At 43.6% G+C, this 57,671-nt stretch carries 55 protein-coding genes, 8 tRNA genes, 2 rRNA genes and 2 riboswitches (1 of these 67 running past the window's edge); of the genes, 15 read left to right on the top strand and 50 right to left on the bottom strand.

The genetic code is table 11. The features are described 5' to 3' along the window. The 6 genes from NXZ84_RS00325 to NXZ84_RS00300 all read right to left on the bottom strand — a co-directional run. On the bottom strand, window positions 1-847 hold the 5' portion of the coding sequence (locus NXZ84_RS00325; protein WP_258838316.1) for a PqqD family peptide modification chaperone. Its footprint begins 68 nt before the window's first position; the window shows 847 of its 915 coding nt (coding positions 1-847); the start codon lies at window positions 845-847; its stop codon lies off the left edge, out of view. After that, window positions 844-2,370, bottom strand: a complete 1,527-nt coding sequence (locus NXZ84_RS00320) for a hypothetical protein (protein WP_258838315.1) — start codon at window positions 2,368-2,370, stop codon at window positions 844-846. Before NXZ84_RS00320 ends, NXZ84_RS00325 begins: the two co-directional genes overlap by 4 nt. Further along, the gene (locus NXZ84_RS00315; protein ID WP_258838314.1) at window positions 2,348-3,139 is read right to left on the bottom strand and encodes an ABC transporter ATP-binding protein; all 792 of its coding nucleotides are present in this window, start codon (window positions 3,137-3,139) and stop codon (window positions 2,348-2,350) included. The genes NXZ84_RS00320 and NXZ84_RS00315 overlap by 23 nt, the downstream gene beginning before the upstream one ends. Before the next feature lie 95 nt (window positions 3,140-3,234). Continuing rightward, the gene (locus tag NXZ84_RS00310; RefSeq protein WP_258838313.1) at window positions 3,235-3,435 is read right to left on the bottom strand and encodes a hypothetical protein; all 201 of its coding nucleotides are present in this window, start codon (window positions 3,433-3,435) and stop codon (window positions 3,235-3,237) included. Window positions 3,436-3,597: 162 nt separating this feature from the next. Beyond that, window positions 3,598-4,212 (bottom strand): superoxide dismutase, encoded by a 615-nt coding sequence (locus NXZ84_RS00305; RefSeq protein WP_258838312.1) that lies wholly within the window; start codon window positions 4,210-4,212, stop codon window positions 3,598-3,600. 129 nt (window positions 4,213-4,341) lie between these two features. Next, complete coding sequence (locus NXZ84_RS00300) at window positions 4,342-5,481, bottom strand: HAD family hydrolase (protein WP_258838311.1); 1,140 nt, start codon at window positions 5,479-5,481, stop codon at window positions 4,342-4,344. Window positions 5,482-5,631: 150 nt separating this feature from the next. Here NXZ84_RS00300 and NXZ84_RS00295 point away from each other — a divergent pair, with 150 nt between their 5' ends. Next, a complete protein-coding gene (locus NXZ84_RS00295; RefSeq protein ID WP_258838310.1) occupies window positions 5,632-5,817 on the top strand; it encodes an H-type small acid-soluble spore protein in 186 nt (61 codons plus the stop codon). A 70-nt stretch (window positions 5,818-5,887) separates the two neighbouring features. On the opposite strand, the gene NXZ84_RS00290 is transcribed toward NXZ84_RS00295, so the two are convergent. The 13 genes from NXZ84_RS00290 to NXZ84_RS00230 form a co-directional block, all read right to left on the bottom strand. Continuing rightward, complete coding sequence (locus NXZ84_RS00290; protein ID WP_396653993.1) at window positions 5,888-6,880, bottom strand: ABC transporter permease subunit; 993 nt, start codon at window positions 6,878-6,880, stop codon at window positions 5,888-5,890. After that, window positions 6,873-7,799 carry an ABC transporter ATP-binding protein gene (locus NXZ84_RS00285; RefSeq protein ID WP_258838309.1) on the bottom strand — a complete coding sequence of 309 codons (927 nt, stop codon included), beginning with the start codon at window positions 7,797-7,799 and terminating at the stop codon, window positions 6,873-6,875. Before NXZ84_RS00285 ends, NXZ84_RS00290 begins: the two co-directional genes overlap by 8 nt. After that, complete coding sequence (locus tag NXZ84_RS00280) at window positions 7,796-8,614, bottom strand: GDSL-type esterase/lipase family protein (RefSeq protein ID WP_258838308.1); 819 nt, start codon at window positions 8,612-8,614, stop codon at window positions 7,796-7,798. The genes NXZ84_RS00285 and NXZ84_RS00280 overlap by 4 nt, the downstream gene beginning before the upstream one ends. A gap of 460 nt (window positions 8,615-9,074) precedes the next feature. Beyond that, a complete protein-coding gene (gene thiC / locus NXZ84_RS00275; RefSeq protein ID WP_258838307.1) occupies window positions 9,075-10,829 on the bottom strand; it encodes a phosphomethylpyrimidine synthase ThiC in 1,755 nt (584 codons plus the stop codon). A gap of 138 nt (window positions 10,830-10,967) precedes the next feature. Then, window positions 10,968-11,078: riboswitch (TPP riboswitch) on the bottom strand. 31 nt (window positions 11,079-11,109) lie between these two features. Beyond that, complete coding sequence (locus NXZ84_RS00270; RefSeq protein ID WP_258838306.1) at window positions 11,110-11,451, bottom strand: hypothetical protein; 342 nt, start codon at window positions 11,449-11,451, stop codon at window positions 11,110-11,112. 309 nt (window positions 11,452-11,760) lie between these two features. After that, window positions 11,761-12,324 (bottom strand): ECF transporter S component, encoded by a 564-nt coding sequence (locus NXZ84_RS00265; RefSeq protein ID WP_258840294.1) that lies wholly within the window; start codon window positions 12,322-12,324, stop codon window positions 11,761-11,763. 95 nt (window positions 12,325-12,419) lie between these two features. Beyond that, entirely contained in the window at window positions 12,420-14,084 is a 1,665-nt protein-coding gene (locus NXZ84_RS00260) for an ABC transporter ATP-binding protein (protein WP_258838305.1), read from the bottom strand. Then, window positions 14,084-14,941, bottom strand: a complete 858-nt coding sequence (locus NXZ84_RS00255) for an energy-coupling factor transporter transmembrane component T (RefSeq protein ID WP_258838304.1) — start codon at window positions 14,939-14,941, stop codon at window positions 14,084-14,086. Before NXZ84_RS00255 ends, NXZ84_RS00260 begins: the two co-directional genes overlap by 1 nt. Then, entirely contained in the window at window positions 14,941-15,654 is a 714-nt protein-coding gene (locus NXZ84_RS00250) for a DUF4430 domain-containing protein (RefSeq protein ID WP_258838303.1), read from the bottom strand. Before NXZ84_RS00250 ends, NXZ84_RS00255 begins: the two co-directional genes overlap by 1 nt. Continuing rightward, on the bottom strand, window positions 15,651-17,699 hold the full coding sequence (locus NXZ84_RS00245) for a DUF4430 domain-containing protein (RefSeq protein ID WP_258838302.1): 2,049 nt from the start codon (window positions 17,697-17,699) through the stop codon (window positions 15,651-15,653). The genes NXZ84_RS00250 and NXZ84_RS00245 overlap by 4 nt, the downstream gene beginning before the upstream one ends. 124 nt (window positions 17,700-17,823) lie before the next feature. Then, a riboswitch (cobalamin riboswitch) is annotated at window positions 17,824-18,017 on the bottom strand. A 177-nt stretch (window positions 18,018-18,194) separates the two neighbouring features. After that, window positions 18,195-19,301 carry a quinolinate synthase NadA gene (gene nadA, locus NXZ84_RS00240; RefSeq protein WP_258838301.1) on the bottom strand — a complete coding sequence of 369 codons (1,107 nt, stop codon included), beginning with the start codon at window positions 19,299-19,301 and terminating at the stop codon, window positions 18,195-18,197. 14 nt (window positions 19,302-19,315) lie between these two features. Beyond that, window positions 19,316-20,152, bottom strand: a complete 837-nt coding sequence (gene nadC / locus NXZ84_RS00235) for a carboxylating nicotinate-nucleotide diphosphorylase (protein WP_258838300.1) — start codon at window positions 20,150-20,152, stop codon at window positions 19,316-19,318. After that, window positions 20,149-21,675, bottom strand: coding sequence for an L-aspartate oxidase (locus NXZ84_RS00230; RefSeq protein WP_258838299.1), 1,527 nt, complete (start codon window positions 21,673-21,675; stop codon window positions 20,149-20,151). The genes nadC and NXZ84_RS00230 overlap by 4 nt, the downstream gene beginning before the upstream one ends. 376 nt (window positions 21,676-22,051) lie before the next feature. On the opposite strand from NXZ84_RS00230, the gene NXZ84_RS00225 reads away from it, so the two are divergent. Both NXZ84_RS00225 and NXZ84_RS00220 read left to right on the top strand, forming a co-directional pair. Then, window positions 22,052-22,567 carry a GNAT family N-acetyltransferase gene (locus tag NXZ84_RS00225; RefSeq protein WP_396653992.1) on the top strand — a complete coding sequence of 172 codons (516 nt, stop codon included), beginning with the start codon at window positions 22,052-22,054 and terminating at the stop codon, window positions 22,565-22,567. An 81-nt stretch (window positions 22,568-22,648) separates the two neighbouring features. Continuing rightward, window positions 22,649-23,794, top strand: coding sequence for a cysteine desulfurase family protein (locus tag NXZ84_RS00220; protein ID WP_258838297.1), 1,146 nt, complete (start codon window positions 22,649-22,651; stop codon window positions 23,792-23,794). A 125-nt stretch (window positions 23,795-23,919) separates the two neighbouring features. On the opposite strand, the gene NXZ84_RS00215 is transcribed toward NXZ84_RS00220, so the two are convergent. From NXZ84_RS00215 to wecB, 3 genes are all read right to left on the bottom strand, one after another. Continuing rightward, window positions 23,920-24,846, bottom strand: coding sequence for an alpha/beta hydrolase (locus tag NXZ84_RS00215; RefSeq protein ID WP_258838296.1), 927 nt, complete (start codon window positions 24,844-24,846; stop codon window positions 23,920-23,922). A 121-nt stretch (window positions 24,847-24,967) separates the two neighbouring features. Next, window positions 24,968-25,351: an HPr family phosphocarrier protein gene (locus tag NXZ84_RS00210; RefSeq protein WP_258838295.1), complete on the bottom strand. Its 384-nt coding sequence runs from the start codon at window positions 25,349-25,351 to the stop codon at window positions 24,968-24,970. A 159-nt stretch (window positions 25,352-25,510) separates the two neighbouring features. Beyond that, window positions 25,511-26,662: a non-hydrolyzing UDP-N-acetylglucosamine 2-epimerase gene (gene wecB / locus NXZ84_RS00205; RefSeq protein WP_258838294.1), complete on the bottom strand. Its 1,152-nt coding sequence runs from the start codon at window positions 26,660-26,662 to the stop codon at window positions 25,511-25,513. Window positions 26,663-26,891: 229 nt separating this feature from the next. Here wecB and NXZ84_RS00200 point away from each other — a divergent pair, with 229 nt between their 5' ends. Together NXZ84_RS00200 and NXZ84_RS00195 are read left to right on the top strand one after the other, a co-directional pair. Further along, window positions 26,892-27,728, top strand: a complete 837-nt coding sequence (locus NXZ84_RS00200; protein ID WP_258838293.1) for a glycosyltransferase family 2 protein — start codon at window positions 26,892-26,894, stop codon at window positions 27,726-27,728. Between the two features lie 114 nt (window positions 27,729-27,842). Then, window positions 27,843-28,310, top strand: coding sequence for a hypothetical protein (locus tag NXZ84_RS00195; protein WP_258838292.1), 468 nt, complete (start codon window positions 27,843-27,845; stop codon window positions 28,308-28,310). A gap of 147 nt (window positions 28,311-28,457) precedes the next feature. On the opposite strand, the gene NXZ84_RS00190 is transcribed toward NXZ84_RS00195, so the two are convergent. The 6 genes from NXZ84_RS00190 to NXZ84_RS00165 all read right to left on the bottom strand — a co-directional run bounded on the left by NXZ84_RS00190 (window position 28,458) and on the right by NXZ84_RS00165 (window position 35,769). Then, entirely contained in the window at window positions 28,458-29,318 is an 861-nt protein-coding gene (locus NXZ84_RS00190; protein WP_258838291.1) for an endonuclease/exonuclease/phosphatase family protein, read from the bottom strand. A gap of 42 nt (window positions 29,319-29,360) precedes the next feature. Further along, window positions 29,361-31,457 (bottom strand): neutral/alkaline ceramidase, encoded by a 2,097-nt coding sequence (locus NXZ84_RS00185; RefSeq protein WP_258838290.1) that lies wholly within the window; start codon window positions 31,455-31,457, stop codon window positions 29,361-29,363. 156 nt (window positions 31,458-31,613) lie between these two features. Next, window positions 31,614-32,633, bottom strand: a complete 1,020-nt coding sequence (locus NXZ84_RS00180; RefSeq protein ID WP_258838289.1) for a potassium channel family protein — start codon at window positions 32,631-32,633, stop codon at window positions 31,614-31,616. 171 nt (window positions 32,634-32,804) lie between these two features. After that, complete coding sequence (gene pepV, locus NXZ84_RS00175; protein ID WP_258840293.1) at window positions 32,805-34,223, bottom strand: dipeptidase PepV; 1,419 nt, start codon at window positions 34,221-34,223, stop codon at window positions 32,805-32,807. Between the two features lie 51 nt (window positions 34,224-34,274). Continuing rightward, a complete protein-coding gene (locus NXZ84_RS00170; RefSeq protein ID WP_258838288.1) occupies window positions 34,275-35,105 on the bottom strand; it encodes an inositol monophosphatase family protein in 831 nt (276 codons plus the stop codon). Between the two features lie 313 nt (window positions 35,106-35,418). Continuing rightward, the gene (locus NXZ84_RS00165; protein WP_258838287.1) at window positions 35,419-35,769 is read right to left on the bottom strand and encodes a VOC family protein; all 351 of its coding nucleotides are present in this window, start codon (window positions 35,767-35,769) and stop codon (window positions 35,419-35,421) included. A 340-nt stretch (window positions 35,770-36,109) separates the two neighbouring features. Between NXZ84_RS00165 and NXZ84_RS00160 the strand changes: the two genes are divergently transcribed. Continuing rightward, window positions 36,110-37,015 (top strand): zinc dependent phospholipase C family protein, encoded by a 906-nt coding sequence (locus NXZ84_RS00160; protein WP_258838286.1) that lies wholly within the window; start codon window positions 36,110-36,112, stop codon window positions 37,013-37,015. Between the two features lie 89 nt (window positions 37,016-37,104). Here the strand turns inward: NXZ84_RS00160 and NXZ84_RS00155 are convergent, their stop codons facing one another. From NXZ84_RS00155 to NXZ84_RS00140, 4 genes are all read right to left on the bottom strand, one after another. Continuing rightward, window positions 37,105-37,284: a hypothetical protein gene (locus NXZ84_RS00155; protein ID WP_258838285.1), complete on the bottom strand. Its 180-nt coding sequence runs from the start codon at window positions 37,282-37,284 to the stop codon at window positions 37,105-37,107. Window positions 37,285-37,324: 40 nt separating this feature from the next. Further along, the gene (locus tag NXZ84_RS00150) at window positions 37,325-37,633 is read right to left on the bottom strand and encodes a hypothetical protein (protein WP_258838284.1); all 309 of its coding nucleotides are present in this window, start codon (window positions 37,631-37,633) and stop codon (window positions 37,325-37,327) included. A gap of 310 nt (window positions 37,634-37,943) precedes the next feature. Then, window positions 37,944-38,795, bottom strand: a complete 852-nt coding sequence (locus tag NXZ84_RS00145; protein ID WP_258838283.1) for a DMT family transporter — start codon at window positions 38,793-38,795, stop codon at window positions 37,944-37,946. Between the two features lie 91 nt (window positions 38,796-38,886). Further along, window positions 38,887-39,642: a YqcI/YcgG family protein gene (locus NXZ84_RS00140; protein ID WP_258838282.1), complete on the bottom strand. Its 756-nt coding sequence runs from the start codon at window positions 39,640-39,642 to the stop codon at window positions 38,887-38,889. Between the two features lie 264 nt (window positions 39,643-39,906). Between NXZ84_RS00140 and NXZ84_RS00135 the strand changes: the two genes are divergently transcribed. Beyond that, window positions 39,907-40,569: a peroxiredoxin-like family protein gene (locus tag NXZ84_RS00135; protein WP_258838281.1), complete on the top strand. Its 663-nt coding sequence runs from the start codon at window positions 39,907-39,909 to the stop codon at window positions 40,567-40,569. Between the two features lie 55 nt (window positions 40,570-40,624). Here the strand turns inward: NXZ84_RS00135 and NXZ84_RS00130 are convergent, their stop codons facing one another. The 3 genes from NXZ84_RS00130 to NXZ84_RS00120 form a co-directional block, all read right to left on the bottom strand. Continuing rightward, a complete protein-coding gene (locus tag NXZ84_RS00130) occupies window positions 40,625-40,798 on the bottom strand; it encodes a glycine zipper domain-containing protein (protein ID WP_258838280.1) in 174 nt (57 codons plus the stop codon). Between the two features lie 110 nt (window positions 40,799-40,908). Further along, window positions 40,909-41,511 carry a TetR/AcrR family transcriptional regulator gene (locus NXZ84_RS00125; protein ID WP_258838279.1) on the bottom strand — a complete coding sequence of 201 codons (603 nt, stop codon included), beginning with the start codon at window positions 41,509-41,511 and terminating at the stop codon, window positions 40,909-40,911. A gap of 105 nt (window positions 41,512-41,616) precedes the next feature. After that, window positions 41,617-42,096 carry a hypothetical protein gene (locus NXZ84_RS00120; RefSeq protein ID WP_258838278.1) on the bottom strand — a complete coding sequence of 160 codons (480 nt, stop codon included), beginning with the start codon at window positions 42,094-42,096 and terminating at the stop codon, window positions 41,617-41,619. Window positions 42,097-42,289: 193 nt separating this feature from the next. Between NXZ84_RS00120 and NXZ84_RS00115 the strand changes: the two genes are divergently transcribed. Further along, complete coding sequence (locus tag NXZ84_RS00115; protein ID WP_258838277.1) at window positions 42,290-42,847, top strand: hypothetical protein; 558 nt, start codon at window positions 42,290-42,292, stop codon at window positions 42,845-42,847. Between the two features lie 23 nt (window positions 42,848-42,870). On the opposite strand, the gene NXZ84_RS00110 is transcribed toward NXZ84_RS00115, so the two are convergent. Further along, window positions 42,871-43,458: a CDP-alcohol phosphatidyltransferase family protein gene (locus NXZ84_RS00110; RefSeq protein WP_258838276.1), complete on the bottom strand. Its 588-nt coding sequence runs from the start codon at window positions 43,456-43,458 to the stop codon at window positions 42,871-42,873. Further along, a complete protein-coding gene (locus tag NXZ84_RS00105; protein WP_258838275.1) occupies window positions 43,451-44,107 on the bottom strand; it encodes a TVP38/TMEM64 family protein in 657 nt (218 codons plus the stop codon). The genes NXZ84_RS00110 and NXZ84_RS00105 overlap by 8 nt, the downstream gene beginning before the upstream one ends. Before the next feature lie 160 nt (window positions 44,108-44,267). Here NXZ84_RS00105 and mnmA point away from each other — a divergent pair, with 160 nt between their 5' ends. The 5 genes from mnmA to NXZ84_RS00080 all read left to right on the top strand — a co-directional run bounded on the left by mnmA (window position 44,268) and on the right by NXZ84_RS00080 (window position 50,368). Continuing rightward, window positions 44,268-45,359 carry a tRNA 2-thiouridine(34) synthase MnmA gene (gene mnmA / locus NXZ84_RS00100; RefSeq protein WP_258838274.1) on the top strand — a complete coding sequence of 364 codons (1,092 nt, stop codon included), beginning with the start codon at window positions 44,268-44,270 and terminating at the stop codon, window positions 45,357-45,359. A 190-nt stretch (window positions 45,360-45,549) separates the two neighbouring features. Then, window positions 45,550-46,353, top strand: coding sequence for a cell wall-active antibiotics response protein LiaF (gene liaF, locus NXZ84_RS00095; protein ID WP_258838273.1), 804 nt, complete (start codon window positions 45,550-45,552; stop codon window positions 46,351-46,353). 11 nt (window positions 46,354-46,364) lie between these two features. Next, window positions 46,365-47,381 carry a sensor histidine kinase gene (locus NXZ84_RS00090; protein ID WP_258838272.1) on the top strand — a complete coding sequence of 339 codons (1,017 nt, stop codon included), beginning with the start codon at window positions 46,365-46,367 and terminating at the stop codon, window positions 47,379-47,381. A gap of 5 nt (window positions 47,382-47,386) precedes the next feature. Next, window positions 47,387-48,031, top strand: a complete 645-nt coding sequence (locus NXZ84_RS00085) for a response regulator (protein ID WP_258838271.1) — start codon at window positions 47,387-47,389, stop codon at window positions 48,029-48,031. A gap of 210 nt (window positions 48,032-48,241) precedes the next feature. Next, window positions 48,242-50,368 carry a S8 family serine peptidase gene (locus NXZ84_RS00080; protein ID WP_309495401.1) on the top strand — a complete coding sequence of 709 codons (2,127 nt, stop codon included), beginning with the start codon at window positions 48,242-48,244 and terminating at the stop codon, window positions 50,366-50,368. A 49-nt stretch (window positions 50,369-50,417) separates the two neighbouring features. On the opposite strand, the gene NXZ84_RS00075 is transcribed toward NXZ84_RS00080, so the two are convergent. The 4 genes from NXZ84_RS00075 to NXZ84_RS00060 all read right to left on the bottom strand — a co-directional run bounded on the left by NXZ84_RS00075 (window position 50,418) and on the right by NXZ84_RS00060 (window position 53,928). Then, on the bottom strand, window positions 50,418-52,280 hold the full coding sequence (locus NXZ84_RS00075) for an AMP-dependent synthetase/ligase (protein WP_258838270.1): 1,863 nt from the start codon (window positions 52,278-52,280) through the stop codon (window positions 50,418-50,420). A 121-nt stretch (window positions 52,281-52,401) separates the two neighbouring features. After that, entirely contained in the window at window positions 52,402-53,544 is a 1,143-nt protein-coding gene (locus NXZ84_RS00070; protein ID WP_258840291.1) for an acyl-CoA dehydrogenase family protein, read from the bottom strand. Window positions 53,545-53,752: 208 nt separating this feature from the next. Beyond that, window positions 53,753-53,829, bottom strand: a tRNA-Arg gene (locus tag NXZ84_RS00065). Between the two features lie 10 nt (window positions 53,830-53,839). Further along, window positions 53,840-53,928 (bottom strand) — tRNA-Leu (locus NXZ84_RS00060). 187 nt (window positions 53,929-54,115) lie between these two features. Here NXZ84_RS00060 and NXZ84_RS00055 point away from each other — a divergent pair. Then, window positions 54,116-55,087 (top strand): AraC family transcriptional regulator, encoded by a 972-nt coding sequence (locus tag NXZ84_RS00055; RefSeq protein WP_258838269.1) that lies wholly within the window; start codon window positions 54,116-54,118, stop codon window positions 55,085-55,087. 50 nt (window positions 55,088-55,137) lie between these two features. On the opposite strand, the gene NXZ84_RS00050 is transcribed toward NXZ84_RS00055, so the two are convergent. Together NXZ84_RS00050 and NXZ84_RS00045 are read right to left on the bottom strand one after the other, a co-directional pair. Beyond that, window positions 55,138-56,106, bottom strand: coding sequence for a Vps62-related protein (locus NXZ84_RS00050; protein ID WP_258838268.1), 969 nt, complete (start codon window positions 56,104-56,106; stop codon window positions 55,138-55,140). A gap of 164 nt (window positions 56,107-56,270) precedes the next feature. Then, window positions 56,271-56,344, bottom strand: a tRNA-Cys gene (locus NXZ84_RS00045). Window positions 56,345-56,409: 65 nt separating this feature from the next. On the opposite strand from NXZ84_RS00045, the gene NXZ84_RS00040 reads away from it, so the two are divergent. Beyond that, window positions 56,410-56,823 carry a YugN-like family protein gene (locus NXZ84_RS00040; RefSeq protein ID WP_258838267.1) on the top strand — a complete coding sequence of 138 codons (414 nt, stop codon included), beginning with the start codon at window positions 56,410-56,412 and terminating at the stop codon, window positions 56,821-56,823. A 31-nt stretch (window positions 56,824-56,854) separates the two neighbouring features. Here NXZ84_RS00040 and NXZ84_RS00035 read toward each other — a convergent pair. The 7 genes from NXZ84_RS00035 to NXZ84_RS00005 all read right to left on the bottom strand — a co-directional run. Further along, window positions 56,855-56,928: transfer RNA gene (locus NXZ84_RS00035), tRNA-Trp, on the bottom strand. 3 nt (window positions 56,929-56,931) lie between these two features. Then, window positions 56,932-57,007 (bottom strand) — tRNA-Thr (locus NXZ84_RS00030). 6 nt (window positions 57,008-57,013) lie between these two features. Further along, window positions 57,014-57,089, bottom strand: a tRNA-Phe gene (locus NXZ84_RS00025). A 40-nt stretch (window positions 57,090-57,129) separates the two neighbouring features. After that, window positions 57,130-57,222: transfer RNA gene (locus NXZ84_RS00020), tRNA-Ser, on the bottom strand. Window positions 57,223-57,299: 77 nt separating this feature from the next. Continuing rightward, window positions 57,300-57,384: transfer RNA gene (locus tag NXZ84_RS00015), tRNA-Tyr, on the bottom strand. A gap of 7 nt (window positions 57,385-57,391) precedes the next feature. Beyond that, window positions 57,392-57,508, bottom strand: a 5S ribosomal RNA gene (gene rrf, locus NXZ84_RS00010). Window positions 57,509-57,570: 62 nt separating this feature from the next. Further along, window positions 57,571-57,671: ribosomal RNA gene (locus tag NXZ84_RS00005) — 23S ribosomal RNA — on the bottom strand; the annotation flags it as partial.

The raw sequence follows: 57,671 nt of genomic DNA, 5'->3' as shown, positions 1-57,671 counted from the left end.
TGCGCTTCCCATCAGCAAAAGGAGGGAAAAGAGTAAGTGCATGAATCGTAAAAACGACATTAAATATCCAAGGAGCAATCATCCATGAGGAGGGAAACAAACCTCCGCTCCAGAAAAAGAGCGTTCCACTAATCCCGATGATTGTAGGGAAAAGAGGTCCTGCTAATGCGATCATAAACTCCGCCATCGGGGTACCTCTTCTCTTCACAATCTGGAACGCTCCCCTTCGATAAGCGAAAAAGGCATGTTCCTCCGGTGGCGCCTTCCAAATAAACATCATCGCATGGGCAAATTCATGCAAGGTAAAAGAAGCAATAACACCTGTAAAGAAGATAAGCGCACTCGGAAGCGCATCCAGTTCCAACATCGAAAGAAACCCATATAACATAACAGACAAAATGGCTAACGGGATCAGCATCGAACGGAAAATATAGCTTAAAATAATAATAAATGTTCTTCCCATTTTCTTATCAGGCGAAAGTGGCACTCTCTTTTTTACATCGAAACGGGCCGTCTGTAAGGTTCGCAAGAAAAATAACAAAGATACAAAAGAGAAGCGTAGTATTGATTTCCACGTGCGCCCTTCATACACATTGATCAAGTAGCGTTGATTTAAGCTGATTACCATCTCAACTATATCGGCTTCCACTTGCTCTAGTGGCCAATCATAACGCTCGCACAACAGCGTCGCTATATCTAAAATACTGCTGCGACCATCCACTTCTTTTAGTATCACAGCACTTATTTCATTAAGATCATGATGCTGCCGTAGGAAAATATCAGCGATTTCAGAGGAATGTAATTCTACTCCTTCTGGCCAATAGGGGATCGACTGGGAGGTAATCACGATATAAGCGCTCTCCTTTCTTCCACTTTAATATTAATCATATAAAGCAATCCGATTGAAACAAGCGATAACGGAACAAACACATAGAGCGGAAAACGATCAATGAGGTATTTAACCAGAAAAAATACTGGAATACTAAGCAACAAAAAGAGCAGATTGAGAATAAGAGTATTTGTAAAAGATTGACGCTGTGGAAAAATAACGCCCACTGAAAACGCAAATGCATAGATCAGCATAGCATAAAAGAAAGCCTGTACCCATAGCTCCTGTGGAGGTAACGCAATACGATTCACACCAAAGAGGAGCAGAAGCAATAGGAGTGACAACACTGGAAAGATACATACATAGATCATCATCTTCCCCCCCGTAAAGCTAGACATTTTTATAGGGAGGGTGTAAAAAACGGACTCTACACCAGTGTTTTTACTGCGGGAGGTTAGCGGGTAAATGCTTAGAAAAAAGGGAAGTGCAAATAAAATACCTTGTGAAAACATCATCTGATAAATCTGGACAAATTGTTCATCAAACAGGTGCACAATGAAGCCGGTAATCATTAGAAACAGCAAAAACACCAGTGTATATAGATGCGTCTCACTATCTCGCGCCAATCGTTTAAGTTCAAAAATCGCGATACTTCGCCAAGGCTTTTTAGAGAATGCCATCTTCCGCAGTGGTAACCACCCCGACGTTGCATCCGGCTCCCATTCTTGCTCCCGCCGGAAGAGAAACATAACAACCCACAATGCTGCGACCACATAGAGAAGAAGCAGTCCATTTTGAAGAAGAAAACCGATCGTATCCCCCTCTAATAACGAGGTGACCCCTGCCATAAAACGTCTATCCGGTTGCCACACCACATAAGGCTCAAGCTTCTGATAACGGTATATCACACTTAAGATCCCAATCGTCACCATCATAGAACTTAAGAAAAAGAACCCATGAAACATCTGATGATAAGCAAGGCCTGCTTTTTTGAGTAGGCGGCGTGTCACGATATGAATAACTTGTTGCCAAACCAAGCCTACAGTAATAGCTAAAAAAATATAGAAAAAATAAGAGCATACCAAGGCGATCCTCTGCCAGACAGTAAGTGATAAAGGCTCCATCAATACTAATAATGTAGGAAACAGGAGGGCTAAAAACAGACTTATGATTAAAACCATCACAGGCAGAAGCTGACCTATCGTCCAAGCACGCTTGTGTACGGGCAGGGTCTCCATTAGCCGATTCTGTATTCCACTGCGCACAGCTAATTGCCATAAAAGCACAAGGCTACCTACCACCAGCATAAAAGATAGTGTAGAGAAGTTCTCCATTACTGGTAGCAATGCTGCTGTATTAACGACCCCTAATAATCCCAACAGCCCTTTTTGAGAAGCATCATAGACATAAAAAAAGATGCCGATGAGTGAAAGGAGTAAAGCGAGCGGTAAGAATCCGATCAAAGGAGATTCTTTTGTGGCTGCCCACCAGCGATTCTTCCACGTACGAAGAATCGTTTTACCAATAACCCAAGAGTGCATCGATTTGTTCCCCTTTGTCTTCTGCCCTTGTCAATCGAATATACGCTTCTTCCAGTGTGCGCGCTCCTGACATGTGCAGAACCTCATCCGTATCTCCTTGTGCCACCGCACAACCTCGTTGTAATAGGCATACCTGATCACATAAGTCCTGAGCGAAATCGAGATGATGCGTAGATAAAAAGATGGCGGTTCCTTTCTCACGCAGGCGCTTTAAAATCTGCTTTAGTGTAATCACCATATCGGGGTCTAAACCTGTGGTGGGTTCATCTAAAATGAGCAACTCAGGAGAGTGTAAAATAGCGGAAACTAATTGTACCTTCTTCCGCATCCCGTGAGAAAAAGAATGTAACGGTTGGTTTCGTTGTTCATATAACTGCAATAATTGTAGCCATTCCTTTGCACGATGACGTGCCATTCTTTCCGGTATAGATCGCAACGACGCGATAAATTGTAAAAATTCCCACGCTGATAAATCTTCCACTAATTCATCTGCATCAGGAAGAATTCCAACCCGCTTCTTCATCTCCAGCGGCTCTGCTTCCACATCATATCCACAGATGGTGATCATTCCTTCATCGGGCTGAACCAACCCCATCATCATGCGGATCGTTGTCGTTTTTCCTGATCCGTTAGGACCGAGCAATCCATAAATCTGAGCCGCTTCAATCTCTATATTTAATTGATCCACCGCGCGTTTCCGCAAATATGATTTGCTCACCCGGCGAATGTCTACGATGGCATGGGAAGCCATTATTTTCACCTTCTTCATATAAACATTGTCGGTTGAGAGAGTCCATTCTTTTATTTTCTGATTATTACATCATTAAAGACTGCATTAAAGACTGAAATAAAGCCAACTACCGCTTACTTCGTCAAGTCACAACCGATATTCATCGTAAATTTGGACCAATCAAACCCACCAGCAAAGCTTCCACCTTTATAAGTACAATAAGCGGCGGCCCCACCCATTGCTATGATAGCGATAATGGCAACAACTGTCCATTCAACAGCATCTGTTGCACTTACTTCGTTTTCAAACTGAACTTGAGGTTTTACATAGTTCATCGCAATCCGCTCCTCTATAACTCTCTCAACCGACAATAAGTATATTGTAAACGATTATCAATATAGTGTAAATATAAAATTCTAAACATAATTATTAAAAAAAGCCTCTTCCCACGGTTAGGAAAGAGACTCGCATTATTTTAAATTATCATCTATAAAGTATTATTTTGCTGCATGGAAACGCTTCTCAACTTCATCCCAGTTAACCACGCTCCAAAATGCATCAATATAAGCTGGACGCTTATTTTGGTATTTTAGATAATAAGCATGTTCCCATACGTCTAAGCCGAGTAAAGGAGTGTCTCCATCCATCAGTGGCGTATCCTGATTGGGTGTGCTCGTAATAGCGATCTTTCCATCTTTACCCATAATCAACCAAGCCCAACCACTACCAAAGCGACCGGTAGCCGCAGCAGCAAACTTCTCTTTAAAAGAATCAAGGCTACCAAACGTGTTATCGATAGCAGCAGCGAGTTCACCCGTTGGAGCACCACCACCATTAGGACTTAAGATCTGCCAAAACAAAGAGTGGTTTGCATGTCCACCCCCGTTATTGCGGACAGCCGTCCGGATGCTTTCCGGCACGTCATTAAGGTTGGTCATCAACTGATCGATCGATTGCTCCGCTAACGCATTGTGACCTTCCAATGCAGCGTTCAATTTGTCCACGTACGTCTTATGATGACGATCGTGATGAATCTCCATTGTTTGAGCGTCGATGTGTGGTTCCAGCGCATTGAATTCATACGGAAGTGATGGCAATTCAAATTTTGGCATGTTGAACCCTCCTATGTAGTGTTTTTAGGGAAATAAGGTAAAATCCTTACGACGTGACTCTACTACTCGTTTACCCCATTTCATTATGAAGAAAACACATCTGAAAATCAATCTTTATAACCTTTTCTGCTATTGTTGACTCTCGCCCCAGACTGTAGGCAGTTGCGTCACATCTTGCAACACATAGTCTGCCTGCAATTCAATAAATTTATCCCGTGCCTTCTCCCCCATCAGACCCGTAAGTGTAGCCGCAAAGTGGGCACCCATCTTACGAGCCGCCAATAAATCCGCCACAGAATCCCCCACTACCAGAATCTCTTCCGCTTGTGGGAGTGGAAGCACGGCTGTCATTGCCTGTTCCTGATGAACATTAGTTCCAATATACCCTTGTACATACGTATACGGATGCGGCTTACCCCAAGATTGGTCTGGCTTTCTTTTGGTTGCACTTAAAACCTCCGTCGCCGTTACAACCCGGTGCTCATCAAAGGCAGAAAGTAATCCGAGCTGAGTCAACGGTACGACTGTTTCTACACGTGGTCGACCTGTACCAATCCCTAGCGCAGATCCTTGTTTTTTCGCCATCTCTAAGACTTGATAAATCGCTTCTGGTTTTGCTAACGGAACTTCCTGATCTAAAAACCCCTTCTTCCCCCTAGTACGAGGCTTTTTCCCTTCTGCACCTTCATAGCGATCATCCCCTAAATACCACTCTTGAAACAAGTCTCTTCCTAGTGCCCATAATTCTCCCGTTCGCAGACAAAACGAGGAGTCCACACCCCCTTGTTCCCGCATATATCGATCAAGCGCCACCAACATCGATTCCCCTTGTCGATAAAACCCTGGAAATACGGACAGAAAAGAGGAGAAATCAGGGACAAAACCGTTAATAGCATCTGATTTTCGTAGCTGATCAAATTGATCTCTCAATCTTTCATTGGACTGCAAAAAGAGATTCCGTTCACTAGTAGACGGATACCTATAGGATAACAATTGACCCCACACCCATCCAAATACGACGGTCACCATATCCCAATTAGAATTCATCCCTTGTTGTTTTAACCACACTAGAATCTCATCTTCACAAAACACCTCAGCACGAATACTTTTCAATTCCCCCGCAGACGGAGTCAAGATAAAGTCTTCTTGTGGTAATCCCACAAAACGATCGTGATATAACATTTCCCACACTGCCAATGCCGAAGCATCAAAACAACGCTCTTCACTTAGTAACACACCATCCACATCAAATAAGATGTACTTATACACCCGTTCCACCTCCTGGTTCACCCGCCAAAATTAAATAAATTATCGGATTTATATAAAGAGTTCGTTCTCTTCTCTTTCATAGTCTAGCCTTTATATGTGCATACTACAAGTAGCTAAGAGCACGCATCCTTATCAAGAGGAGGATAAAAAATGGATGTCATACGAGCGCAACAAATTGTCGATTCCCCAGATCAAATACCTGTCTACTACCAAAACAAACAAATTTGGATTCAACGGGTAGACCAGGAAGAAAAAAAAGCACACATTCATCCCCTAAAAGAGGAGGGAAGTCAGCAGAGCGTTCCTGTATCAGAGTTGAGTGAGCGCATGCAGTAACACTTGCTCTCTTTACAAAGTAAGCCCCCGTTTCCTATGAGTGACTACGAAGCGGGGGCTTTTTATCTTGCTATGCTAATACATCACGCCGAATAAAGACTGTAAAAGCAACAATTAAACTAATTATTGCGGTTAGCGCCAGCACCGTTATCGAAAAGGGTAAACTCATCCCATCAATTAATAGCGGCTCTCCCGATAGATAATCAATTAATTGTAAATTAGTGAAAGGAATGTACTTTACTACACTCCAAGTGGGTGCTAGCTGGGCCAACAATCCTCCCGTAACCAAAGCTGCCATCATCACACCCATCCCTGCTGCTGTACTCCGCATCAACACAGAGACCATAAAGGAAATGGTCGCCACAGCTATACAAGCAAACCAACCCAGACCGAATGCCATAATGATATATTGCCACTGTGGCACAACATGAACCTGTTCGAAGAGAATTTCACCATTTACCTCTTGAAAGCCGGTTAATACAGGCATCGTCCAACCCGAGTACCCAAAAATAAGCCCTGAAACCAGATAAGAGAAAAGTAACGTAACTGCCAAAATCATTGAGACAGTCAAGACCAAGGCAATATACTTGCTGGCCAGCACCTGCCAGCGCCGAATTGAGCGAGTAAGCAGCAGCTTAATCGTCCCACCTGCATATTCAGAAGAGACAAGATCAGAAGCAACTACCACCATCAACAAGGGGAGAAATAAGGCTACTCCTTCTTCGATAAATCCTCGGACAAAGGTAGGAGCCCCTGGAGCGGTTGGATTAATATCGTGATCCAAGTAATACTGTTGTTGCTGAATTCTCATCTCTATCCACGCTCTCCACTCTTCTGGTAAGCGGCTAGAAGAGAGTCTGTTCTGATCATCTGCAATCTGCTGTTGGAGCATCGTGCGCCAATCACTGGTACCCAGCTGTTCTACAGCCGATTGAATGGCATGGTACTGTGCATACGTAAAAATAGGAATAACCAGTGCCAGGATGAGGATAATGACCATCATTCGCTTCTTACGTACCATCTTCAACATTTCATTGTATACAAGCCCTGTCATACTACGCACTAGCGCTCCCCCCAGTCAAATCGAGGAAGATATCCTCTAGCGTATTTCCACGTTGCCGAACTTCCATCACTTCGATTCCAGCTTCCACCAAAGTTTGATTTACTTGTGCAATATTCTCCACAGGCAGTAAGGTAGAGATACGAGAGCTATCCAACACATCTACTTGGGATACATATGGCAAAGTAGAAAGAACAGATTGTGCTTGCTGATACGGGTGCAAAGACCAATCCACCCTCACTTCCCCTTCTAGCAATTGCTCCACTCGTCCTGTCTTCACAATCTTTCCTTCATGAATGATAGAGACGCGATCACACAGTAATTGAACTTCATGGAGGATATGGCTGGAAACAAAAACGCTCATCCCGTGATCCCGAGAGAGGGCACGTATAAAATGGCGCATCTCTTTAATTCCTGCTGGGTCTAAGCCATTTGTAGGTTCGTCTAAAATAAGCAGCTTCGGATTTCCTAATAATGCTTGCGCAATTCCTAATCGCTGCCTCATCCCTAGCGAGTATGTACCCACTTTGTCGTCAATCCGCTTCTCTAACTCAACCAACTGAGCTACTTCCATAATCCGAGCAGGAGTAACTCCCTGCTGCATACGTGCAAAAACCTCTAAGTTTTCTCGTCCGGTCAGGTACGGATACATCTCCGGGTTTTCTACAATACTACCAACATGCCCAATCGCCTGTAGAAATTGCCGACGTAGATGGTAACCACCAATATGTATATTTCCTTTAGTGGGACTGATTAGTCCCACTAGCATCCGTATCGTCGTTGTTTTCCCAGCCCCATTGGGACCTAGAAAGCCAAATATCTCCCCTGCTCCCACCTCAAAAGAGAGATCACTTACGATCTCCTGCTTCCCAATACATTTGCTTAGTCCTTCTACTTTTAATATAGGTTCCTCTCGCTTCATTGTGCCTCGCCCCCATCACTTCTCGATGAAATCCCCATCGCTTGCAATAAACGCTCTGCCATTGCCTGATGCCCAGCATGATTCGGATGAAATTGATCGGAGTATAAATAACCCTTTGGATTCAGTTGAAAGAGATCATACGTAGGCACAACCACGATTTTTTCTTCTTGTGCCGCTAACTCATGCATCAATTCATTCCACTCTTGCACAAGAGATGAAGTCGTTTCGGCATCCTCTAATTTTCCAAAAGGGTTGTACAATCCATAGATAAAGATCGTAGCATCCTTATTCTGCTTACGAATGTTTGCAAATATCTTGCTTACATTTTCCTCATATGTATCTTTTGTCTGAGCAGAAGCTTCTAAATCAATCTTATCTAGTTCCCCACTCCCACGAAATAGATCATTTCCACCAATAGATATCGTTATCCATTTCGCCTGTTGCAGTTGGGCTTGCATGCTTTCTTCCTCTAATCTGGTAACTAGTTCACTTGAAGTTTGCCCCTTGATTCCCAAGTTAACGGCCTTTACTTGGTCTGAAGTCTGCTCCCGCAGTGATTGACGCACATAGCCAAAATAGCCCTGACCACTATTATCTCCTGTCCCTCTCGTGATCGAGTCCCCCAACCCTAACAATAATCCACCTTCATCCGTTAAGGCAGTTTCCTCCTGCGATGAATTTCCCATAACAGTTTGACCTGTCGAGCCATTATTATCGTAAATAGCCCACACAAAACCCAGAAGCCATAGTAGGCAAACTCCTAGTGAAAAGAGCATTAATATAATCCAGCTTAACCGACCTTTGATATTCATCATACGCTCCTCTCTCCTCGATTCAAATCTGTTTAATATTGCACACCCATACCTTCACCTGTCTTATATAGTTGTGAACCCCTTTCTATCTTTCATCATTCCCACATCATCCTAAACGTATCTCTTTCTTATATACGACAATAGCTAACATTACACAAAGAATCTTAGTTCGTTTCTATCTTATTTCTAAACTTAGCATATCTCGCGTTCTCATGTCATCATAAAAAAGCGACCTCTCTTCGAGGTCGCCATGCCAATCATTTGAGGTTTGCCACATCACTTCCATGCCAACACTTATGCAACACTTTCCATAGAGGGAGCCTACTGATTAGTCTTGGCTAATAATTTTTCCTTAAGGAAAAATTATTAGCTTCATTCTATACTCTGTTAGCCATCATGTCAATCATTTCTCGATAAAAAAAGGATAACTCCTCCCTTTTTTACCGATATTCATTTGTTTCGTCTATCTATAAATCTTCGCTCCCTCTTTGCGAAATTCCTCAGCCTTCTCCTTCATTCCTTCTTCCTTGGCAGCAAATACATCCATCCCTTTTTCAGCCGCAAACTCCCTGATATCTTGACTAATACGCATACTACAAAACTTAGGACCGCACATCGAACAGAAGTGTGCCGTCTTTGCGGGCTCTGCAGGCAGTGTCTCATCATGGTAAGAGATCGCACGTTGAGGATCGAGCGAAAGATTAAACTGATCATGCCAACGGAATTCAAATCGCGCTTTGGATAGGGCATCGTCCCGAACCTGCGCTCCTGGATGTCCTTTAGCCAGGTCGGCTGCATGGGCGGCAATTTTGTAAGTAATAACGCCTTCTTTCACATCATCCCGGTTGGGAAGGCCCAAGTGCTCCTTTGGTGTCACATAGCAGAGCATAGCCGTCCCATGCCAGCCGATCATAGCGGCACCAATTGCTGATGTGATGTGATCATATCCAGGTGCAATATCGGTTGTTAATGGGCCCAAAGTATAAAACGGCGCTTCATGACAAATTTTTTGTTCTAAATCAACATTTTCTTTTATTTTATGAAGAGGTACGTGCCCTGGGCCTTCAATCATGACTTGAACATCGTATTCCCATGCAATTTTCGTCAATTCACCCAATGTTTCGAGTTCGGCAAACTGTGCCCGGTCATTTGCATCAGCAATCGACCCTGGGCGAAGTCCATCCCCTAAAGAGATAGATATATCGTAGGCAGCCAAGATTTCGCATATCTCACGAAAGTGAGTATATAAGAAGTTTTCCTCATGATACGCCAAACACCACGCCGCTAAAATAGAACCTCCACGTGAAACGATACCAGTAGTTCGTTCAGCTGTCATTGGGATATAAGGAAGTCTTACCCCTGCATGAATGGTAAAATAATCTACTCCTTGCTCCGCTTGTTCAATCAAAGTATCCCGATAAATTTCCCATGTAAGGGCTTCCGGTTTCCCAGCTACTTTTTCCAAGGCTTGATAAATCGGCACCGTCCCCACTGGAACCGGTGAGTTACGAATAATCCACTCACGAGTAGTATGAATATCTTTCCCGGTTGACAAATCCATAATGGTGTCTGCACCCCAATGGGTAGCCCAACGCATTTTTTCTACTTCTTCTTCAATGGAGGAGCTGACGGCAGAGTTACCGATATTGGCATTAATCTTCACGTGAAAATGTTTACCGATGATCATCGGCTCAATCTCAGGGTGATTAATGTTAGCAGGTATAATCGCACGTCCACTCGCTACTTCTTCCCGTACGAATTCTGGACTCAATTTTTCTCGTAAGGCGACAAATTCCATTTCAGGAGTAATGATGCCTTGCTTGGCATAATGCATCTGCGTCACGTATTTACCTCTCTTCGCACGCAGTGGGCGAGAGTTCACATGAGGAAACACTTCACGTGATCCCTTCCCTTCTTTTTGGTACCCATTATCTAGTGGTTGCACTTTCCGCCCTTCATACTCTTCCACATCATTACGTTCTCTGATCCACTCTTGACGCAATGGGGATAACCCTTTACGTAAATCAATCGTCACGTCTGGATCCGTATAAGGTCCACTACAGTCGTAGACTCGAACAGGCTCATTCTCCTCTTCACCAAAGCGACCACTTGTAGGGTGAAGTTCAATTTCCCGCACTGGTACTCGAATATCGGGGCGAGACCCTGTCTGGTACACTTTACGGCTGTTCGGAAAATCTAACTTATTATTTTCACTCATCATAACACTCCTAATATTAAGGTTTTATTTTGAATTTCTCTTGTTCATAAACCGGGCTTTTCATTTTTTGACAAACAAAAGAAGCCGCACACAGCGTAGCGACTTTGTCGAGGAAGGACGTCTGCACAATCGCAAACCAGTCCCTTATCCCACCATTCCTACGCTGGCATTACCCAGATCAGGTTTATCGGTCGGCGTAGAGTTCCCGCCCTCTCAGCCTGGCTTCTCCAAGCTCCCGTTGCTATACACTTATCGGTGATGATCCTATTTTCGCACACCATCACCTACGTCGAGTATATACCAAGCCGTTTACCTTAATCAATAGGAAGAATGAAAAGCACAGGTTTTTAGCAAAGAAAGTTGATGAGGGGTAGTCGCCTCTTTTCCGTAAAACCAAGGCATCTACCCGCTCCATTACAGAGGAAAAACATATGTATATATAGATCCCAACAGAGGAGGAATGCCGTTTATGAGTGGCTACAGCTGTGGTTACAATTACGGATGCTTCGGCTACAAAAGCCTGCTTATCTTTTTGCTCGTGATCGCGACCATCTTCGTCTTCGTATGCGGATGCGGTTACTACTAGAAGATAGTGATAACTAGGATGAAGCCGCTTATCCATAGGGTGAGCGGCTCTTCCCTATAAGTAAAACAACTCCAATTAATGATATCTGCCTGTTTCTGATCGAGAAAGGCATACACCCGCGCGTTTTCCCCCTCTCTACATATCTTATATAGTGAAAACGGTAAAGGAGGAATGCAGTGTGAGTTGTGGGTATAATTATGGTTGTTTCGGATACAAAAGCTTACTAATCTTCTTATTGGTAATCGCAACCATCTTCGTTTTTGTATGCGGATGCGGTGTTTACTAAAAGATATAATGGAAGCTCCTTCATGTGAAGGAGACTTCTTCTACATAGCGTCTAATTTCTCAATTGGAAGAAGATGCGATCACTAAACCGTACTTTCTCTTAAACCTTGCTAAAACCCTCACCCAACGTGAAGAGAATGCAGCCAGAAAAAATAGATTAGATAATGCATGAGCCAAATCAAAATAGAAGCTGGCAACGTAGACGGAAACAAATGTAGACCAACTATGATTCTCCATCCCGATCACCACCCACACATTCATGATCCAACCAAATAGAAACCCCCATACAAACCCGAAAAGCAACCGAGTGCTCATATTTTTCATGATAAAAGTATCTTTCAATACCCCTGCTGTCCAACCTACCAACCCCCAACTTACCATTTGCCAAGGAGTCCAGGGTCCCTGACCCAAAAACATATTTGACACTAACGCCGCTCCCGCGCCAATGACAAACCCCCGTTCTGCACCCAATACGATTGCCGCTACAATAATAACGAAGGTAGTTGGCTGCACACTTGGAATTCCAGCAAAAGGAACTCTGCTAACCGCCGCTATTGCAATCAAAAGCGCAATAAGCACCAACTCCTTACTATTGACGTCTGATCGTTCAAATCGAATAATCATCAGAAAAATAAAACATGCGAGTAATACCAGACTAGTCCAAAAAGGGCCTAACGCGAGCCAGCGCGTAACCTGCCACGAACAAAAAAGAGTAATGACTACAAACGCGCGCCAACCAATCCGTCCCACAGGGTATGCACCTCCTTCATCGTAATCCCCTCAGGCCATCCCGTTTCGCGCGTTAACCGATACGCCGCTGTTGTATAAAAATCATTGCCACGAAAAAAAGCAGCCGTCGGCTCTGAAACAATGATTTCACCTTCAAACAACATGACACAACGTGTTGCTACCTCAGCAGCAAACTCCACATCGTGGGTGGTAAAAAGAATGCCCGCACCTTCTGATGCTCGTTGTAACAAAGAATGCTTACATATTTCCTTGGTAACTGGATCCATTCCTTGTGTGGGTTCATCCAACAAATACATATTTGGTTTTTGTAAGAGTAAACAAGCAAGTGCCGCTTTTTGTCTCTCCCCCCCACTTAGATCAAGAGGATGTTGCTCCAGCAGAGGGTTCAGCGAAAATAACTGTACGATATCTTGATGCTTGTTACCCCCTTCTTCACTTCCTACACCTTCTGTGACAAATTCTATTTCCTGCGATAATGTATCCCCCAAGAAAAAAGATTCTATATTTTGCGGAAGGTACCCGATTCGATGCTCTTTCCTCGGCAAACGGACCAAGCCCTTCCGAGGTCGAAGTAGACCTGCAACCACTTGTAACAGCGTTGACTTACCGGAACCATTGCCTCCCAATACTGCTACGCACTCCCCAGGTAACACTTTGAGATTAAGCTCAGTTAACACTTGTTGCCCATTCCTATAGGTAAACTGAATTTTTTCTAATGAACAGAGCGGGCGCCGAGGCGGTGTCGTCTTTGCCTCAAGGGAAGCGGCAGCGCGCTGTGCACCTGCTCTAGTAGAAGGGGCTATTTTTAATAGCCACCTTCTTCCTTCTGCAATCGTTAGTGGCACATCATCCTCCGTTTTATTATTTTGCTGTAAAGCCGATAGTGTCGCTGGAACCGTAGGCATCCATTTTCGAAGACTCCCCCCCTTTGCTGCCAACCATCGTATCCCTTCTCTCGGAGAACCATTATAAACAAGCCGTCCATTCTCCAACATGAGCACACGATCACACAGTGGATACACGTCTTCCAACCGATGTTCGGACAAAATCACGGTCATACCCGTTTCCTGATTAAAACGCTTTAATGTCTGTAGAAATTGAAGAGCGTGCACAGGATCCAAAAGTGCTGTTGGTTCATCCAAGAGTAATACTCGAGGTTTCATCGCCAAGAGTGATGCCAAATTTAATAATTGCTTTTCTCCCCCTGACAACGTAGACGTCTGTTGGGATAACTCTTTTTCCAAACCCAAATAAGCACTCGCTTCTGCCGCTCTCCTCCGCATGAGCGCTGGCGGATATCCTAAATTCTCCATACCAAACACTAGCTCTTCCAAACCCTTTTCCATCACAATCTGATGCTCAGGATTTTGAAACAGAAAACCAATCTCCGCTGCGGCTCGGCTCGCTTCTACACGCCCCAATTCACTCTCTTTATACCATATTTCCCCTGATTGTTCCCCTGCCGGTTGAATTTCCTGTTTGAGCATTCGCAAAAGCGTACTTTTCCCAGAACCCGTTGGACCACATAAAAGTACAAATTCTCCCGGAGTTATTCCCATCGAGATCTCTTTCAAAGTGGGGCTTTTCTCTCCTGCAAAGGTAAAGCTGAGCTCTTTACATGTAAGTACATTCATCATAAGGTCTCCTTTGCTTCAATCAAGATAGGGAAGCTAATAAATAGTAGATATCCCATCAATAAAAGCCACTCAGCTTCTATCAAAGAGAATCGCTCCAAATCCGGGTAAATATCCAGCACCCCCCATCCCTGCCACCTTCCCCAATAACAGAAGAGCATAAGCGCCCCCAAGATGAACAAAGACCAGCTATCCCTCATTCGCCAACGCCAATACACATAAGCGGTTCGTCTACCCACACCATATCCACGTGCTCTCATCGAATCGGCTGACTGCAGTCCCTCTTCTAACGACCAAGTAAGTAATACTTCTAATTGTTTCATCTTACGCTGCATTCGCTTTTTCCATCCAGGTGTCCCTTCCCCCAGTCGCACTCGTTGGACCTTTTCAATCTCGCTTAAGCGCTCCCGCAACAGCGGCATAAAACGAACCGCTAACATCGTCAGCATTGCCCATTGGGGTAGAAGACGCGCAAATAGATATAGAAATTTATCCGCAGTAACCACCTGTTGATAAGAAATAAAGAGCATAATGACAGCAACGATCATTCCTGCCATCATGGTGCCATATAGTAAAGATTCACCTGTAATTCGGTACCGTTCACCCTGCCAGAGAATAACGGAACCACGCTGTGATGTGATTACATTTACTACAATCAAAAGAATGGTTGTAATCAACATCATTCCTTTCCATTTCCAAACGCCCTTCCCACCATCATAGAGAAAGTTCATTGCTAGCAAGAGAGTCACCCCTGTCACAATGAACAGAGGATGAAAGAGAAGGAAGAGGAGAGAAAGGGCGCCAACATAATAAAAAACGGTAATAGCAGGGTGCAAAGCTTGAAAACCGATCCTCATCAAAATTCCGCTCCAATATCACGTCCGAGGTCGCGTGTATAGAGCCATTCGATCACATCTCCTTCATCCACATCATAAATCCCCGCACTTTTATTGGGAAAAACTCCATTTACTCGATACATCCAGCCACTTTCCGGCCCTTCATCAAATTCGTACAAGTTGTCTATGCCTTCTACATACAAGGTATGAGCCCATCCACGATATTCCATTTGAACCCCTGTCGCTTGCGTGGCACGTTGAAGTACATCAAACACCGTATCTCCCTCTACTAATGTCACCGCGCGTGCTGATAGTACAGTCTGACCCCCACTGCCGTGAATCGAAAAAGTAGCTGTTGGTTGTGCATTCTCTTTTTTTGCACGCTCAGCTTGCTGTGAAGAGGAGTTCGAAGGAGCTGTTCTCGTTATCGTGCGTCTCTCGTCTTTTTTTGTAATAGCGTTTTCTGTTTGAACTTCTGTAGATGTGGCCTTAACCTTCATTTCTGATGAATAGGAAGTTTCGGTATTATTATCATCTGCGCTTACATTCTCTTTTTCACTTTGGTTTTCAATCTGATTCGATGAGAGTTCGCTTTGACCCGATCGTTTCACATCTTTTTCGTCACCAGCTAAAGTTTCTTCCACCAAAGGAGAACTAGCCAACGCTTCCCAAGATCCAGCCCCTACAAACAGCAAACCAATTGCAATTAAAAAGATGGATATTCTTCTCGTCATTGCCACCCTCTCCTTTTATCATAAAGATATAAAGCCAGTCCCATCAGCACCATCACAACACCGACTAATACGATCATCCACTCTCTCATCTCTCTGTTCTTTACCTGTGGAGAAGCGGGTGTGGCTGCCGCGTACTTATTTTTCTGTTCATCCTCGCTTACGAAAGTGAGCTGATTCTCTTCCGGTTCATTATCTGTCACAACACCGGGGGCTGCTGATTCAGAATCCTCTGCTCTTGTTGCAATGTTGTTATTCACTACAGCTGGTCTTACAACTGTCTGTCGAGGTGTGGCTGCCTGATACCATGAATGATAAATAACGGGGTATTCCATAAGTGGCTGCTCATCTACCAACACTACAGGTGTAGGAGTGGGCGCTTGCATAGGAGGAGTTCCTTGCGATTCCTCTTGATCCGGTTGGGGCTCGGGACCCGGATCTGGCTCCGGCTCGGGGTCTGGTTCTGGCTCCGGTTCCACTAGTGGAGTAAAATCATATACACGTGATTTTCCTTCAAGCAGATTTCGATATGAAGTTAGAGCAATCAACGCCTGCTCCCCTGCCATATGGTTACTGCCTCCCCCTTTCACATGAGCAAATCCACCATCTTTTTCTTGGTACGATAACAAATTTTCCAGCAGATTACCCCCTGGCTTGGTAAAAGCGAGCGAGGTGGGGGAAATCCCATTCGAACATAGTGCAATCATTACTTGTGACGCACTTTCACTCGTTTCACTCCCCCAAGATTCAAACCCTCCGGATTCTTTTTGACGCGCCGACAACCATATAAATCCTTTTTGCTTTGCCTCTTCCACCTTCGCATCTTCGTAAGGAGCAAGCGAAGTTAATACCATTGCGGTAATATCGACATCTCCTGCCCCCTGAGAAAGCGCCCAGCTCCCATCATCGTTCTGATGTTCCAATAGCCAGTCAACTAATTTGCCCCTATTCCACAACGCATCCTCAGGAATTGCATAATCATAAGCATCCAACGCTACTAGCGCAAAAATCACTCCATTCGATCCTTGGTACGTCATCCTCTCGTTGTTATACAATTTTTCGACAAGGTCGTATCCACCTATATTTCGTGGATCTCCACCGCCTGCTAAAATACCGAGAATAAGACGCTCATAATCTGTTACTCTGCGGAATTCTCCCTGATTAGCTTGCACTTGTGCTTCAACTTTTTGAAGATAACCTTCTGGAACAATTCCCGCCGCTTGATACAGACCAATAATTTGCCACTCCGAATTAATGTAATGATCTAATGTCCATTGGAGCAGTTTTTCAGAAGCATCCTCTTTTTTCTTCTTGTCTTTCCCTTTTCGCTCCTCACGCCCCATGTCACTTATAGTAGGTGGCGGTTCTTTTGATTCGCTCTGTAACGCGGACACAGAATGAACCGCCTTATCTTTAGTTACCGCTCGCTCTGAACCAGCCTGCTCCACCACCGGAGCTGGTTTGTGCGCCTCTACTTGTTTTCGCTCTTTGTCATCATCCCTCATGCCTACATCTGTTTGCTCGTCTGTTTCAGCAGAAGGTTGAGTCACCGATCGAGCCATATTATTACCGTTACGCGCCTGACTCTCTGTTAACGGATATCCAAGATCTATACCATTATTGGTTGTATACAGCCACTCAATCACATCTCCATCTGATACTTGATACGAGCCCGCACTCTCCGTTGGGTACTTTCCATTCACCCGGTACACCCATCCACTGAGTGCACCTCGCTTAAATTCAGTCAAACCCCCGATATCATGTACATACAGCGTTCTCCCAGAACCACTATATCCAATCTGCCCTTGATACACTGCCTGCAAAGCTTCGAATGCCGTATCTCCTTCCAAATGAGTAAAAGAGATGGATCCAGTCATCATACTCTGCTGCTTCTCTCCCACAACAGATATAGTAAGGGAACTTTCAACATCTTCTGTACTCGTCTCAGCTAATGATATCCCCGGAAAGAGAAAGAACAACATAAAGGTAGCCAAAAACAAAATCCAGCGGTAAAGATGATGTGTCATTACATCACACCCTTTCTTCATACTTATATAAACGCAAAAAAACCCGTCACTACGGGTTCCGGTTGGTATGGGTCCATGATTAATACACACCGCACTCAGACGGCTTGTATCCTCATCCCACAACACCTCCTATCCTCGTAGGAATTTCGTGTTGACGTTACAGGCAGGTCTCCTGGCTCATGATCATCACCTTCTACTCCTTCCCATCCCATACGGACAGTGGATCATATAGAAGGCTCCCACTTACAGTGGCGGGACCGCGCCGGTTTTACACCGGCTTCCCTTTTAAGCAAATCAGACTATCCAGTCATGATTTGCACCTACAACGCTCATTATTATATTTTTCTAACTCTTCTTTCCGTTTAGAGAGAAGAGCGAACATCCACATCATACCATGACTATATAGAGAAAGATAGCACTATTTCATTAATTTTAAAATGCATGGATTCATACGATAAAAAAGGAAAAGCACCCCCCACCAAGGTAAATGCTTTCCCTACTTGTCAACAATGATGATTAACTGATCCCTAACATTCGATCTAACGCTACTTGAGACCATTTTGTAGTCTCGGGATCAACAGTGATTTGGTTAATTACTTCATCACGCACCAAGCCTTCCAACACCCACAACAGATGAGGCTGGTCAATACGGTTCATCGTTAAGCATGGACAGATTGTATTACTGAGAAGACGAATTTCCTGTTCCGGATGATCGTTAGCCAAGCGTTGTACCAAATTGACTTCAGTACCGATCGCCCACTTACTACCGGCTGGAGCCGCTTCGATCTGATTGATGATGTAACTTGTAGAACCATTATCATCTGCTGCCTGTACAACTTCGTGTGAACATTCCGGGTGTACAATAATCTTCATTTCAGGATCACGTTCCCGATGACCTTCGATTTGTTCGACAGTAAACTTCTCATGTACAGAACAATGACCTTTCCATAGAAGCATACGCGTCTCTTCTAACTCACACTCTAAACCTTCAAAGTCACCTGCTTTAGGATCCCATACCACCATTTGTTCCAATGGAATCCCCATATCAAAAGCGGTATTGCGACCCAGATGCTGGTCTGGCAAAAACAGTATCCGCTTTTTCTGTGCAAATGCCCATTCCAACACTTGATGCGCATTGGACGAAGTACATGTTGTCCCCCCATGACGCCCGACAAACGATTTGATCGCTGCTGTCGAGTTTACATAAGTAACAGGAATCACGGTATCGCCCAACTGCGCTTGAATCGCTTCCCATGCTTCTTCTACTTCATCAATATCTGCCATATCCGCCATCGAGCAACCGGCGCGCATATCAGGAAGAATGACTTTCTGTTCTTCTGATGTAAGCGTATCTGTCGTCTCTGCCATAAAGTGAACACCACAAAAGACAATATACTTTTTATCGCCAAGCTTCTCCGCTACTTTGGCCAACTGAAGTGAATCACCCCGATAATCCGCATATTGAATCACATCATCACGCTGATAATGATGGCCCAGAATAACCAAGTCGTCTCCTAGTTGAGCTATCGCTTTGCGAATCCGTTCATCATACTCCTTATATGTGAGCGAGCGCAGCTCTTCGGGCAAGCTCGCGTTAACCGGGTTTAGTATACTGGTCTGCATATTTACTCCTCCTTCTATGATGTACCCCAATCCAAACTAATATCTAACGCCGGCGCTGAATGAGTCAACCATCCGAGCGAGATTGCATCGACACCGGTCTGGGCAACCGCCCGTACCGTCTCAGGTGTTAATCCTCCCGATGCTTCTGTCCATACGCGTCCATCAATCCAAGTAACAGCTTCCTTCAAAGTGGCAATATCCATATTATCAAGCAAGATCGCATCCACTTCTAAGTTGACGATCTCCTTTACTTGTTCCAATGTGTCTGCCTCTACTTCGATATTCACCATATGACCATTTCTAGCGCGCACACGATGTACCGCTTCAGCAATACTACCCGCCATTGCGATATGATTATCTTTTAGCATCGCTCCATGGCTTAGTCCATAGCGATGATTCACACCACCGCCCATACGGACTGCATATTTCTCAAAGGGACGTAAACCAGGAGTTGTTTTACGTGTATCCAAAACAGCACACCCTAATCCCTCTACCAGATCAACAATCTTTCTTGTTTCAGAGGCAATGCCACTCATCCGTTGCATGAAATTGAGCGCCACGCGCTCTCCACTTAACAGCGCTCGCGTTGTTCCGCTGATGTGAGCAATAGGGGTGCCTGCCTCTACTTGATCGCCATCCGTACAAAGTGGGGTAAAGATCACATTATCATCCAAAAGTTGAAAAGTACGCTTAGCAACAGGCATACCGGCAACTACACCGCTTTGTTTAACCAATAGCGTCACCTTGCTTTGCTCTGTTTCTGATGCGAGTGCATCGGTTGTAACATCTCCTGCGCCTAGATCTTCTATGAGGGCTGTGTGGATGATGGGGTCCATCTGTAATCGATTCATTTCGCTTCTCCCAACGTGACAAAGTAATGTTTTTTCTTCCATTCATCTAGCGAAGCTGGAAAGTCTCTACGGTAATGACCTCCGCGGCTCTCTTCTCGCCACAATGCGGACTGAATAATAACCTTTCCCGTCGTAATCAAGTTGCGCGCTTCCCAGTTGCATGGGGATACCTCTTCCTCCAAGGCGTTTAGTTCAGCTAAACCTGCTTCTAAATTCTCCACATAGCGAACGATGCCACAGCGCTCCCACATGATCTCCTGAATACGCAGACGCATCTTCTCATCCCGTTCTAATTTTAAAGGAAGAGCAGCGATAGGAGAAGTATCTACTTCCCCGATCCACTCTGGTAATTGATCCATCGAAGCGGCTACTCTTTGTGCAAATACCGATCCTTCCAGCAATGAATTGCTCGCCAAGCGATTTGCCCCATGTACACCCGTACATGCCACTTCGCCACACGCATACAAACGAGGGATATTGGTCTGTCCGTGGGAATCAGTTCGGATTCCTCCCATAATGAAGTGAGCCGCTGGCGTTACCGGCAATAAATCCTTAGCAGGGTGAAGCCCTTGTCTCCTACACTCTTGATAAATTGTAGGAAAGCGAGCGGCAAAGTGTTTCCCCAACATACGAGCGTCCAAATATACTTTACGTCCCTCTTGCATCTCCTGGTAGATCGCTCGTGACACCACGTCACGAGGGGCGAGGTCTTTCCATTCATCGTAACGACTCATAAACGCTTCACCACGATCATTAACCAAGATCGCGCCCTCACCTCTTACCGCTTCTGAGATCAAAAACATCGGATTTTGCTTCACTGCGAGAGCAGTAGGATGAAACTGCATAAACTCCATATCCGTCAGCACAGCTCCTGCCCGATGAGCCATTGCCAATCCGTCTCCAGTTGCTACGCGATCATTGGTCGTATATTTAAAGAGTTGGCCACATCCACCCGCAGCCATCACGACTCCTTTATTGGCCAGATACTGCATCGGAGTACGATTTGTCCGAAAAGCCAGAGCCCCTCTGCACTCTCCTTGATCCACTAACAAATCTGCAACCAAGGTGTGACTATGAATATAAATATGTGGATGTTGAACTGCTTTCACAAGCAAAGCGCCCGCAATCGCCGCTCCCGTTGCATCGCCTGCTGCGTGCAAGATGCGGGCCACACTGTGGGCACCTTCTCGTCCAAGCGCCCAATCTTTCCCTTTACGATCAAAATCGGCTCCCATCTTCGTCAACAATTCAATGGTTTGCGGACCCATCTGCACCAAGACATCAACCGAATCCGGATCACATAAGTCTACGCCTGTTCGCAATGTATCTTCACGATGAAGCGCCGGCGAATCTTCCATCCCTACAGCTGCAGCAATTCCGCCTTGTGCACGAAAAGAATTACTAGCTTCTTCTCTTTCCTTCGTTAAGATGGTTACCTCGCCTTTATCCGCAAGCAAGAGTGCTGTTACCAGTCCCGCAATCCCACTTCCGATAACAAGGAAGTCCGTCTTGATCTGGTTCATGATTGTGATTCCTTTCACATATTATTCATATTCCGTGTAGACATTTTCTCATGATTTTATATAAAGTCAACCAGCAAATACCCTTGTCCATCGTTACACTTGTGAAAAACCGCGTATTCCCTGCGCCAGAGGCGCTGACCAAACAACCTGGGTTGTAAATATTACGTGATTTTTTTCACAAAGTTAGACCGACCCATACATGTTGTTTCCATTTTTGGATGTGATACTTCCTTATCCTATATTATTCCCAATAGATACTTAGCCCGTCTGCCTTCTTTTCAAATACTCTCGCCTACTCCTTTAGCTGTGGTATATTGGTGTAGACTAAAAAGATTCCATCGTGAAGGAAACAAACTGTAACCATAGAGGAGGATCCATGGTGAATCGTTTCAAATTCCGGCATATCCAGCAGCTATCTTCCACTGATATTCATTCATTATCCAACCTTCTTATCGAGGTTATCCACTCCGGAGCTTCGATCGGCTTTATTTCTCCTTTCACCTATGAAGAAGCAACTTCATACTGGTCATCCCTCAACTTAGCAGAAAAACAGTTATGGATTGCCACATTGGATGAACATATTATTGGTAGTGTTCAATTAATTCCTTGCAACAAACCGAATGGAACGCACCGTGGAGAAGTTGCAAAATTGATGGTTTCCCCTCAAGTACGTCGACAAGGAATTGCACGAACCTTAATGAGGGTTGTAGAAAAGGCAGCCATAGAAAAAAACATTCACCTTCTCGTCCTAGATACACGAGACGGAGATCCTTCAAATCAATTATATCAATCCCTAAATTATACGTTTGTGGGGCAGATTCCACAATACGCTCGTTCCGATGGGGGCAAGTTAGACAGTACAATGATTTATTATAAGCTTCTCACCTCATAATGATCATGTTCATGATTTTCATTCATTCACATCATGCAGGGAGGGATATTTTCGGAAAATCCATTTTTCCGTTACACGCCTATGAAATCAATCTATCTGGATTATGGAGCAACCGCTCCAGTACGTAAAGAAGTACAGGAGATCGTTATGCACTGTTTACAACACGAGTTTGCAAATGGGGGTAGTTTGCACGATCCCGGACAAGCGGCAAGAGATCGGATTGAGTGGGCACGCTCTCAAGTTGCAACATCCATCGGGGCAGACGCACGTGAAATCATCTTTACTAGTGGAGGTACAGAAGCGAATAACTTAGCTGTATTAGGCGCTGCCCGTAAACACCGCCATCGAGGAAATCATATTATCACTTCACAAGTGGAGCACCCAGCTATCTTAGAATGTTGTCGAGCACTAGAAAAAGAAGGCTTTGACATTACCTATTTGCCTGTCAATAGATATGGACAGGTCGAAACGGAGAAAGTAAAAGAAGCCATCACACCGAATACGATCCTCGTCAGTGTGATGGCCGCCAACAATGAGGTGGGATCCCTCAATCCTATAGCTACCATCGGAGAGTTACTACGAGAAAAAGGTATCCTTTTTCATGTAGATGCCATCCAGTGGGTAGGAAAACTACCACTTGATCTCTCCCTTCTCTCAATCGACCTCCTTTCCATCGCCTCGCATAAGATTTACGGCCCTAAAGGTGTAGGGGCTCTCTATATCCGTAAGGGTGTGCGAATTGAGCCTATCATGTATGGAGGCGGTCAAGAGCGTGGATTGCGTCCTAGTACGCAGAATGTGCCTGGAATCGTAGGTTTCGGATTAGCCGCTGAGTTGATCTCACAGGAGGTAACAACAGAGGCAGCCCGATTAACCCAACTGCGAGATACTTTATGGAAACGTATTTCCTCGGAAATAAAAGATGTCTGTCTAAATGGTCATCCCACAGACCGACTACCTAACAATATTAATGTAAGCTTTGATCGCGTAGAGGGGCAAGCTGTAATGTTGGAATTAAATCGTCACAATATCTTTATCTCCAGCGGATCCGCTTGTAGTGCTGGTAAGCATGCTCCCTCTCATGTACTCATAGCGATGGGGCATAAAGCAGAAGATGCGCATCAAAGTTTGCGTATCACTCTAGGTAGGGAAACAACACGAGAGGATCTAGACCTTTTGGTAGGACGCTTACACGAAGTGATTACGTATATGCGTTCTCTAATTTAAAACCAAGCTCGTTTCAGATTAAATTGAAGCATTCACATCAGGTAGGTCTAGGCTTAACACATACTAAAAAGGTAAGAAAAGCACACCAGAGAAGCAACTGCCTCCCTGGTGTGCCTGTCTCCTCTCTATTGATGGCGCTCTAACCATGTCAACACATCGTGATAAACTTCTTCCTTATTCAATTCATTCAACATTTCGTGGCGGCCATCTTCATACAAGCGGATCTCTACCTCTTTCACACCTGCATCTTTAAGTAATTTAGCAACCTTATGTACTCCCTTTCCTTCTTCCCCGACTGGATCTTTCGCTCCAGAGAATAGATAGATCGGAAGAGTAGATGGTATACGCTGAAGATGCTGTGGTCGATCTAATACTTTAACGCCCGTTATGAGATCTCTAAAAAATTGAGAAGTGGCAATCTGTCCACAAAGCGGATCCCGAATATATTTATCCACTTCCTCCTCATCGCGTGAAAGCCAATCAAACGAGGTACGAATAGGCATAAATGAGTGATTAAATTTACCGAATGAAAGTCGATCAAGCAATTTGCTTCGCGTTTTTTTCCCCCGAACCCACCCCTGCAGTTTCGCTATGGAGAGTCCAACAGAGCTCACTGGACCTTTGCTTATTCCCGTACCAGATAAAATTAAGCCTGCTAGCTCATCACCATACGATTGAGCATAGTAACGAGCGAGGAAGGAACCCATACTGTGCCCAAGTAGAAACAAAGTTTGTTGGCTTGTATTTTCCTGTCTGATGCGCACCGTTAACTCATGCATATCTTCCATGGTACGATCCCAACCACTTCGGTCAGCAAAGTGACCCAGTCGCTCCTGAGTGCCCGCTGTGCGACCATGACCACGATGGTCATTAGCATAAACCCGATATCCTGCGTCCGTCAATGCTTTAGCAAAATCATCATAACGTCCGGCATGCTCAGCCATTCCATGTGCAATCTGAACAATCCCTCTACATGTGCCCGCTGGGCTCCAGCGATACACAAAAATTTCTTCTCCATCTGACGCTGTAAAAATAAAGGAATCTGCTCTCATTTGGACCCACTCTCTTTCTACATAAACGACTTGTTCCTATCTTATCAATATCATACCCACTTGAACATCCCCATCAAAAAGCAAAAAAAAGCCCCCATACAGGGGTTAAAAAAGAAGATCGCTATCCAGAACGAAAGTATGACTTTGCGACCATCCGTACCGATGGGGTCCATTTAGAACCCGCCTCTCGCCAAGCCTCCAATACTTGTTCTGTTCCCTCTTGCTCCCACTGATCCGGCTCTGCCTCCTGCCTCTGAGCAAACCACTCTTCTAATTGATTGCATACTGCCCCTGCATCCGACCCTTCCACGAGCAGAGTGAACAGCTCCCCCTTTTTCATGGAGAGAAAGAATGAAATGACCCCAAGAATACTTTTCCCGTTGCATGTCACCCCTTCTTTCACAAACTGAATATCACTTTCCACCTGTACCAACTTTTGTGACAAATACAGTAAGTGAGTCATCTGCATCGGTGAACGTAGTGTTAAATCCATACGTTTTTCCACTCAATCCCTCCTCCTCGAATGATCCATAACCCATGTTTGCCTTTATCTTGCTTGCGATATTTTCCATTATATCATAAAAACAAAATACTTCAACAATTAAGTGTAACTAAAAATGACATTGGATCATTTTCATTGCCTCTCATCAAGTTAATGTTAATTTTATTTACATAAACTTGACACAAAGCAAGGAGGTCGAACATCAGAAAAACCAAAATGATAGGCAATCGCGTCACAAATTCTCTGTGCCGCTTCCCCATCACCAAAAGGATTATGATCCGTAATCATGTTTTCATGCGACTTTCGATCGATTAGTAACTGTTTCGCCTCTGTATAGAGACACTCTCCGTCTGTTCCCACTAACTTCGCTACCCCTGCTTCAACCGCCTCAGGTCTTTCTGTGCGCTCTCTCATCACCAGTACAGGCACCTTAAAGGAGGGAGCCTCTTCTTGTATTCCCCCAGAATCTGTACAAACTAGATGAGCATGCTGAAGGAGATTATGAAAGTGTAAAGGACATAAGGGTGGGATTAGATGAATACGTTCATGTCCCCCCAGCACTTTCTCAGCCAGTAATTTGACTTGTGGGTTTAAATGAACTGGAAAGAGAATTACAGCAGATGAAACCTCATCGATCAGACGACGTAAGCTTTCGAACATCTTCCTCATCGCTTCACCCCAACTCTCTCGCCGATGTGCGGTTACCAACACAAGTTGTTTATCCTTAATATTTTGTAACAACGGGTGAGAATACTCCTTTCTTACCGTAGTAGCAAATGCATCAATAATGGTATTACCTGTAATATAGACCTGATTACGACTTTTCCCTTCACGATATAAGTTAGCTGCAGCCCGTTGAGTGGGAGCAAAGTGAAGTTGTGCAATCACCCCTGTCAATCTACGGTTCATCTCTTCCGGGAAAGGGGAACGCAGATCAGTCGTTCTCAATCCCGCTTCTACATGCCCCACTGGGATCTGAAAATACGATGCCACTATACTAGCAACAAACGAGGTTGTTGTATCTCCATGCACCAATACCAAATCCGGTTTCACCTCTTGCATCACTGGCTCCAACCTTTGTAAAAGACGCATGGTTAACGATGTAAGAGATTGCTCCTCCTCCATTACATCCAAATCGAAATCAGCTTTTAAAGAAAAGGCATTCATTACTTGATTTAACATTACTTGATGTTGGGAAGTCACACATATATAACTCGTCCATTCCTCTCTTAAACGCAATGCTTTTACTAGCGGTGCCATCTTCATCGCTTCCGGCCTTGTTCCAAATACGATAAGAATACGAAAAGGTGTCATCTTATTGTCACGAGGAATGTCCTATCGCCAGAACTTCTTCGCAACATTCACCCCCTCTACTACGCCATTTTCATAAAAATGTCGCGCACACTTCCTACTCCACTTTACAAGTAAAGATATGCGTAAGAAAAAAGATCCATACCTCAGACGTCCGTAATATTTCCCCTCTACGATGAATGTAATGTACAGTACAACTTTGCTGGATTAAGAAAAGAAGGGAGGGTTTTTGTTGGGCAAAAGAATTTTGATTGGTGCCCCCATCCAACAAAAGCCAGAAATATTACAGCAATTCTTACTTTCTCTAACTGAGCTAGAGGCTCACTCCTATACCGCCGATTACTATTTCGCTGACGACAACCGCGATCCCGCCTCTACACAACTCCTTCGTCAGTTCTGTGAAAAACACCCCCAAACTACGATACAGCCCTCCGGTTACAAGCATACGTTTGCTACTAGTGAACAAAGCCACTTTAAAGGATGGAAAGAAGATATCATTTGGAAAGTAGCCACTATGAAAGATACCATAATCAGCCATGCACTCACAAACGAATATGATTATCTTTTTCTCGTTGATTCCGATCTCGTATTACATCCTGCCACTATAGAGCAACTACTCTCAACTGAAAAAGATATCGTCGCCAATATCTTTTGGACAAAGTGGGATCCACAACAGATCGAAATGCCACAAGTATGGCAACGCGATTTCTACACGCAGTACAAAGTGGAACGCGATCTCCAATTGACAAAAGCGCAACAGGAGCAATTAACACTCCATTTCTTCCAGCAGTTGCGTCAACCCGGGCTATATGAGGTAGGCGGTTTAGGGGCATGTACCTTAATTAGCCGCCACGCCCTCGCGCGAGGAGTTCGTTTTGAACAAATTTCCAATATCTCATTACGAGGAGAAGATCGCCATTTCTGCGTACGCGCTGTAGCGATGGGATTCTCCCTCTATGTTGATACCCACTACCCCGCCTACCATATCTATCGCCCTTCGCAACTAGCTGGCGTCGCTCCCTACAAAGAGCGTTGTGCAGCAGAAAGGAAGAAAGCGCCTTCACGATGACCCCACAAAAGGGTATTATTACACTGCATTGACTGGACTCACCAGAGAGCTTAAAAAAAGGTTCTATTGCTCTCTACTCACAGTACTATCATAAACTAACCACCATCCACAAAGATGGCTCGACCTTCTGGTATAGGGAGTGCGGGTCATTTTTTTGTGGGGGGTTTCTTTGTACAACATAATTTTAAATACCAATATTTCTTAATTGAAACAAAAGAAATCCTAGCATATAATAGCCATACCTTATTAACTATAGTGGGTGACTTTATGTTTGATAGATTACGAAAAATTACTGGTAGTAGGGCGATTAATCCCATCTTTTTTAAGGCTATTCAGATACTATTTGCGACCATTTTTTTAGTTAGTTACGCTTGGAATTATCATGTCAGTGAAATTTCATTAAGTATAGTAGGGATATTCTTAATCTGTGCCATAGTACTAAAAGTAATTGGATTCATTATCGATGAAAAGTCTCGCTTGAAGCAAATACGAATGACTAAATTGGGTACACTCATCATTCTTATTGAAAACACTTTGGGTATTATTGCGATCCTCCTCATTATATCTACCTTTTTTATATAGCCCACTCATAGACGTTCCTCTTCTTCTTTCTCACTTCCTATCGTCCTTCAAATAAAAAGGAGCCGTTTAAAACGACTCCTAAAATTCTTCTTTACTTCTTTTCTATGCTCTTCTTCAATCACTCTACCCTACACCAAAGTGTATACCTCACCGTTCATACGTGAAAACTGCCGCCCGTGGATCGTGATCAGACAGGTCACGTCCTTGACCATCTTTAAATTCGTTCTCCGCATTGTAGTAATCCGTTACTGTTAAGGTAACATCATCCGAACTACGGAATAAGATTTTATCAATACTCTCATCTGCTACTGTTTCGCCTACATCAGGAAAACGACCTTCGTTATCCCGCACCACCCACGCATCGGAGAAGCCAGCATCAATAAATTGACGCACTCCTTCCTCATCACGGAATTTGCTATTAAAGTCCCCTGCCACAATTACAGGGTAACCAGTTGACCACTGTTCGATTTTCTTTAAGATTTGCCTAAAATTTTTCTCTCGCACATCCTCATCATTCCCACCTGCATCTGCATGAAGATTGTAGATATCTACATAAACATTTTCACTAATACGATGCCGTGCATACGAAAATCCCTTTGGAGCTAGACAATCGCTCCCATTTCCAAAATAACCACCGCAATCTTCCCACTCTTTGCGCTTGAAATCTGTGAATGGGAATATGGAAAAACGATTCAATCCATCGCCAAAGCCCATGCTTCCACTATGCTTTGACTTAAAGGGGTGATTTGCTTCTGAGGTCAAATCATCATGGTAATTCCAATCCTCCTGTACAAGCACAATATCGTACTCGTTTAAGCGCGGACTTATTTTTTTTGTGTTTTTTGCTGGATTCGATTGCGAAATCGGATCCCACAAGCCTGCCACATTGTAGGTTAAAAGATTGAAGCTACCCTGATCCACCTCAGATTCTGCCGCAAATACTCCCTGTCCACCACTTCCAGTCATCCCTATCAACACAGCGATAAATAGTACGAGCCATCTTTTCATTCATGCCCCTCCTCGTTCTAGTTTGTGCACTTCCCTTCTCTTCTACTTCACTGTAAACGTAGACGACTTGCCCTTATAATCACTCACTTTGCCGCTCATTGATTTAGAGGAACCATAATGAACGATGCGATACGTCCCTTTCTCCACATTAGATGGAACCTGCCAAGTGATCTTGACAAAAGAGGTTGCCATCACTGTCGATTTTCTCTCCCATTGAAATGTTGTCTCCCAATCATGATCATCAGCAACAGTAACCCAGTTGTCACCTTTTAATCTTTGTACTTCCAAATAGGTCGATTGTGTACGGAAGTTGTTGTTGGGATGACCCGCCCAAAATTGAACAGATACTTTGTCACCCGCCGCATAGCTGCTTTCTACATTCTTTTTTACATCTCCGAATGATTTGCCCCATGGAGGTAAGTCATACAACACCCCCGGGGGAAAATAAACCTGTTCGTCGCTTAAATCTTTCGGTGCTTTTCCTTTCTCCACTTCATTGCCTGTGATAATTGCATCGGTCAAACGATCAAATTCCTGCAAATAGGCTCCGAGCGTCCATTTTCCATACAGCGTAGATGCCCCTTCATAATGCTGTTTATCATATTCTTCCGGCGTGGACACATAGCTACTATACGCGTTGGACAATCCAGAAATGACCGTAATACTCTTTTGCTGTAGATGCGCATCCATCTTTTCCTGTACCTGCTCCATCATCCGCCGCCCTGCCATTGTAGTCACCTCGGCTGGCACAGCCACAATAGAAACTTGACCGATTTGTACCATCTGAACAGGTACAATGTCAGGCGTCCACGAATCAGGAGTTACTTTTGAAGGTGCCAATAGTACTGGTTTAGGGGCATGTTGCTCCCATAGCTTTGGATACTTCGCTCCACTCATCTCTCCGATCTGGGGAACAATCACCATTAAATTCTGCAAATAGGGAACGATGTTATCATAATCATCAATCTGATACTCCGGTTGCGTCATTCCCTCTTGAAAAAATGAAGGTCCACGACCATCTTCCGTACCAGCCCCAAAAGAATAGCCTAAAGCTCCGGGATATGTTCGACGCTCCGTTCCATCAGCGTACTCACTCGCAACAGTAACATTTTGCATATCAATATACTTATGCTTAGTAGAAATACCCCCACTCACTTCTGTGCCCGTCGACTCTGCCATCCGTTTAGCCGCTTCATATTGCACTCTCCCAGCATACTGGGTACTCTCTTGATCACTGTCTCCATGTCCTTTGCCATCTCCATAAATATTGGGGGTCACATCGCCCGCGTGAGCTTGAGCAAAAGCTGCGACAAAAGAACCTTCAGCTGTTACTTCTCCGCCCATTTCTTCTTCAAGCAAATAGGAAGCATAACCTTTATTATCTCCGGTAATTAGATGATTCTCTCCACTCATCGATACCCCGTGTACAGGAAACCAATTATAGACGCCAAGAAGGCGATCTGATGCATCTCGAAAGTGAAGCTGTGTCATTGTCGTATCGACATCTTGATCATATTTTGACCGTTCTGCAGCTGGATTATTTTTATATGCCTCTTTTGAGCGATTGGCACTGATACCGTCCACTTGCGTTTGATTTACCTCAATAGAACCCGGCTGTAAGTTTCGATGCGCCCGTACGATAGATTCATAGATCCCATTTACAATCGTCTCATAATTTTTTTCATGAAAGCCATAACTTGAGAGGTTGTACAGCCCACGGTGAGCATAGCCACCTGGTCCTCCATGTGTATGGGTAGCACTTAACATGACATTTTCTTCGTTGTACCATTTCCCATAGCCATTATTATTTAGCTTATTAATAACACCTTGTTTAACAGAATGAAAGAGTTGTCCCAAATCAGCACTTACCAATACAACCCGCTGATCCGATGCTCGCTCTTCTGCTATAAAAGCACGTGAGCGCAAACGCTGATGAATCCCCGCAGTCGTTTGACCAGAATCTGCATAGCCCATCATAACCACTTCGGCAGCAGGACCGGTAATATCATAGCTCCCCGCTCCAACAAGATATTCGTAATCATCTGAATTGAAAGCGCTTACATCGAATGGAAAAGAAAGAATTAGAATAAAGACAAGCGCAATTACAACTCCTTTTCCTTTTGATCGCAAACTAGTCATGTAGATCCTCCTTCAGATTTCTCGTGTAATCTTCACAATCTTTTTATATGAACAAAAGTATATCATACACTCTATTGTTTGAAAATAAAAATTCGAATTTTTTTCTCAAAATAAAAAGACCTCAACCTTAGATGAGGCCCTTTTTAACTGACATAATTAAAGTGATTGATAGTTTTCTTCTGTTTGTTTATACGTTTTATAATCACAAATGATAAAAAGTTGAGCCTCAGCCGGAAGAGGCTCGTGCATACGCCGAATCACGCCAAAATCTTCGCGATCAGCTACGAGATTAGCCCCTTGACTAAGGAAAAAATCATGCGCATGTTGATACGTCTCCCATTTCGGATGCTTTGGAAAAAGGTATAAATCATCTCCATGTTGAGTGCGCAATAACTGCTGAAATAGACGGCTCGAACCTTGAAACTGTGACGCTTTCGCCATTAAATTGGAAGTCATCTGATTAGAGAGGATAAAGTCATCTACCTTTGCATGTCGAAAGTTATTTACATGGTTTTCTTTCATCACTTCAACCACGGTATACACATCTACTCCATGTTGAACCCCGTAATGCTCTATAGCAGTAGCGATTAATAGTGTGCGACCATCCGCCAATACCGGGTCTTCGACTTGAGGAGGGGAAAAAACCATAATCGCTTTCGAGTCCGCAATATTCGCTTGTGTCAATACCTCCTCATCTGTGGGTTCCCCTTGTATGTAGTGATAACGAACACCTGACATCGGCGACTTTTCCAACATATCGATTAAAACAATCTCTGCATCATGATTACTTGACATCAATTCCTTCATCGCATCTTTTGCCTTTTCCGACCAACCGATGACAACATAGTGATCACTTCCACGAAATTTCAATCTCCCTTCCTCCTTCTTCCTTTTATATGATCCAAATGCATCCACTACCTTCCCAATCACAACCCCAATCAGCCCAATTCCCACAATGTAAAGAAATATAGCTACTCCTTGCCCTGCCTTCGTAACAGGTGAATAGTCGCCGTAACCCACTGTAGTCACAGTGGTCATCACCCACCAAAACCCCTTCCACGAACTCTCAAATGTTTCTGGTTCAATGTAGTGGATAGCGTACGAACTAGATACCAACAACAACCCGGTAAACAGTAACAAAAACCAATTATTTAACTGCACTGCAGCAGCAACCATCTTGCGAATATAGTAAATTTCGATTCCCTCCCTACATTAAAAAGCTTTAATCCCACCCTATTATCTACTTCTATCTTAACCAAAATCGAGGGGAGATGGGAAAAAGATAACTTAAGTCTTGAAAGAAAAGCTGATCCCCAATGATCGGAAATCAGCTTTCATTCACTTCACTTATCTTGCGAGTTCATAAATGGCCTGTGCATAGATCGCAGTTGTCCGTATTAAATCCTCCACCGATATACGTTCATCCTTTTGATGTGCTGAATCAGGCCTACCTGGAAAAAGAGGTCCAAACGCAACACCAGTATCTAGAGCACGTGCATAGGTTCCGCCTCCGATGGCCATCAGTTCTGCTTTTTCCCCAGTCTGTTCTTCATATACACGTGCCAAAGTTTGTACAAGTGGGTGTTGATGATCAACTGAATGAGGCATTTTATGATCGATCAAATCTTGTTCAATCTGCACACCATATGGTGCCATTTGTTGCTCAAGCTCACGCATGATCCATTCTCCGTCACCTGTGAGCGGATAACGGATATTAAGAACTACTTGTTGATTCTCCCCTCGTTTATAACGAAAGACACCTGCATTAATGGTTAATTTTCCTACACGATCATCCATTTGATCTACGCCTAATTTTTCACCATAAAAACTATCCAGCAAACAATCGTTAATTAGGTTGATATATTGCGCTCCTTTTTGATCAAGATCCACCGTGTGTAAGAAACGCGCCAGTTCCAATGCCGCATTCTGCCCTCTTTCTGGCTCTGAACCATGATGAGATTTCCCTTCAACAACCAGCGTCAGATCTGCGTTCGCCTCTTCTGCATATCCTCTAATCCGATTTTCTAATAGAAATGTTTGAAATGCCTCTTTCAAGATGAATACATCATCATCACCCAGAAGGCGCGCTTCGGCATAATCAGGCACCATATTGGGGCGTTGACCCGAGATAAAGGAGCCTAATGTCCAGCCTGCACTAAGCTCTTCCTCTTCTATTGGAGTAAGCTCACCTGCAAGCGATAAATCAATCAACCCTTTTTCCGCTGTGATGATAGGAAAATAGGCATCAGGAGTAAAGCCCATTGTCGGCATCTCTTCTCGTTCAAAGTAATACTCCATATCACGCCACAAAGACTCTTCATCTGTGCCCCAAATTAATCGAATTCGTTTAGAGAGCGGCAGATTCAACTCTTTTAATAACTTGGTAGCAAAAAAAGCAGCCATCGCCGGTCCTTTATCATCAATCGCTCCACGCGCATATAAATCACCGTCACGAATTTCAGGAGAAAAGGGGGGACTTGTCCATCCCTCCCCTGCTGGTACTACATCTAGATGCGCCAAAATTCCAACCAGTTCCTCCCCTGATCCGATCTCGGCATGACCCGCATATCCGTCCACATTTTTGATTTTAAACTCATTTTCTTCGGCAAGCTCTAACATATAGGAGAGGGCCTCGGCAATTTTCTCCCCGAAAGGAGCTCCTTCGGCCACTGTCTCTTCATCCAACACACTTTCAATCGCCAACAGCTCTTTTGTCTTCGCTAATAACTCATCTTTTCTCTTTTCTACTTCCTGTAACCATTGAATCTCCAACTTACAACCTCCTTTTTCTCTTCCTACAGGTACTATGTACCGCTATCACTTCATTTCTGGTTTCTGAGAAGCCGAGGTGGCCAGTGCCTCTACCATCTCGCTGTGAATATGATCATTCGTAGCTAAAATGTGACGAACATGAAGCGCATAGGGGTTACCACAAGTATCAGTCACTTTTCCGCCTGCTTCTTCAACCAAAAGGGATCCAGCCGCTAAATCCCAAGCATTTAGTTGAAGTTCCCAAAATCCACTAATTCGCCCCGCTGCCACGTACGCGAGATGGAGGGCAGCTGAGCCAGCTGCCCGCAAATTGCGGCACCGCGGCGCCAGATAATTGATTCCAGACAAGTTTATCCCCGCCGCAATACGATCTGCTGCTGGGAATCCGGTTGCAATCAAACTTTCTGCTAACTTTTTTTCTTCGGATACACGTAGCGCTTGGCCATTCAAAAATGCCCCCTGCTCCTTTTCAGCAGTAAAGCATTCATCCGTAAGGGGATCATAAATGACTGCACATGTAACCATTCCTTGGTACGCATAAGCGATAGAGACACAACAAAACGGAAAGCCATGAACGAAGTTTGTCGTTCCATCAATCGGATCTACTACCCATAAATGATCCATCTTTTCATGCGTCTCCGTTGCCTCGGATGACGCTTTTACGCCAGGAGCTACTCCTTCTTCTCCCAATATCGCATGACTAGGGTATGCTTCTCTAATCTTGGCACATATAATTTCCTCTGCCTGCTTATCCACCTCAGTCACCAAATCACTGTGCGACGATTTATATGAAACCTCTTTTCCAGTTTGAATACGCTCTGCAATCAATGATCCAGCCGCTTTCGCCGCAGAGATGGCCACGTTAAGTTTCGACACCTTTCTTCTTCCTCCTTACTTCCAGCAACACTTTAATTAAATAATCTCCCTAATAGTATCATGTCCTGAATCGATTCTGCATCATTCGTCCACATAAATAACTAACACACCCACTAATTAAATATTTCTGTTTTTCCCAATTTTAAATTGAATAAACAGGGCAGAACGGGAAGTGAATTTATTTCTTTTGAATACAGGCTTATTTCACCATATGACCTTCACAATATAGTAAATGATAAAAACAGAGCTAAGGGAGGAATAATCCCACTCGGCTCTGTCGTCTCTTTTTTATCTTGTATATACTTGTATAAATTTATAAATGAATTAAAATATTGACTAGCTTTCCGAAAGGATCTCTAACATAAAAACGCCGAACCCCCCACGGTTCTGTAGTTGGCCCATATACAATTGGAACTCCAGAATCTTTTATACGAGTAAGAACTTCGTCTAAGTTATCAACTTCAATTGACAAATCAGGTACTGGTGTGCCAGATCCTCCCTCAGATAAAAAACTAATTTGAGCGGACATTCTCTCATTAGATCCATAGGTTGCAATAAATTCACGGTCCATTAATTGATCAAGTCCTAGTATTTCCTCGTAAAAGTGTTTTGCTTTGGAAGTGTCCTGCGTTTCAATATTCGCAACAATTCGCTTGACTTTCAATTCTGCACCTCCATGGTATGTTGAATTTTAGTTTTCTCGTTACGCCTCAAACTTTCCCTGAAGAATAACTTCCGGATTACTACTCCTGAAACCTTCATAAAATTCAATAAAAAAGCGGAGTCAATCCAGAAATCAGTGATGATTTACTAACAATAGTAACCCGATGATCCCTGCTGCACTCGACTAAGATCCCCTGGATCTTTTTATCTAGGGCTTATTAATCATGAAAATATAGGTTGCCTCATACCGTTTTTCTGTGTGTGATTTTACATCAACCCTTAGTCGGAGACAAAAAAAAACGATATAATAAACCTACTAAGAAGCTAAAGGAGCGGCTATCATGCCAAATATCTGGTCACATATCGTCTTTGCCCAGCAATGTTATGAGTTGACTCACTTACCCTTGCCACAAGAGCGTACCCTTTTTCAACTCGGCTGTCAGGGACCTGATCCACTCTTTTATCATCATTTTTTACCATGGAAAAAAAAGAAAGGAGCTGATGAGCTAGGAAATGTGATGCATACACAAGCATGTGGTCCTTTTCTCGTCAACCTGCTCACAGCGGCCAAGGAAGAGAAAGATATCCGCAGTTATGTAAGTGGCTTTGTGACACATCACCTTCTCGATCGGCATACTCACCCCTATATCCATTACAAAGCTGGTTATCAAGGATATAACCACCAACGACTGGAAATTATTCTTGACACATTGATCGCTAAGCAACTAAAGGGGATTGAAACATGGCGAACTCCTGTATACAAGGAACTGGATGTAGGTGATGATTTACCTGCAACATTAGTTCACGTGCTCAATCACTTAGGTGAAACCTTTTATCCAGATCAGATGCGCAATGTACCCCAAACCATTTGGAACGATGCGTATCAAGATATGCTCAAAGCGCTACATCTCTTTTATGATCCGTGGGGTGTAAAAACGGTGCTCACCGCTGGCAAGATCGCTCCCTTCCGCTATACAAAGAATCTCCCTGCAAAAGATTATTTAAATGAAAGCAAGCAATCCTGGGTTCACCCAGCTCTACCTGACGAACAGCATGCCTCTTCTTTCTGGGATCTCTGGGAGAATGCATTAACGGAGGCCAAAGAAATTCTCCCTCTCATATACACTTTTTGGGAAAAAGATGGAGAAATGGCTCCCATCAGATCTAGATTAGGCAATCTATCATACGATAATGGTAAGCCATGTTCTGCAAACCTAACTAATTATTTAGCCGATCCGATCGTATAAAAATACGGTACTCCTTGTACGAACGATAAACACCTATATGTGCACAAAAGGGGGATCACCCCCTTTTTAATGACTTAAACCGATAAAATCTATCTAAACAGTTGACAAAAGAACATTCCTATGCCATTATCTAAATAGACAGACTGCTTTACCCCTTTAGAGAGTGTTGTTTTCTCCTTATCTGTAGGTGTTTTATGCCACCGTATCGAAACCGCTGACAAAAAAAAGCCTTTCGCAAAGGCGGCCAAACCAATTGCGAAAGACTTCATTAAAATCTGGGAACAAAGATATATTGCTGTTACCTAATGCTTAAAATGTTTCCATGTACTTGCCTACCCAAACAAAACCCCAATCCTCTACATCCACCAAATGGAGTACATAAGGAATACCTATTTCTCCTGGTTGACGGTTGTCGATTTTGGTTGGGATAGCGTCAGCGGTTTCGTATTCGGATTTGGAATATAGGTAGTAAACATAGTCTTGAGTTTGAATAACTTGTTGTGCTTCACTTTCTACCTTTGTAGGAGCCTTCGTGGTTGCTGCTGCATCAACAGTAGAGACAGAACCAAACAATGCTACACCTAATGCCAAACCTGCAATTGCTTTTGCTTTCATCATCATAAATCCCTCCTTGTTATAATACATAGAAACCATAACACATTGCCCACGTCGAATTCCGTCTAATTTTGTCTGCCAGATAAAGATTAAATCTTCAGAATAAGTAGATATGTATAATTATCGTTCTGGCTTTCTTCCTCTCTTGATATATCCGTATTCCGCCCTTATTCTTTCTCTTTTTTTTGAATAAAGATCCTTTCTTTACATACCCGACACAAAATATTCTTCTTTTCATTACAATGGGAGAAAAGGGGTAAAAATGAAGGAGATGGATCCCCGTTTCTAATTAAATAGGACCATCTTCCTCTAGTTATTCTACCCTTTTATTATGCCAATACATATAGAGCGAAGCTGCAAAGATAATCAGATAACCTACTATACTATAAAGATCTGGTAGCTGGTCGAAGAAAAGGAAACTAAAAATGGAAGTATAAACCACTGTAGAATAAAAGAAAATGGAGATCTCTCTTGCGGCAGCAAATTTATAGGCTGCGGTAATGCCGAGTTGCCCTAAGGTAGCAAAAGAGCCGGCTAGCAGTAAATAGACCGTCTGCTTTACAGTCATCGGCTCGTAAAAGAAGATCACAAAGGGAAGCAATACCACCGTAGAAAAAAAAGAGAAATAAAATACGACTGTAGCAAAGCTTTCTTTTCCGCCCAAAAATCGTAACACCGTATAAGCACCTGCAGCAAACACAGCCGATAACAGTCCTGCTCCGTATGGTACCAAGTCCACATGAAAAGAAGGCTTAATAATAAACAGCGCGCCTACAAAGGCGATGAGAACAGCAAGCAGTTGAAATGTGTGTGCTTTTTCTTTTAAAAAAAGAGCTGAAAAAATGACTAATAAAAATGGACTCAGTTTATTTAACATATCGGCATCCGATAAAACAAGATGATCAATTGCATAAAAATAAAAAACAATGCCTAGCGTGCCGAGAGTGGAGCGTAACAGAAGATACTTCTGATTTTCCCATCTCCCCCATAATCGTTCCTTATACACCATCACCATGCTGAAGGCGATCACCGCCGTCACCAAATTACGGAACATTGTTTTCTGGATTGTAGGTAAATCCCCTGATAACTTCACAAACACTGCCATCATTGAAAAACCTAAAGCTGATACTAAGAGGAGTAAGATCCCCTTCTCTTTATTTCCCATCTACTCGTCCCCATCCGATCAAAAACAGTCCGAATTAGAGTACCTGATAATATAAAAGAAGTCAAGCAGAGTCATAGGTGGCACACTATAATCACAATGAAGGGTTAGGAGCTCCCTCCTGTTCCTTATCATTGCGGTAGGCAAATGGACAAGCAATTTTTTTACTATCGAGCTCATTGGTTTCAGGAATGAAGTATTGCATCCACTCACGATTGTTTTCTTCTCCAGGAAGGCCCAAGTACGGAAAGACAGGATGGTCATCGTATTGCTGTAACAATTGACGAATAACCCTGATCGCTTTTTTCCCTCGCTCCTGTAACAGGCCCATGTGCTCAAACACCCAGGCAGGCTGAACCGCGATTAAAAAAGTGCTAGACTTCCTGCTTTTTCGTCCTTTATAAGCAGGGGTATTACACACCACAAAAATCGGTTCCCCATGATAGATAAACTCCCAGTATGGACTATCAGTATTACGTGTTCTTTCTTGTGGCCACATCACTTCATCCAAGCGATGCAGTCGATTCACGATACTCCAAAAAATGCTCTCATACTCACATAAGGATTGATCGCGCGGTAAATTAAAAAAAGAAACGTATGAGGTGTACTTGCCCAGCTGACGCGCAGACGATAAATAGAGGCGCAAATGTTGTGCCCATGATTTAACCGCTTCATCATCATCTGATTCATAAAAAGAGAACCTCATTTCATCCTCTTTTAAACCTTGCGTCGCAAAGATGCAAGGGAATTTGGGTGATGGCGATAACACTCCTTCACGAAAGGATAAGAACGCATCTTTTCGCCAATCATCAACGGCAAATCGAGCGATCTCTGTTTGTTGGTACATCATCACTTCTTCTCCCCTCTCTCCTTACTTAATATGGACAAATACTTTCTTTCCTCCTCTCCTCAAATAATGACAGTAGTGCTGATACTTGTATGATGATCACCAAAGCAATGCTTTAAAGTAATGTTTAAGATGCGCTAAGTTTTTTGTTTAATGATTTTTGTTAAGGGTATGATCTGTTAAAGGGGAGCACAAAAAATTCCTGTAGCTACTCAAAAAATCACCGTGATGTTTCTCGTAACTACCCACTTTATAGGAGGGAAACGGATGAATACCATGACGTCTCTTAAAGAGTCATTAGAGCGTGTAAAGAAAGCGGGTGCAAAAAAACTTCCTGCTGAAATAAAAGAGAATATGGCACGAGCTACTAAAGAGTTAACAGAATCAGCTATCGCTAAAGGACTTCAAGCTGGAGAAAAAGCACCCAACTTCACCTTGAAAAATGCCATTAGAGAAGAGATCACCTTATACGAGCAGTTGCAATCTGGCCCTGTCGTCCTTCTCTTTTATCGTGGAGAATGGTGTCCATACTGCAATCTGGAGCTTCAAGCTTATCAGCAAATGACTCCCCAATTTAGAGAGAGTGGAATCCAAATATTAGCAATCAGTCCCGAAACTCCTGATCACTCACTTTCTGTAAAGGAAAAACACACCCTTTCGTTTGAAGTGTTAAGTGATCCTACACGACAAGTTATCAACAATTATAAACTCTTATTTCAACTGCCGGATTACCTCGTTGAAACATACCAGAAAGCAGGAATCGACCTGAAAGAGTATAATATGAAAGATGATGCCTGGCACCTGCCCGTTCCCGCTACTTATATCATCGCTCCTGATGGGACCATCGACTACGTTGAAGCTGATCCCGACTACACTTCTCGCATGGAGCCACAAAAAGCACTAGAACGAGCACAAAGGTTAAAGAGATAATAAAAGAATGAAGCTCCTCAAATAGAGGAGCTTCATTCTTTTATTATCTCTCCCTTCATTTATTGAGGAGTCCAAACATCCCCGTCGCCCCAAGAGCAACTCCTAAGGCAAGAAAGAGAGGAAGTTGTTCAAACGCTACTCCTAAAGCAGTCCCAACCCCTACCCCAATCGCTATACTCGCACCTAGATTTTTACGCCTTTTCTTCTTATTTTCCTGTTTATGATCCATCACACCGCCCCTTTTTACCTCTCTCCACTTTTGTTTACCCTTAATGATGCATTAGTACGCATCAGTCACAACCTGCCCATCAATCAATGGATGATCTCAGATTCTTCCCTCTACTCTTTACATATCCCTTCACGATAGAGAGAGTGAAGATGGGTCTTCACAACGAGAACAATGCGCTCGTAAGAAAGACGCTGCGGATTTAACATTACATGTATTGCTAAACCATCTACAAGCGCATACAATCGTTCTGCTTCTACCTCAACATCTACAGATTCACATAACATGTCCCTATGCTCTAGCTGTTTTAAAATAAGGTGCAATCCCTGGTATATCCCATCTTCTTCAATTTGAAATTCCTTTTCCTTTTGGCTGAAATGAGAGATAAAAGAATACCATACCTTCATTTCTGCCATCGACTCTTCATCCGTAGGAATCATCTGAAGAACCAGTTGTAAAACTTGTTCCTGAAGTGAGAGGGAGCCACTTACAATATTCATCATACGAGCTTTTACTCGTTCTTTTACCACTTCCATCGCGTAGCGCAGCAACTCTTCCTGTGTTGGAAAATAGTGACGCAAAGATCCTAACGATATATTCGCCTCCGCGGCAATATTTCTGACGCTCGCCCCCTCTACCCCTCGTTCATAAATGATGCGCCATGTCGCTTCAGCAATTTTCTTTTTCCGCTGCTCGTGATCCACTTGTTTTGGCATATCCGTATTGTATCAAAAAGGAGAGCAATGTACGCATGAAGATCTATCTCCCCTTACTTCGATACTCGCTTCGATTGTTGGCCATTTAATATAACTTGTTTTATCTCATGCTTGCACTGGTACTCTAATACTAAATGAAAGTGAATAAAGGCCGATAATGGGTAGAATTGCCCCTGATAAATCCCCGATGAGTATAATACTTTTAATATTTCGATACGACCTTACAATACTTGTATTTTGTGAATTCACAGCAGGAACATCAAAACTCCTGGTTGCACCATTAATTAGTGTTACTTCGACTGTTAGAGGATCTGAAGAAGAGGTGGCAAGCCGTTCAACTGAGATTGTCCCGAAAACAATAGGGTACGAGGTTACATTTTTGTATATTTCAAATGAAGGAACCTCCTCTGTCAGCGTAAAATTATACCCTCTTACCGTATCATTCATTGTAATGGCAGATATATTTCGTGGATGCTGTTTATGAATATTGGTAAGGTTGAGCGCAAGTGCTGTACTTTTATTTACACTCTTGCTCCCTTTACTGGTTACTTTTTTTTGGTGATTTCGTATATATTTTTTACCCATACCTACACTTCCTCTCTCATTATACTAACTATTCTATGAAAATATGAAAGAAAAAGATTGGATGGTTATTAGGATGTAACTCCACAAAACTAAATAAATCCGGTTTCGGGAACTAAATAATACACTTGTATTATTTAAAGAGAGGTGATACGATACGCTCATACATTGATAAAGGATAAAGCGAGGGGAACACATGAACCTCATTGCATGGACAATTGTAGCATGCGAAATTCTTTTTTGGGTTTTCATCGTGAGTGGATTGTTAGTACGGTACATATGGAAGAAAAAAAAGCTTAGTTTTCTTCTATTGGCCGCAAGCCCTTTCATCGACCTCATGTTGCTCATCATCACTGCAGTAGATCTATATAACGGAGCGACTGCCACCATTGCCCATGCCTTAGCCGCTGTCTATATTGGAGTATCACTCGCATTTGGTAAACGGATGATCACTTGGATTGATGAACGATTACACTATTATATCTTGCGGGGTGATCAACCCCCTCAGCATCGTTTCGGATGGGAACACGCTAAATATGAGTTTAGCGGATGGCTGCGGCACTTACTCGCCTACATGATCGGCGCCAGCTTACTCCTCCTCACTATCGCTTTCGTAAAAGATCCCACCCGTACGGAAGTTATGAGTGGGATGCTGATGATATGGGGAATCATCCTTACTATTGATTTTGTTATCTCAACCAGCTACTTTCTCTTTCCGAAAAAAGAGAAGAGAAAGGAAAGAGAAACGTACTAGCTCCTTTCTCAACTTTTCAAATCTCACTTAGGTTTTAGCAACCTTCGTGCCTCCAACAAACGTTGTGTTGCTGTAAAAATCTCTACTATAAAAAATAGCATCGTGATAAGGGCCAGGTATTTACTCCATACCATCATTGCCGTAAAAAATAGAAATCCCTCCGTTCTCTCTGCCAGTCCTGCTTGATAGTAAAATGATTTCACTCCCTGTTTCTCTGATAATGCTCCCACCGTAAGAAATATCGTCATCGATACAATAATGGATACTGATAATAACAAGAGGGGCAATTGCGCTACTGGAAACCGAATAGCTAAACCGATAATAACCGAAATTTCTACCAGGCGATCAAATGTAATGTCAAGAACCGTTCCCCATGCAGATGTTTTCGTTTGCCGAGCCATACTTCCATCCACTGCGTCTAAGAAACCAGAGAGCCAGAGAGCGGCGACAGCAAGCCATACTTGATCGATCACCAACCATGCACCCGTCGTTATCCCTATAACAAAAGCAAGCCATGTTACTTGATTTGCACTTAAGCCCCATTTCAATAATAGTTGAGCACTCCCCACAAAGAGTGGCTCTATATGTTTGCGTGCATGTGTGTCAAGCATCGTCAACTGACTCCCCTTTCACACCTATCCATTCTTTTACCCGCTTCCGAAAAAGAAAGGAGAAGATGGTAATAGCTACGAGTAAAACAGAAGCAAGTGCAATCTGCTTCCAACCTCCAACAAGGCTACTCCCCACAAAAGCGTAAGCAAAAGTACCTGGTATAATTCCAATAAAGGTAGCAAGTGTAAAGGTAGTAAGCCGTACGCGTGATAATCCTGCCATATAACTAATCCCATCAAAAGGAAAAAGGGGAATGAACCTTAATACCAATATAACGATAAACCCTCGTTCTTCTAATTGTTTATCAATGCTCATCATCCGGGTCGATAACCTCTTCGCAATCGCCTTTCGCCCTAAGCCTCTAGCGAGAACAAAAGCTAATATAGCCCCAAACGTTGCCCCTACAACTGTAAACACCGTTCCCCATACAGCTCCAAATGCTAGCCCACCTGCTAACGATAATACAGAAGCAGGAAATAATATTATTGGACGAAGCGTGTATAATCCAATATAAATAAGTACAGCCCAAGGACCAAATTGCAACAAAAATTGTCTGATCTCACTCGGATTTACTTCCAAGTAGGATCGTCCATACCATACAAGGGCAATCAGGAGGACAACTACGAACCATTTCCATATCTTTTTCATCTCTACACCCCTTTCTATACGTTTTCCTTTACAATCGAGCATATCATATTCATTCTTGACGCCCGTGTTATACTTTTGTTTATAAACGAAAGAATAGGAGCTATTACCTCGTAACCGGTTTACTCCTTTTCCATATATCCAGCCTACATGAAGGGAGGTCATGTTAATGAGCACTACAGGAAAACGCGTAGTTCTCGGCATGTCCGGAGGAGTCGATTCTTCTGTCTCTGCCTTGTTACTAAAAGAACAAGGATACGACGTAATCGGCCTCTTTATGAAAAACTGGGATGACACCGATGAAAACGGACACTGCACAGCTACGGAAGATTACGAAGATGTGCGTAGAGTCTGTTCTCAGCTGGGCATCCCCTATTACTCCGTCAATTTTGAACAGGAATACAAAGAAAAAGTTTTTGCTTACTTTCTCGAAGAATATCGACGAGGGCGCACTCCCAATCCCGATGTAATGTGCAACCGTGAAATTAAATTTGGGGAGTTTTTGACAAAAGCGATGCAGCTGGGAGCCGATTATATCGCGACTGGGCATTATGCTAATGTCCAACAAATCGAAGGTGAATACCGTTTATTACGCGGTGCCGACCCCAATAAAGATCAAACTTACTTCCTTCATGCCATCTCTCCCGATGCACTCGCAAAGACGTTGTTTCCCATCGGGGGCTATCAGAAATCAGAACTACGGCAGATTGCTGAAAAAGCCGGTCTTGCCACTGCTAAGAAGAAAGATAGCACCGGTATCTGCTTTATAGGAGAACGTGATTTTAAAGAATTTCTAAGCCAATACCTTCCTGCCCAACCAGGAGAAATCCACGATAAAGATACGGGTAAGGTAAAGGGCAAACATGACGGCCTAATGTATTATACCCTAGGTCAACGCCAAGGACTAGGAATTGGCGGTTCAGGTACTGGAGAGCCCTGGTTTGTCGTCGACAAAGACTTGGAGCGTAACATTTTGTATGTGGGACAGGGCCACAATCATCCCGCTCTATTATCCGATGGTTTGATAGCACACGATTTATCGTGGATAAGCGGTAAAGCACCCACTTACCCACTAACTTGTACCGCCAAATTCCGTTATCGGCAACGGGATCAAAAGGTTACGGTCTTTGCACACGAAGGCGGTGTTAAAGTTGCCTTCACGCAACCGCAGCGTGCCGTAACTCCCGGTCAATCAGTTGTTTTTTACGATGGTGATCTCTGCTTAGGTGGAGGCACGATCGATTCCACCTTTTAGGCTATAGCTTGAAAAGAAACAGGGTTCACTCTTTCATCTAAAGAGTGAACCCTGTTTCTTTTTATTTTGCTCTACTCTCTCCTCCTCTCCGTCCCCAGACGGAGAAAAAAACCTCCTACGCTCCCATAGCGAGATCACATGGTTTAGCGTACGATAAGAGTATACACTCTATTAGGTAAGGATGAGATGAATGATAAAAAACATAAATGGACGTACCCTATTCGCCATCGCTCTCATTTTGTTTGGATCCATCACGCTACTCAACAACTCAAAGATCATTCCCTATGACTTTGCCGATATTTTTATCATCTTCTGGCCCATCCCCATCATCCTGTTGGGACTTAATACTATGGTCAAATCATGGAAACAACGCCATAAGACACACCCTTTTCAGTCCCCTTCCTTTTTGATCGGACTTCTCTTTCTTCTATTTGCCACAAACGTTCAACTAAGTAATTTGGGGCTTCCCTATCTACAAGTACGTAGCTTTTGGGACTGGTTTTGGCCTCTCATCATTATTTTCATCGGACTACAAGTGTTAACCCATGAGAAAGCATTTTCCTTGCGGAAGCGGAAAGGAAAAGGGAGAAATGCAGAACGTACCCCCCCTCTCACAATAGAGAATGCTTCTAAACACACAATCTGGATTGGGGAGTCAAGGATTGGTGACAATCCCTTTGAACTAGATGATGCAAGCTACGAATTAGGCATTGGAGAGCTATCTGTTAACCTGACACAAGCGATAATGGATGAAAAAGAGATCCAGCTCGATATACGTGGTTGGGTTGGATCTATTAATGTTTATATCCCTTCCAATCTCCCCGCACAGATCCATAGCTCCATCTCACTGGGTAGTATGACTGTTGTCGGTTCTATCCAAGAAGGAATCTCGAAAGAATTGACGATTCAAACAGAAGGCTTTCATGAGGCGAAAAAGCGAATTATACTCAATGTAAACCTCAGTGTCGGAGAAATTAGAGTGCTAAAGGTTTAGGAGCGACGATGATGAATATCAAAATTTTTCACAGTTTACAGTGGAAATGGATCCTCACCTTCTGGTTGATTAGCCTTATCTCAGCCACTCTCTCCATTGGCATTATAACTTATGCCTCCATTTCCAATAAGACCGTCCTAGGTTTATTAAGTCTACTCCTTTTTGTTGGCACCCTTTTTGGACTCTATACAGCCCACCGCTTCAAACAAAAATTGCGTCCACTACAGGAGGGAGCACTCTATCTTTTTCATGGGCACCTTTTTCATCGTATTCCTGTCGAAGGCAATGATGAGATTGCTGAAATTGCACTTAAATGGAATAAGATGGCGGAACGATTGGAAAGCCAAGTCTCTACATTGCAAAAACTAACCGATGAGAATAAAAAGCTGTTTGATGAAGCGAAGCAATACGTCATTTCGGAAGAGCGAAATCGATTGGCTCGCGATCTTCACGACTCTGTCAGTCAACAACTATTCGCCATTTCGATGACGGCTTCTGCCATCCTAAAGCAAGAGCGTAGCAATCATCCTGAGAGAAAACATATTTTGTTAGAAAAGCTACACCGTCTCTCCCGATTAGCACAATCTGAAATGAGAGCTCTTCTCCTACATCTAAGGCCTGTCCAATTGGAGGGAGAAGGATTAGCCGATGGAATCACTCGCTTCATCACGGAATGGATCCATAAAACTGAAATAGAGATCTTAAATCATATTGAAGGATACACTCACATTCCACCTGGAATAGAAAAGCAATTGTTTTACATTTTCCAAGAAGCAATGTCCAATGTTTTTCGCCATAGTGAAGCAACTACCGTCACTGTTAAAGGAACACAGACAGAAAATATGATTCTCCTGTCTGTACAAGATAATGGAAATGGCTTTGTTACAGGAGAAAACAAGAGTGCCTCTTATGGTCTTACGTCCATGAAAGAGCGTGCCCAGGAACTGGGGGGAGCCTTCTCCATCATTTCTCTCCCAGGCAAAGGAACCAAAATGGAAGTACGCATACCAATAAGCTGGGAGGAATGATTCAAATGATAAAGGTGCTCGTAGTAGACGATCACGAAATGGTACGTTTCGGTCTCGTTACTTATCTTGCAACAGAAGAAGAGATTGAAGTGATCGGTGAAGCGTCTAATGGTAAGGAAGCCCTCCCACTTGTAGAGAGCAAACAGCCTGACATCATCCTGCTTGATCTTGTCATGCCGAAAATGGATGGAGTGGAAACAACAAAAGCCATCCTGGCTCGTTCTCCTGAAAGTAAGATTATAATCCTGACAAGTTATTTGCATGATGATAAACTTTTCCCCGTCATTGAGGCAGGTGCTTTCAGTTACTTGTTGAAAACATCGAGTGCAGAAGAGATTATAGATGCCATTCATGCCGCCACTAAAGGTGATGCTCGTATCGATCCGCAAGTGGCTCACAAGTTGATGAATCGCATGAAGCGATCCGCACAAAAGCCCACACAGCAAATCTCGACATTAACCCCCCGAGAGCTAGAGGTGCTTGCTCTGCTGGGAAAAGCCCGCACCAATCAGCAGATAGCAGAAGAACTTTATATTGGTATCAAAACTGTAAAGACACATGTTAGCAACATCTTAGCAAAACTTAATCTAGAGGATCGAACACAGGCAGCTCTCTACGCCGTTAACAATGATCTTCTGTCCTCCAAATAAGATCGTCCAAAATAAGACTCACATGTAGTGGGTCTTATTTTTGGAGAATGGGACTCCTCTTCTCAATTCTACTCTTTTTTAAACACCTCTTTCCATGCGTATATTTAATAATTATATTAAAATTATAAATATAGCAGGAATTTTAATTATTTGCTCGTATTCATATAGTGTATCAACTAAAAAAATGATTCCTTAGGAGGACTCACATCTATGATCCGATCCCGTCCTGCACAAAAAACGGCGGCTTTTTTGCTCGCCCTCTTCATTGCATTAGCTGGTTTTTCTCTACCTGCCAACGCAATTGATGGAGGAAAAGAAGTACCCGCTTCCTCGGCTGATTCCACTGGAAGTGACTACTACTATGTTGAGTTGTCAGACGAACCTGTTGCCATGTACGATGGTGGCGTCAAAGGATATGCCCCTACAGCCGTAGCGGCAGACGAAAAGATAGATACTTCTAAAACAGAAGTTGCAGCATACGAAAAATACTTAGCTCAAAGGCGCGGTTCTTTTAAAAAATGGGCTAAAGAAAAAACTCCAAGCACAGACATTGTAGAAGAATACTCACTCACACTAAACGGCTTCGCCGTTAAGGCAAGCAGCAAAGAGATACAAAAGATAAAATCTGCCCCTGGAGTTGTTCAAGTAGCCAAAAGTATTCAGTATCGCCCGCAAATGAATAAGAGCCACTCTATTATTAAAGATACAGTGGCATGGCGCGCTGGTTATCTTGGAGAAGGCATGAAAATAGCTGTGATCGATAGTGGGATTGATCAAAACCATCCCTATCTAACAGATGAGTCCCTTTCCATGCCGGAAGGCTTCCCGAAGGGAGATACCCAATTTACAAGTAACAAAGTGATTGTAGCTAAGGTATTTAGCCCTGAAGAGGATGTCACACCTGAAGCGATAGGGAGTCATGGAACCCACGTAGCAGGTACCATCGCTGGAATTCAAAATTACGTAGATCCATCGGGAGCAGCAAAAAGCAAACTAAGTGGTGTTGCACCCAAAGCATATCTGGGAAACTATAATGTATTCCCTTGTGATGACTGTTCTGCAGAAAGCATCTACATAGCTTCTGCGATTGAACAAGCCGTACGTGATGGCATGGATGTCGCCAACATGAGCTTGGGAGGTCCTGCTGAACCAGGGTTTGATATGTTAGCAGAAGTGGTAAATGCTGCCTCCGATGCAGGAATGACCATGGTTATCTCTGCTGGCAACAACGGTCCCGGACAGATGACCATCGGTTCACCCGGCACAGCGGACAACGCGATTACGGTAGCCGCTGTCAGTAACAAACACTTCTTCGGTACATCTATCAATGTAACCATCGACGGTGAAACTCGTACTCTCCCTGTGGGTAGTTCCAACCCTGGAGGAGCAGTTACCGAAGCTGTCGACGGCCCCTTGCACATTGTGACCGATGGGGAAGGCATGGCATGTGAAGGCATCAGTGAAGATTTGAGTGGAAAGATTGCAGTTATAAAGCGCGGTGCTTGTACCTTCACCACCAAGGCTCTCGCCGCTCAAGAACAAGGAGCAATCGGGGTTATTCTGATCACCAATGCTGAAGGTGATCCCTCTGGGATGTTTGTTGAAGAGGAAGCTACCATTCCAATGGTCATGGTAACCATTGAAGATGGAGAGTGGATTACCTCAGGTGCAGGCTCAGCCCTCTTTGAACCCATGGATGTCCGTGAATTCTTAACGGACAATGATCGTCAGATTGCCCGCTTCTCCTCCCGCGGTCCCACAGTTAATTACACACTGAAGCCAGATGTAGCAGCTGTAGGGGTTAATGTATATTCAAGTGTCGTTGGCGGCGGACTCTCCTCCTATAATGGAACCTCCATGTCTGCCCCACATGTAGCTGGAGCTGCTGCACTACTACAACAAGCACATCCTAATTGGACTCCACAGCAGATTAAGTCCGCCTTAATCGGGACTGCCTATAATCCGAAAAGCGACGCACTACCACTCGAAGTAGGAGGAGGAATCATTCACGTCGGGCGTGCACTTCTCCCTGCTGCTCTAGCGGAGCCAGCAAGCCTTAGTTTCGGCAAGGTTACCGCTGCAGACAGAAATAAAATTAAAGTAAACATCACCAATACAAGTGGGTTTCATCAGCAATACCGTATTAAGACGGACTCAGCGGACCTGGAGCTGAGCAAACAGAAGATCAAGGTAAAAAGAAACAAAACAGCCTCTTTCACTGTCAAGGTATCTGGAGAAGGGAAAGAATTAGGGAAGGATTATCAAGGATACATTACCCTCGTATCCAAGTATGGACGTACGATTCGAATCCCCTACTACTTCCACGCCGGAGAATAGTAGAACAACAAAAAACCGCCTCTCCACACTGGAGGGCGGTTTTTTCTCTCTATTCACTTACTTCTTCAGCTGCAGTGGCAACAGCATCTAAGGCATTGAGATCATCCTCTCTGTACGCACGTTCGATCTGATCCCGGTACTTTTCTTCAACTACTTTGCCACGCACCTTTAGTGTAGGCGTAAGTTCTCCTCCTTCGACCGTCCACTCCCTCGACGCCACTATGACCTTCTTCGGCTTTTCAAAGTCAGCAAATCGTTCCGTCAGGCCATACACTTCCCGCTCCAACATCGCCCGCAATGTTGCATGACGGAAAAAGTTCTCTCTATCCTGGCTGTCAATATGATGCTGTTTCGCCCAAGAATGAAGATTTTCTCGATCCGGAACAATAATTGCCAACACATACTTCCGCCCTTGCCCAATGAGATGCGACTGAGCGATATACGGGCTTTTCGTTATTTCATTTTCAATAGGTCGAGGTGCAACATTTTTACCCGTCGATAAGATGAGAAGACGCTTTTTTCGATCCACCACTTTGATATGCCCTCTCTCATCCCAAACACCTATATCCCCTGTATGAAACCATCCATCCTGAAGCACCCGCCAGGTTGCCTCTTTATTTTTATAATATCCCATCATAATACTAGGTCCACGCGCGATAATTTCACCATCAGTACCCAACTTAACTTCCACATTGTGCAGAGGATTCCCCACTGTCCCTGGACGAATCGAATGCATAGGTGTTACAGCCAATACAGGTGAAGTTTCTGTCAACCCATATCCTTCTAGCACAGGGACTCCCATCGCCCAAAAAAATCGTAGAACATCAGGGTGAAGAGGTGCCCCCCCTGACACGATTCCTCTCATTCGTCCTCCAAGACGATCTTTGATCTTACGAAATACTAATCGCTCTGCCCAAAACCATTTCCACAATAAACTTAACGGAATTGGATAACACCATAACCGTTCGTGTACAGGCCTCTCCATGATATAAGAGAAGCGCTCATTACCCACTTTCAGCGCCCAATTAAAAATTCGTTGTTTAAACGATGATGAGGTAGATATTTGTTCATGAATACGAGCATACACCTTTTCCAATAATCGCGGTACCGTAACCATCGTAGTGGGACAAACCTCTTTCATATTTTGCGGGATGGTATCGATGCTCTGAGCAAAGGCAAGAGTCGCACCCACTGTAAGGCTCGTAAACTGTCCTCCCATTCGCTCTAATACATGTGAAAGAGGGAGGTAAGACAATTGTACATCTTCTGGCAAAATCGTCATGTGCCACAAAGTACCTTCGATATTGGCTAGGAAATTGCGGTGAGAAAGCATCACCCCTTTAGGAACACCTGTTGTTCCAGATGTGTGTATAATCGTAGCTAGCTGATTTTCCGGCAAGGATAAGGCTTTTTCTTCCCATGAAAATTGAGGATGGGCGCGTCCACGTTGCAAGCAGTCAGCGAAACTTTCTATCCGGTTACTTTTTGCAGTTACAAGCTTGTTTTTCATCACAATAATATGGTCCATTTCCTCATCACTAGAAAGTACCTTTTCCAGCTGCACCTCATCTTCCACAAAAACCATTCGACAATCAGCATTTTTTAAAATATACCCTACTTGCTCCGCTGGGAGAGTGGGATATATCGGGACACTCGCACATCCCAAACTCATAATGGCATAGTCTGCAATCGTCCATGTAGGATGACTGGTGGACAATATGGCTACATTAGAGCCCGTCGATACTCCCATGTGGGTCAAGGCGTTTGCTACATGGCGAATTCGTTCCCATAACTGGAGATAAGAAAGCTGTTGGTACTCTTGTTCTCCCTCTTCTTTCCACATCAAAGCTGCTTTATCAGGAAAGCGTTCCTTTGAACGATATAGCGCTTCTAATAAATTATTGGCTCGCACTGCTGTAGTAGCACCTCCTTGGCAAAACCGTAGAGTACCTTATCTCTTTATAGTTAACGTACTCTACGACCTTTTCTTATTTGTTCAACTATATGAACCCAGCAGGCCCTACAGTACTTTCTTATTGCAAACCAGCAGAAATTACTTTCTTCTGAATCTGAGTCGTTCCTTCATAGATGGATAATATCTTGGCGTCACGCATCCACTTCTCTGTGGGATAGTCACGCATGTAACCATTCCCCCCCAAAATCTGTACTGCATTTGTCGTCACTTCCATTGCCACTTCCGCTGCATACGCTTTAGCAATACTCCCTTCTACCGCACAAGACTCCCCACGATCTGCCTGGTCGGCTGCACGCCAAGCAAGAAGCCTTGCTGCATCAATTTTCATCCTCATTTCTGCGAGCATAAAAGCGATTGCCTGATTTTTAAAAATTGGTCGACCAAATTGTTTGCGAGTATGCGCATAATCCAAAGCATACTCATAAGCTGCTCTGGCTACCCCTACAGCAGCTGCTGCAACAGCAGGGCGAGAGTACTCCAGCATTTTCATCGCACCGAAAAAGGCCATATTTTCTTGTCCTAGGAGTTGATCCGCCGGTACACGTACATCTTCTAAAATCACATCTGCTGTATGGGAAGCACGAATCCCCATCTTCTTCTCTTTCTTCCCCCCAGACAATCCAGGTGTGTTCGCCTCAATAATAAAAGCAGATACCCCTTGATAACTTCCTTCCGGATCTGTGCGGGCAAATACCACATAAAGATCTGCTATCCCACCATTAGTAATAAATCGTTTACGACCATTTAGCACCCATTCATCTCCGTCTCTGATCGCACGTGTCTTCATTCCGTTTACGTCTGAACCTGCCTCCGGCTCAGTTAAAGCCATTGCCCCCAGCTTTGGACTTTTATTATCACAAAGATGAGTAAGCCATTTTTTCTTCTGTTCCTCGTTCCCCATGTAAAGAATCGGAAGCCCTGCTAACCCTAATGCAGAAAGCGAGGTGGCTATCCCCGCACACCCCCAATATAGTTCCTCTCCGATTAAACAGGTAGATAATACACTTTTCAGCCCTCCACCCCCCACTTCTTCTGGAAATGCGTATTGGGTAAAACCCAGTTTCGTCGCTTTGTGAAACAATTCAAGTGGAAAAAATTCTTTCTCATCGCACTCTGCTGCAATTGGTCGAATCTCTTTCTCTGCAAATCCATGTGCCCAGCGACGCAATTGTTCCTGCTCTTCAGATAATTTAAAACAAATGCCTACTTGCTGTTTTTGCTCGATCATGGTTACAACCCCTTTCTTCATTTCAACTTTTCGCTATGACATACATCTATCACCTCTATATATCTTAATGATCCATGTTACAAAATCCTTCCTACTGTGATCACCACAAAGGTTTTTACCGCAAGAGGGGACTTACTCATACATAAATGAAAAACCGCACAGTTATACGTGCGGTTCTAGTTGGTGCGCCCTGAGAGATTCGAACTCCCGACCTTCTGATTCGTAGTCAGACACTCTATCCAGCTGAGCTAAGGGCGCATATTTTAGATGGTGCGGATGAAGGGACTTGAACCCCCACGGTCTATCAAGACCACAAGAACCTGAATCTTGCGCGTCTGCCAATTCCGCCACATCCGCAGATTAGCGGCAGTTATCATCGTTAAATCTTGATTACTGTTTCTGTCGACAAGATATATAGTATCATGGATCTAATGGTGTGGTCAAGGGGTATTTTATAGACATAATATTTATACCTTTACTATGCTATAGTTAAGGCTGTTCATCATTACTCAAGAAAGCACTTTCCTTTCAAAAGGAGGATCTTATGAGTCAACATCAATATACCGTTCGCATTAATGATGTGATCAATTATATCCACTCCCATCTAGAGGAAGACTTATCCTTACAACAGTTAGCTCAAGTCGCCACCTTTTCTCCTTTTCATTTTCATCGCCTTTTTTATGCCTTTGTGGGAGAAACCGTTCATCAATACGTCCAACGAACAAGACTTGAACGTTCTGCCTATCGTCTCATCCATCAACCCAATCTCACAGTAACAGAATTATCATTATCTAGCGGTTTTTCTTCCCCCTCTACTTACTCACGTGCATTTAAAAACCATTATGGATGTAATCCTAGTCAATATCGAAAGCAATACCAATATAGCAAGATAAGCAATGCTGAAGGCAAGATAAGCAAAGTTTCTTCTCCTGGTATCTCTTATGATAAAGATGTGGTAACGACTACACAGACTGCTAACAGGAGGAATCCATTTATGAAAGTAGAAGTAAAAAAACTCCCTCTATATCATGTCGCTTATATTCGTCACTTGCAAGGGTACGAAGATGGGGTATACAACCACGCCCTCAATCAAGCTTTCCAAGAGGTAGCAGAATGGATGATCGCGCATCAACTCATGTCTGACAAAACCCTTAGTCTCGGTATTTTCCATGAGTACGGTAATGTGACATCCCCAGAAAAGAGGCGTTATGATGCCGCTTTCACTCTCCCTGAAGAAACAGAATTAGAGATCAAACATGAAAAAATCAGCTTCCAAACAGTTGGGGGAGGCCGTTATGCTATCTGTCGCATTAGTGTCAACGGCACTCCAGAGCAACCCGACCAAATGGCGGAAGCGATCGCAAAGATGGAAAAAGCTTTTGATTATCTTTATAAGGAATGGTTACCGGAAAGCGCCTACGAACTAGATGACAAGCCTAGTATAGAAATCTACTGCCCTCTTTCTTCTCCTGCGCACATCGTGATTGACGCTTGTATTCCCGTCCGCCCCCTTTAATTTTTTGAAAATAGGAAAGAGCCCCAACTATCGAGGCTCTTTCCTCACTTCTACTCCCCACTCATATGCATTTTGGTATTCTCATCTGGTCCACTTGGACCCCCACTTAACTTGGACTGTCCCGTAATATCCTTATCTCCACTTTGATTGCCCCAGCGATCAATTCCACCGCTGTGTGGATCAGAAGCATCCATACCAGGAAGTGTGCTCGCCGTATCTGAACTCATCCACGCAGGCCACGAATTGCTCCCCAGCAGTGCTCGCTGTTGATCTTTATCATAAGCTTCTATTGACTTCCATGTTTCCCACTGTACACCCTTACTTGTATAGTCAGAAAGAGTTGCCCAAGTAATCCCCCATTTTTTAACTTTGTAATACACATGTTTTCCTGCGCTCGGCCATGATCCATGCGAACCTTTTGCCACATAAACAACCGGATGACCCTCATAAAACTGAATCTGATCTTTTTTATATATTTTATTCCATGAGTGATAATTGTACTGCATGCGCGTCATCTTACCATCTTCCAACCGGACGATCACTTTTTCCCAATCACCCACATGGTGCCCATAATCAGGAACTAGTTTTCCTAGCAAGGGAATCCGTTTAATCCCGCTTAGCTGATCCAGTGTCTTCCCCCGATTATAGGGGTACCAAACATAATAAGAAATATCGTTCACATTTTCGCTAACATTACTCCAAAATGCATAGATCTTAGCTGATTCCAAATCTCCTCTAAAAAATGGGATCGTGCAATCATCACAAAAATTTTCTTTCGTTTTAATCGAATAAACTTCTTTTCCTTGTGGAATATACCGTTCCATATGTTTAAATGACCATTCCACCGAAGAGGGGTAATAGTCTTCACCTTTATCAAACCATATTAAAGGCGAGTATGATTGAATCAATTGCCGCTTCTCCGCATCTGTATATTCCCCACCTGCTGCCCCAGCAGATTGAAGTGGTAAAACCATACTCCACATTATCAAGAAAGATAAAAATATTATTACTTTCTTCACCTTCAAATCCCCTTCCACTACACAGTATCCTCTTTATTGTAACTTAAAAAATCTCAAAAGCCGACGATATCGTTAGTATTATAAGATTAGTAAAATTATGTAGAATAAAAAGCGATTAATAAAACATAAAAAACCCTCTAACTTCTAGTTAGAGGGTTTTGCGTTGGAGGCGGCACCCGGACTCGAACCGGGGGTAAGGGTTTTGCAGACCCCTGCCTTACCACTTGGCTATGCCGCCATGGTGTATGAATAAACACTGACTACTTCATAATAACATTATCTTTAAAGGGAGGCAAGACTCTGATGAAGAAATTAAACTCTCGTCTAGAAAATCACACCGGTTTATTTGGTGAGTTAAATACACTTTGTAAAGAAAAGAATTTTAGCTTTAGCCCAAGCGATCAATATGAGCACGGTTACTTTGATAAGGAACTCGATTGGGAAGATAAAGCTCATCAAACATACTTGCGAATTCCCATCTATGCTGAAGATGAGGGTCGAGTAGGTGAACCTAAAACTCTCATTCGCTTTGGTCAACCTTTGATACTCCGACATCTATTCCAAACTGACAATGACGATAACGCAGATATAGGGATGTGGAGTGGTCTGGTCAATCAATTTACCGAACCGGCTATCAAAGATGCCGAAGTCGAAAAGAAATGGATCGACCGAGGTCAAAAAGAGCTTAGAGAATTAGAAGAACACGTCTTAAAATAAAAAATGCAACTCATGTGTTATGAGTTAGCATTGGCAGGGGCGGCAGGAATCGAACCCGCATCGGAGGTTTTGGAGACCTCAGTTTTGCCATTAAACTACGCCCCTATATGGTGCTGGTGAGAGGACTTGAACCCCCAACCTACTGATTACAAGTCAGTTGCTCTACCAGTTGAGCTACACCAGCATAAAATGGTGGTCTGGGACGGAATCGAACCGCCGACACGAGGATTTTCAGTCCTCTGCTCTACCGACTGAGCTACCAGACCTTATCTAAATAAGATAAGTCAAGATAAGTATATATTGTAATGGCGGAGAGGGAGGGATTCGAACCCTCGAGACGGAGGTAACCGCCTACACGATTTCCAATCGTGCTCCTTCGGCCAGCTCGGACACCTCTCCATAATAAAATCCTTTTGAAGCGACAATATTTATTTTACCTTATAACAGGCCGCTTGTCAATATCTTTTCTTAAAAAATGGTGGAGGGAGCAGGATTCGAACCTGCGAAGGCGAAGCCAGCGGATTTACAGTCCGCCCCATTTGGCCACTTTGGTATCCCTCCATAAAATGCCTGGCGACGACCTACTCTTCCAGGGACCTGCGTCCCAAGTACCATCGGCGCGGGAGGGCTTAACGATCGTGTTCGGTATGGGAACGAGTGGTTCCCCTCCGCTATAGCCACCAGACAGATGAAGGTTCACACCTTCAAAAGTAAATACTTCGCTTGAGTCAAGGGAGTGAGGATCTAGAGGGTAAGCCCTCGACCGATTCGTATCCGTCAGCTGAGTGTATTGCTACACTTACACCTCGGACCGATCTACCTCATCATCTATAAGGGGTCTTACCTGA

The sequence above is a fragment of the Mechercharimyces sp. CAU 1602 genome (assembly GCF_024753565.1).
In the GTDB taxonomy this organism is placed as follows: Bacteria; Bacillota; Bacilli; order Thermoactinomycetales; family JANTPT01; genus Mechercharimyces.
Note: the sequence above shows the minus strand (reverse complement) of the source record. Positions and strands in the feature narration are given on the sequence as shown.

What these genes read in the sequence shown, in the direction of transcription:
- NXZ84_RS00215 (WP_258838296.1), bottom strand. Translation starts at nt 24,846, where the DNA reads ATGAGAGCAGATTCCTTTATTTTTACAGCGTCAGATGGAGAAGAAATT.
- NXZ84_RS00140 (WP_258838282.1), bottom strand. Translation starts at nt 39,642, where the DNA reads ATGATGTACCAACAAACAGAGATCGCTCGATTTGCCGTTGATGATTGG.
- NXZ84_RS00155 (WP_258838285.1), bottom strand. Translation starts at nt 37,284, where the DNA reads ATGAAGTCTTTCGCAATTGGTTTGGCCGCCTTTGCGAAAGGCTTTTTT.
- NXZ84_RS00250 (WP_258838303.1), bottom strand. Translation starts at nt 15,654, where the DNA reads ATGACGAGAAGAATATCCATCTTTTTAATTGCAATTGGTTTGCTGTTT.
- NXZ84_RS00295 (WP_258838310.1), top strand. Translation starts at nt 5,632, where the DNA reads ATGGATGTCATACGAGCGCAACAAATTGTCGATTCCCCAGATCAAATA.
- NXZ84_RS00120 (WP_258838278.1), bottom strand. Translation starts at nt 42,096, where the DNA reads ATGGGTAAAAAATATATACGAAATCACCAAAAAAAAGTAACCAGTAAA.
- NXZ84_RS00265 (WP_258840294.1), bottom strand. Translation starts at nt 12,324, where the DNA reads ATGATTATTCGATTTGAACGATCAGACGTCAATAGTAAGGAGTTGGTG.
- NXZ84_RS00190 (WP_258838291.1), bottom strand. Translation starts at nt 29,318, where the DNA reads ATGAAAAGATGGCTCGTACTATTTATCGCTGTGTTGATAGGGATGACT.
- NXZ84_RS00195 (WP_258838292.1), top strand. Translation starts at nt 27,843, where the DNA reads ATGGCTCGACCTTCTGGTATAGGGAGTGCGGGTCATTTTTTTGTGGGG.
- nadC (WP_258838300.1), bottom strand. Translation starts at nt 20,152, where the DNA reads ATGAATCGATTACAGATGGACCCCATCATCCACACAGCCCTCATAGAA.
- wecB (WP_258838294.1), bottom strand. Translation starts at nt 26,662, where the DNA reads ATGACACCTTTTCGTATTCTTATCGTATTTGGAACAAGGCCGGAAGCG.
- NXZ84_RS00150 (WP_258838284.1), bottom strand. Translation starts at nt 37,633, where the DNA reads ATGATGAAAGCAAAAGCAATTGCAGGTTTGGCATTAGGTGTAGCATTG.
- NXZ84_RS00185 (WP_258838290.1), bottom strand. Translation starts at nt 31,457, where the DNA reads ATGACTAGTTTGCGATCAAAAGGAAAAGGAGTTGTAATTGCGCTTGTC.
- NXZ84_RS00220 (WP_258838297.1), top strand. Translation starts at nt 22,649, where the DNA reads ATGAAATCAATCTATCTGGATTATGGAGCAACCGCTCCAGTACGTAAA.
- NXZ84_RS00055 (WP_258838269.1), top strand. Translation starts at nt 54,116, where the DNA reads ATGAGTCAACATCAATATACCGTTCGCATTAATGATGTGATCAATTAT.
- NXZ84_RS00310 (WP_258838313.1), bottom strand. Translation starts at nt 3,435, where the DNA reads ATGAACTATGTAAAACCTCAAGTTCAGTTTGAAAACGAAGTAAGTGCA.
- liaF (WP_258838273.1), top strand. Translation starts at nt 45,550, where the DNA reads ATGATAAAAAACATAAATGGACGTACCCTATTCGCCATCGCTCTCATT.
- NXZ84_RS00040 (WP_258838267.1), top strand. Translation starts at nt 56,410, where the DNA reads ATGAAGAAATTAAACTCTCGTCTAGAAAATCACACCGGTTTATTTGGT.
- NXZ84_RS00145 (WP_258838283.1), bottom strand. Translation starts at nt 38,795, where the DNA reads ATGGGAAATAAAGAGAAGGGGATCTTACTCCTCTTAGTATCAGCTTTA.
- NXZ84_RS00270 (WP_258838306.1), bottom strand. Translation starts at nt 11,451, where the DNA reads ATGGATAAGCGGCTTCATCCTAGTTATCACTATCTTCTAGTAGTAACC.
- NXZ84_RS00320 (WP_258838315.1), bottom strand. Translation starts at nt 2,370, where the DNA reads ATGCACTCTTGGGTTATTGGTAAAACGATTCTTCGTACGTGGAAGAAT.
- nadA (WP_258838301.1), bottom strand. Translation starts at nt 19,301, where the DNA reads ATGCAGACCAGTATACTAAACCCGGTTAACGCGAGCTTGCCCGAAGAG.
- NXZ84_RS00315 (WP_258838314.1), bottom strand. Translation starts at nt 3,139, where the DNA reads ATGAAGAAGGTGAAAATAATGGCTTCCCATGCCATCGTAGACATTCGC.
- NXZ84_RS00180 (WP_258838289.1), bottom strand. Translation starts at nt 32,633, where the DNA reads ATGGTTGCTGCTGCAGTGCAGTTAAATAATTGGTTTTTGTTACTGTTT.
- NXZ84_RS00115 (WP_258838277.1), top strand. Translation starts at nt 42,290, where the DNA reads ATGAACCTCATTGCATGGACAATTGTAGCATGCGAAATTCTTTTTTGG.
- NXZ84_RS00255 (WP_258838304.1), bottom strand. Translation starts at nt 14,941, where the DNA reads ATGAGGATCGGTTTTCAAGCTTTGCACCCTGCTATTACCGTTTTTTAT.
- NXZ84_RS00110 (WP_258838276.1), bottom strand. Translation starts at nt 43,458, where the DNA reads ATGCTTGACACACATGCACGCAAACATATAGAGCCACTCTTTGTGGGG.
- NXZ84_RS00125 (WP_258838279.1), bottom strand. Translation starts at nt 41,511, where the DNA reads ATGCCAAAACAAGTGGATCACGAGCAGCGGAAAAAGAAAATTGCTGAA.
- NXZ84_RS00105 (WP_258838275.1), bottom strand. Translation starts at nt 44,107, where the DNA reads ATGAAAAAGATATGGAAATGGTTCGTAGTTGTCCTCCTGATTGCCCTT.
- thiC (WP_258838307.1), bottom strand. Translation starts at nt 10,829, where the DNA reads ATGAGTGAAAATAATAAGTTAGATTTTCCGAACAGCCGTAAAGTGTAC.
- NXZ84_RS00280 (WP_258838308.1), bottom strand. Translation starts at nt 8,614, where the DNA reads ATGATGAATATCAAAGGTCGGTTAAGCTGGATTATATTAATGCTCTTT.
- NXZ84_RS00080 (WP_309495401.1), top strand. Translation starts at nt 48,242, where the DNA reads ATGATCCGATCCCGTCCTGCACAAAAAACGGCGGCTTTTTTGCTCGCC.
- NXZ84_RS00135 (WP_258838281.1), top strand. Translation starts at nt 39,907, where the DNA reads ATGAATACCATGACGTCTCTTAAAGAGTCATTAGAGCGTGTAAAGAAA.
- NXZ84_RS00305 (WP_258838312.1), bottom strand. Translation starts at nt 4,212, where the DNA reads ATGCCAAAATTTGAATTGCCATCACTTCCGTATGAATTCAATGCGCTG.
- NXZ84_RS00160 (WP_258838286.1), top strand. Translation starts at nt 36,110, where the DNA reads ATGCCAAATATCTGGTCACATATCGTCTTTGCCCAGCAATGTTATGAG.
- NXZ84_RS00090 (WP_258838272.1), top strand. Translation starts at nt 46,365, where the DNA reads ATGAATATCAAAATTTTTCACAGTTTACAGTGGAAATGGATCCTCACC.
- NXZ84_RS00285 (WP_258838309.1), bottom strand. Translation starts at nt 7,799, where the DNA reads ATGAAGCGAGAGGAACCTATATTAAAAGTAGAAGGACTAAGCAAATGT.
- mnmA (WP_258838274.1), top strand. Translation starts at nt 44,268, where the DNA reads ATGTTAATGAGCACTACAGGAAAACGCGTAGTTCTCGGCATGTCCGGA.
- NXZ84_RS00245 (WP_258838302.1), bottom strand. Translation starts at nt 17,699, where the DNA reads ATGAAGAAAGGGTGTGATGTAATGACACATCATCTTTACCGCTGGATT.
- NXZ84_RS00130 (WP_258838280.1), bottom strand. Translation starts at nt 40,798, where the DNA reads ATGGATCATAAACAGGAAAATAAGAAGAAAAGGCGTAAAAATCTAGGT.
- NXZ84_RS00230 (WP_258838299.1), bottom strand. Translation starts at nt 21,675, where the DNA reads ATGAACCAGATCAAGACGGACTTCCTTGTTATCGGAAGTGGGATTGCG.
- NXZ84_RS00225 (WP_396653992.1), top strand. Translation starts at nt 22,052, where the DNA reads ATGGTGAATCGTTTCAAATTCCGGCATATCCAGCAGCTATCTTCCACT.
- NXZ84_RS00260 (WP_258838305.1), bottom strand. Translation starts at nt 14,084, where the DNA reads ATGAATGTACTTACATGTAAAGAGCTCAGCTTTACCTTTGCAGGAGAG.
- NXZ84_RS00085 (WP_258838271.1), top strand. Translation starts at nt 47,387, where the DNA reads ATGATAAAGGTGCTCGTAGTAGACGATCACGAAATGGTACGTTTCGGT.